This window comes from Achromobacter sp. 1011811831, assembly GCF_059760905.1.
Window position 1 is genome coordinate 1 of record NZ_JCBANG010000038.1, and the last position, 53,911, is coordinate 53,911.

The following is a 53,911-nucleotide window of genomic DNA, read 5'->3' on the forward strand; positions in this document are numbered from 1 at the left end:
GGCCCGGGCCGCAAGGACCCGGGCCCGCTCGCGGCAACGTCTCTCAGGCGCGCTTGCCGCCCATCTTCGGCAGCAGGATCGCCACCACGCCCAGCAGCGGCAGGTAGGCGCAGACCTGGTAGACATAGCCGATGCTGGTGGCGTCGGCCAGCCGGCCCAGCGCGGCCGCGCCCAGCCCGCCCATGCCGAACGACAGGCCGAAGAACAGGCCCGCGATCATGCCGACCTTGCCCGGCACCAGCTCCTGCGCATAGACCACGATGGCCGAGAAGGCCGAGGCCAGCACCGCGCCGATGATCACCACCAGCACCGCCGTCCAGAACAGGTTGGCGTGCGGCAGCATCAGCGTGAATGGCGCCACGCCCAGGATCGACACCCAGATCACGATCTTGCGGCCGATGCGGTCGCCCACCGGACCGCCCACCACCGTGCCCACGGCCACGGCCGCCAGGAACAGGAACAGGTATAGCTGCGCCTCGCGCGTCGACAGGCCGAACTTGTCGATCAGGTAGAAGGTGAAATAGCTGTTCAGGCTGGCCAGGTAGAAATACTTGGAGAACACCAGCACGCCCAGCACCGCCAGCGCCGCCAGCACGCGCTTGCGCGGCAGCTCCACCGCCGCGCCGTCGCGCCGCGCGCGCGGCTTCAGGCGGGCGCGGTTGGCGCTGTACCAGCGGCCAATGCCGGTCAGCACAACGATGCCGAACAGCGCCGCCAGCGAGAACCAAGCCACGCTGCGCTGCCCGTGCGGAATGATGAACAGCGCCGCCAGCAGCGGCCCCAGCGCCGAGCCGACGTTGCCGCCAACCTGGAACAGCGATTGCGCCAGGCCGTGGCGTCCGCCCGAGGCCATGCGCGCCACGCGCGAGGACTCGGGATGGAACACCGACGAGCCGGTGCCCACCAGCACCGCCGCCACCAGCAGCCAGCCAAAGGTCGGCGCCACCGACAGCAGCAGCAGGCCGGCCAACGTGAAGCCCATCCCCACCGGCAGCGAATACGGCTTGGGGTGGCGGTCGGTGTACAGCCCGATGAAGGGCTGCAACAGCGAGGCGGCCAGCTGGTAGACCAGCGTGATCAGGCCGATCTGCGAGAACGACAGGCTGAATCCTTCCTTGAGCATCGGATAGATGGCCAGCAGGATGGACTGGATCATGTCGTTCATCAGGTGCGCCACGCTGATCGCGCCCAGCACCTTGAAGGCGGTGGAAGCGTCCTGCGCGGCGGTGTCGCGCGCGGGGCCGGGCGCCGCGACTGGGGCGGGCTCGGCGGCGACGGCGGGATTCTGGGCAGCGTTCATGTCTGGGCGGTCAGGAATCTGAAAAGGCGGGTCTGGAAAAACGGGACGTGGACGGCGAGGCCGGCCGCGCTTGCGCAAGCGCCGGCCTCTGCTTGCCAGTGTAGGAAGGTTGATCGGGAGCGATCTGCCAATTTTCGTCGGGAAAGTGACAAAATAGGCGTTTTGCACCTGAGCCAGGGTGCTTATCACCCGCCTCGAAGTGACAGACATGGCCACCCGCCGCCCCGCTCCCGACCCCGCCCGCAGCATCGATGCCCAGGACTACCAGGATCGTCCGCGCGCGGTCACGGCCATGGCCAAGGATTTCCCCGCCGGCGCCCGCACCGGCGCGCACACGCATCCGCGCGCCCAGCTGCTGTACGCGGTCGAGGGCGTGATGCGGGTCAGCACGCCCAGCGGCTTCTGGGCGCTGCCGCCGCTGCGCGCGCTGTGGGTGCCGTCCGGCGTGCCGCACGAGGTCGAGATGGTGGGCGCGGTGTCGATGCGCTCGCTCTATGTTCGCGCCGACGCCGCCAGCGCCTATTGGCCCGAATGCCAGGTGATCGAGGTCGGCGGCCTGCTGCGCGAACTGATCCTGGCGCTGACCGCCGAGCCGATCGACTATCCCGAGGAAGGCCGCGCGGGCCAGATCGCCGCGCTGGTGCAATCGGAGCTGGCCGCCGCGCGCGTGGTGCCCTTCCAGATCCCCTGGCCGCGCGACCGCCGGCTGCAGGCCATCTGCGCCGCCATCCTGGACCAGCCGGGCCTGTCGCGCAGCATCGAGGACTGGGGCGACGAGGTCGGCGCCAGCGCGCGCACGCTGATCCGCCTGTTCCAGTCCGAGCTGGGCCTGAATTACCGCCAGTGGGTGCAGCAGCTGCGGCTGGCCGACGCGGTCTGCCGGCTGGCGCTGGGCGAGCCGGTCGCGCGCGTCGCGGCCAGCCTGGGCTACCGCAGCGCCAGCGCCTTCACCGCCATGTTCCGGCGCGCGCTCGGCGCCCCGCCGCAACGCTATCTGCCGGCTCAGCCCGCATGAGGCCACGCGCGTCCGGCGCGCGGCGAATTTCAGCGCCGCTTAAGCCTGTCCCCGGAAGGATCGGCGACAATAGCGCCCGGACGCACCGGCGCCGCGGCCCCGCGGCCAGCCCGCAAGCGCGCCCCACTCCGTCCCCGACCGGCCCGGCCATGTCTGGTTACCGAAACCAATTCGCCGCAAAGCCGGTCTATCGCGTTACGCCCTAGAATCGCCAGCAATGAGCAATCCCCAGCATTCTTCCGACGCCCCTCGCGGCAAACGGCGCTTCTCCTGGAAGCCCTTCCTGATCAAGACCGGCGTCGCCGTGGCCGGCGCCGGCGTCTGCGCCGCCGTGCTGCTCGGCATGGCGCTGGCGCTGGCCTGGCCCAGCCTGCCCGACCTGCACGCCATGACCGATTACCGGCCGCGCGTGCCGCTGCGCATCTACACGGCCGACAAGGTCCTGATCGGCGAATACGGCGAAGAACACCGCAACGTGCTGCGCTTCGATGAAATTCCCGAAGTCATGCGCAATGCCGTGCTGTCGGCCGAGGACGACCGTTTCTACCGCCACGGCGGCGTGGACTGGATGGGCGTGGCGCGCGCGATCCTGACCAACGTGGTCAAGGGCTCCAAGAGCCAGGGCGGCAGCACCATCACCATGCAGGTGGCGCGCAACTTCTACCTGTCGTCGGAAAAGACCTACTCGCGCAAGTTCTACGAGCTGCTGCTGACCTTCAAGATCGAGTCCGAACTCAGCAAGGACGAGATCCTGGCGCTCTACATGAACCAGATCTACCTGGGCCACCGCGCCTACGGCTTCGCGGCCGCCTCGCGCACCTACCTGGGCAAGCCGCTGTCGGACGTCACGCCGGCCGAGGCCGCCATGCTGGCCGGCATTCCCAAGGCGCCGTCACGCTTCAATCCCATCACCAATTTCCCGCGCGCCGAGATCCGCCAGCACTATGTGCTGAACCGCATGAAGGCGCTGGGCTACCTGACGCCCGAACAGACCGAGGAAGCCTTCAAGCAGCGCGTGATCGTGCGCGGCACCGAAGGCGCCAGCCCGCGCGGCTTCGCCATCCACGGCGACTATCCGGCCGAGCTGGCGCGCCAGCTGATGTACGGCGTGTTCCAGGAACAGACCTACTCCAAGGGCATCGACGTCTACACCACGATCGACTCCAAGGCGCAGGAAGCCGCCTACCGCGCGGTGCGCGACGGCGTGCTGGACTACACCCGCCGCTCGGTCTATCCCGGCCCCGAGGACCAGATCGACCTGCCCGACGGCGTCGAGAAGGACGCCCAGGCGCTGGACGACATCCTGGACGGCGTGCAGGAAAAGACGCCGGACAGCGAGGACCTGCTGGCCGCCGTGGTGCTGACCGCCAGCCCGACGGAAGTGACCGTGGCCCGCAGCGCGCGCGACATCATCACGATCTCCGACAAGAAGGCGCTGGCCGTGGTGGCGCGCGCGCTCAACCCCAAGGCGTCCGACAGCCAGCGGCTGCGGCGCGGCTCGGTGGTCTACATCCACAAGGCCGGCGACGGCTGGGAGATCATCAACATGCCGGCGCTGCAGGCGGCGCTGGTGTCGATGGCGCCGCAGGACGGCGCGATCCGCGCCATGATCGGCGGCTTCGACTACAACCGTGGCACCTTCAACCGCGCCACCCAGGCCTGGCGCCAGCCGGGCTCGAACATCAAGCCCTTCGTCTACGCGGCGGCGCTGGAGCGCGGCCTGACGCCGGCCACCCAGATCTCGGACCAGCCCTTCATGCTGACCGCCGAGCAGACCGGTTCCAAGGCCTGGTCGCCCAAGAACGACGGCAACCGCTACGAGCCCATGCTGACCCTGCGCCAGGGCCTGATGCGCTCGAAGAACATGGTGTCGATCCGCATCCTGCAGGCCATCGGCCCGCAATACGCGCAGGACTACCTGACCCGCTTCGGCTTCGACAAGGCGCGCTGGCCGGCGGTGCTGCCGCTGGCGCTGGGCGCGGGCGGCGCCACGCCGCTGCAGGTCGTCAACGGCTACAGCGTGTTCGCCAACGGCGGCTACCGCGTCACGCCCTTCCTGATCGACCGCGTCACCGACCGCTCGGGCCATGTGCTGATGCAGGCCCAGCCCGTGGTCGCCGGCGACGCCGCCGCGCGCGCGATCGACCCGCGCACCGCCTGGGTCATGGACGGCATCCTGCGCGACGCCGCCACCAGCGGCACCGGCGCGCGCGCGCACCAGCAGCTCAAGCGCAACGACGTGGGCGGCAAGACCGGCACCACCAACGAGGCCGTCGACGTCTGGTTCTCGGGCTTCACGCCCACGCTGGCCACCACCGTCTGGATGGGTTTCGACCAGCCGCGCTCGCTGGGCACGAACGAATTCGGCAGCGGCCTGGCCCTGAGCACCTGGCTGGACTACATGCAGCCCGTGCTCAAGGGCGTGCCTGAAAGCAAGCCCGCGCCGCGCCCGGACGGCCTGCTGGTGGACAACGGCGAGTTCTATTTCAGTGAATTCCCGCCCGGCCAGGCGGTGGCCTCGCTGGACCTGTCCTCGGGCGATGCGCTGACCGATTTCCTCAACAACAACCGCTCCACCGGCGGCGTCGACAACACGGTGCGTCCGCTGTCCACGCCGGGCGCGGCGCTGCCTGGCGCGGGTCAGCCCGGCGCGGGACCGGCCGCCGCCGGACAGCCCGCCATCGCCCAGCCGGACCAGGCGCAGCCGCAAGGCCTGCCGGCCCAGGCGCCGGTGGCCCAGCCGCTGCCCGTGCCGACGCCCGGCGCGGTGCCGGGCCGCGCGCAAGGCCAGCCCCCGGGCCAGGCCCCCGCGGGCGGCGACCCCGCCTTCCCGCCCATTCCCGTGCCGCGCGTGTAAGTCGACGCGGCGCCGGGTCTGGCCCGGCGCCCGCTGTCCTGCCTATATGAAGCCGTCTTGAAGAGGAATCAGGCCGGATCCTGGCCCGCCTCGTCGTCCGCCGACTCGGGCTCGGTCACCATGGCGCGCGGCCAGGCCTGCAGCGATTCCAGGTCCAGGAAGGTGAAGTAACCATCCTTCCAGCCCTCGGTGTCGATGTGATAGACGTTGCCCAGCAGCAGCGGCTCGGCCACGGGCGTATGCCCCGCCACCACGGCGCGCACGCCGAGCACGCCGGCGCGGTCCACCAGGCGCAGGCGGTCGCGCGACCACTGGCAGACCGCGCTGGTGCGCTTGTAGCGGTCGCGCAGCGCCTCTTCCAGGCGCGGCCAGAACAGCACCGGGCAGTCCGCGTGCACCAGCCCCACCGCCCCGTCGCGCGTTTCCACCTCGATCGCCACGGGCAAGGCCTCGAAGGCCTGCGCGTACACGCGCTGCCGCTCCTCGGGCAGGTCCAGGAACCAGCCGCCGCCATAGCCGCGCCAGTTCATCTGGTCCACCTTGCCGCTGCGGACGTGGCGGATCGCGTAGTCCTCGTGATTGCCCTGCACCGCGTGGAACCAGGGCTGCTCCAGCCATTCCAGCACCTGCTCGTTCTCCGGTCCCCGGTCCACCAGGTCGCCCACCGAGAACAACCGGTCGCGCGCCGGATCGAAGCCCAGCCGGTCCAGGCTCTGGCGCAGGCGGGAAAAATGCCCGTGCACGTCGCCCACCGCGAAGTCGCGGCCGGAGGCATTGCGGGGGATTCTGAGGAAAGACTGCTGCATGGTGTTCCAGGGTGGCGGACAGGCACGGGCCCGGCCAATGACGGCTGGCGGACGCCGTCCACACGGCGCCGCCAAGCTTACTTTTTAACCCGCTTTGGAACCGCGCGCTGACGGACGCCGGCTCGCCCGCGACAGGCGCGGGCCGGCAAATGGCTGGCGTCACACAAAACTCTACGAGAATAGCTATTATTCGTGATACTGTTCCGCTTCCAACCCACCGACACACCCGAGGGCCGCGCTTGCGGCCCTCCGCCGTCCTCCCTTCCCATGGCCTCCGCCTCCACCATCAAAACCTGGTATGTGGTCCACAAATGGACCAGCCTGATCTGTACGGCGTTCCTGCTGATCATCTGTCTGACCGGCCTGCCGCTGGTGTTCCACCACGAGATCGAGCATTGGCTGGATGACGGCAAGCCCTTGTCGGACGTGCCCGCCGGCACGCCGCGCGCCAACTTCGACAAGCTGGTGGCCCAGGCCCGCTCGATGTACCCCGCCGAAGTGGTCGACTACCTGTCCTTCGATCCGGACGAGCCGCAGGCCTTCGTCGGCATGGCCAGGAAGCCGGGCGACGGCCTGGCCTCCGGCCACGCGGTGCGCATGGACGCGCGCACCGGCGACGTGCTGCTGGACGGTCCGCTCTACTCGCAGGACCGCTTTTCCTTCATGGGGATCATGCTCTCGCTGCACGTGGACCTGTTCGCCAGCCTGCCGGGCGAGCTGTTCCTGGGCTTCATGGGCCTGCTGTTCTGCGTGGCCATCGTGTCGGGCGTGGTGCTGTATGGCCCGTTCATGAAGAAACTCGAGTTCGGCACGGTGCGCGCCTCGCGCTCGACCCGGCTCAAATGGCTGGACCTGCACAACCTGCTGGGCATCGTCACGCTGGTCTGGGCCTTCGTGGTGGGACTGACGGGCGTGGTCAACGAGCTGTCCACGCCGCTGTTCCGCCTGTGGCAGTCCACCGAGCTGGTCGGCATCCTGGAGCCCTACAAGGGCCAGGGCATCCCGGCCGAGCTGGCCTCGGTGCAGGCTGCGGCCGACACCGCGCGCCAGGCCATGCCCGGCACCGAGATTTCCTTCATCGCCTTTCCCGGCAACGCCTACGGCAGCCCCCACCACTACCTGGTGTGGATGCGCGGCGACACCCCGCTCACCTCGCGCCTGAACACGCCGGTGCTGGTGGACGGCGCGACCGGCGCGCTCACCACCGTGGCCCGCATGCCCTGGTACCTGACCGCGCTGGAGCTGTCGCGCCCGCTGCATTTCGGCGACTACGGCGGCATGCCGCTGAAGATCATCTGGGCCTTGCTCGACCTGATCACCATCGTGGTGCTGGTCAGCGGCCTGTACCTGTGGCTGGCGCGGCGCCGCGCCACCGAGGCGCGCATCGCCGACCTGATGCGCAAGCACGAAGCGGCGGCCGCCGCGCAAAGGACGCCCGCATGAGCAAGCAGAACCGCGGTTTCATGTTCGTCTGGGGCGCGCCCATCGTGCTGGGCCTGCTCAGCGTGTTCGGCCTGCTGGCCGCCTTGCTGGGCACCGGCGGCTGGCACTGGGCCTCGTGGACGGCGCTGGCCATCCTGCTGGGCGTGATCGTGCGCTACTGGGCCTTCCCGCTGGAACGCTGACGCGCGTTCCCGCCCGCGCAGCCGCGCCCGGCCCAGGCCGGGCGCGCATCGCTCATTTGCCGAAGCGCTCCGGATCCGGTCCCAGGCGCGCGCCCTCGACGATGCCGTCGATGGCGTCCATGTCGGCCCGCGACAGCTCGAAATCGAACACGTCGATGTTCTCGCGTATGCGCGCCGGCGTGACCGACTTCGGAATCACGATCAGGTCGCTCTGCAGGTGCCAGCGCAGCGTGACCTGCGCCGGCGTCTTGCCATGCTTGCGCGCCAGTTCCAGGATCACCTTTTCCTGCACCGCCTTGCCCTGGGCCAGCGGGCTCCAGGATTCCGTGGCGATGCCGTGGCGCTCATGGAAGGCACGCAGCTCGCGCTGCGCGAATCCGGGGTGCAGCTCGATCTGGTTCACCGCCGGCGTCACGCCGGAATCCTTGATCAGCCGGGTCAGGTTGGCCTCGGTGAAGTTCGACACGCCGATCGAGCGTGCGCGACCGTCCTGCTTCATCTCGACCATCGCGCGCCAGGCTTCCAGGAACTTGTCGCTGCCGGCCACCGGCCAGTGAATCAGGTACAGGTCGACATAGGCCAGGCCCAGCTTGCGCAGGCTCTCGTCCATCGCCGCGTGGGCGTCGTCGTAGCCGTGCTTGTCGTTCCACAGCTTGGTGGTGACGAACAGATCCTTGCGAGCGACGCCGGCCGCGCGCAGCCCCGCGCCCACGCCTTCCTCGTTCTGGTAGATCCCGGCCGTGTCCACGGACCGGTAGCCGGCGGCAAGCGCTTCCTTGACGCTGACGGCGGCCTGCTCGTCCGGCACTTGCCACACGCCCAGGCCCAACTGCGGAATCCTGTTCCCGTCGTTCAATTTGACTGCGGGTACTTTCGACATAAACCCCTCCATGATTCGCGGCGCCGCCTTGGCGGTCCGGCCGCGCGACCAGGAACCGCAGCCGGGCGGAGCCCCTGGTCTGTAACACAAGGAATGCGGGCCCGTCGCGCTGCGCCCGCGGTGCGATGCTGGATCGCGATGCCCTGGAATAGCAGTCCGATTCCAGGGTTTTCAGGCAGATAATAGCGCCGCTGTCCGATAATGGCGCCCAAAACCCGGCCGCCGCGAGTCGGCCGGCGCCGCGCTGGCGGGTCCGCCCCGCCTCTCGCGCCCACCACCTATTCCATCTGCTCATGCCTGCCACTCCCACGCGGCCCCAGGGCCGCAACGGCTCTTCCACCCTGCGCACCCTGTTCCCCTATCTATGGCCGCCCGGACGCCCCGGCCTGAAGGCGCGCGTGGTCATCGCCCTGCTCTGTCTGTTCGCGGCCAAGGCCGCGACCGTGTACGTGCCGGTGCTGTACAAGCACGCGGTCGACGCGCTGGGCCAGGGCGCGCCCGGCGCGGTCGCGGTGCCGCTGGGCCTGATCCTGGCCTACGGCGGGGCGCGGGTGCTGTCGCTGATCTTCTCCGAACTGCGCGACGCCATCTTCGCCCGCGTCGGCCAGCACGCCATCCGCGCGGTCGGGCTGCAGATCTTCCGCCACCTGCACGGGCTGGCGCTGCGCTTTCACCTGGCGCGCCAGACCGGCGGGCTGAACCGCGCCATCGAACGCGGCACCAAGGGCATCCAGACACTGCTGTCCTTCCTGCTGTTCAACATCCTGCCCACGTTCTTCGAGATCGGGCTGGTCTGCCTGGTGCTGTGGCGCATGTTCGACGGCTGGCTGGCGCTGGCCACCGGCGCCACGGTCACGCTGTACATCGCGTACACGCTGCTGGTCACCGAATGGCGCGCCAAGTTCCGCCGCCAGATGAACGAGACCGACTCCGAGGCCAACACCAAGGCCATCGAAAGCCTGCTGAACTACGAGACGGTCAAGTACTTCGGCAACGAGGAGCACGAAGCGCGGCGCTTCGACGCCTCGCTCAGCCGCTACGAGCGCGCCGCCGTGCGCAGCCAGGTCAGCCTGTCGATCCTGAACATCGGCCAGGCCGCCATCATTTCCGCGGGCCTGACGCTGGTCATGTGGATGGCTGCCCAGGGCATCGCCGAGGGCCGCTACACGCTGGGCGACTTCGTGCTGGTCAACACCTACCTGCTGCAGCTGTATTCGCCGCTCAGCTTCTTCGGCTTCATCTACCGCGAGATCAAGCAGGCCATCATCGACATGGAACGCATGTTCGAGCTGCTGGACCAGGATCGCGAGATCGCCGACCGCCCCGGCGCGCGCGACCTGGCGGTCAGCGGCGCCGAGGTCGAATTCCGCGACGTGCGCTTCGGCTACGACGAGCGCCGGCCGATCCTGAAGGGCGTCAGCTTCCGCATCCCGGCCGGCAAGACCGTGGCTGTGGTCGGCCCGTCGGGCGCGGGCAAGTCCACCATCGCCCGCCTGCTGTTCCGCTTCTACGACGCCGACGCCGGCGCCATCCTGATCGACGGCCAGGACCTGCGCGAAGTCACCCAGCAGAGCGTGCGCGCGGCCATCGGCGTGGTGCCGCAGGACACGGTGCTGTTCAACGACACCATCCGCTACAACATCGGCTACGGCCGCCCCGGCGCCAGCGACGCCGAGATCGAGGCTGCCGCGCGGCTGGCCCATGTGCACGACCTGATCATGGCCATGCCCGACGGCTACGGCACCATGGTGGGCGAACGCGGGCTGAAACTGTCCGGCGGCGAGAAGCAGCGCGTGGCCATCGCCCGCACCCTGCTCAAGAACCCGGCGGTATTCCTGTTCGACGAGGCCACCAGCGCGCTGGACACCCACACCGAGCGCGAGATCCAGGCCAACCTGCGCGAAGTCAGCCAGGGCCGCAGCACGCTCATCATCGCGCACCGGCTGTCGACCGTGGCCGACGCCGACGAGATCATCGTGCTGGCCGACGGCCTGGTGGTCGAGCGCGGCCGCCACCAGGAACTGCTGGCGCGCGACGGCATCTACGCCGGCATGTGGGCGCGGCAGCTGCGCAGCCCGGCGGATTGACAAGCCCGCCCCCACTATCCGAAGATCGCCCCCTTTGAATCCAAGGCCCCGCCATGCAGGAATCCCCCGCCGCCCCCGAAGTCCTCGTCTGTAGCGCCGCCGACCTGGTGAACGGCGGCCTGGGCGTGAAAGTGCCGGTGCACGATGCCGCCGGCCAGACCACGGCCTTCTTCGTGCGCTACCAGGACCGCGTGCACGGCTACCTGAACCGCTGCGCCCACGTGGGCGTGGAACTGGACTGGGAAGGCAGCTTCTTCACCCGCGCGGGCGACCTCATCATGTGCGCGCGCCACGGCGCCACCTACCAGCCCGACACCGGCCTGTGCGTGGGCGGCCCCTGCAAGAACGGCCGCCTCACGGCGCTGGACGTGCAGGAACGCGACGGCGCGGTCTACTGGCGTCCCGCCGGCAAGATCCGCCCGCTGGACGCCGCCTGAGCGCGGGCCGTCCCCCGCCGCCGGACGGCCACGCCAGTCCCAGGCTCGAGCGCCGGACAGCAATGCCGGCTCCAGGCCCGGGCCGCGTCAGACCCGGGCCGGAGCCGCATCCCCGGCGGCCGGCGCGTCCCGGTCGGCATAGCGCCGCGCCAGCACCGCGCAGACCATCAGCTGCATCTGGTGGAAGATCATCAGGGGCAGCACCACGATGCCCATCTGCGACGTGCCGAACAGCACCGTCGCCAGCGGAATGCCCGAGGCCAGCGACTTCTTCGAGCCGCAGAACACCAGCGTGATCTCGTTCTCCTTGGACAGGCCCAGCCGGCGTGCGCCCCAGGTGGTGATCAGCAGCACCGCGCCCAGCAATACCGCGTTGACCAGCACCATGGTGGCCAGGTCCAGCGGCGGAAAGGCGTGCCAGATGCCCTGCGCCACCGCTTCGCTGAAGGCGGTGTAGACGGCCAGCAGGATCGAGCTTCGGTCCACCTTGGACAGCACGCGGCTGTTGCGCTGGGCCCAGGCGCCGATCCAGGGCCGCAGCAGGCTGCCCAACGCGAACGGCAGCAGCAATTGCAGCAGGATGCGGCCGGCGTCGGCCAGCCCGTGTCCGCCACCCTGGCGATGCAGCAGCACGGCCACCAGCAGCGGCGTCAGCACCGTGCCCAGCAGGTTGGACGCGGTGGCCGCGCAGATGGCGCCGGGCACGTTGCCGCGCGCCATCGACGTGAAGGCGATGGAGGACTGCACCGTGGACGACAGCGTGCAGACGAACAGCACGCCCAGCCACAGGCCGGGCGTCAGCAGGCCGGGAAACAGCGCCCGCAGTCCCAGGCCCAGCAGCGGGAACAGCACGAAGGTGCAGCCCAGGATCAAGGCATGCAGGCGCAGGTCCTTCACTCCCGCCACGATGGCGTCGGTGGACAGCCGCGCCCCGTGCAGGAAGAACAGCAGCGAGATCGCCACGTTGCTGGCTACCAGCATGAACGACGCCCCCTTGCCCACGGCGGGAAACACGCTGGCCAGGATCACGGTGGCGATCAGCGTGAGGGTGAAGGCATCGGGCAGAAAGCGGCGCATGGCGGAAGTTCCAGGACAGTTCCCGGTCACTATAGGCGCGCCCCTTGCCATCGTGAAGCCCATTGATTACTTTGACTGTCATCGGAATTTCCTATGACAGGCCGCCATGCTGAATCCGCTCTGGCTCAAGACCTTCGCCACCGCCGCCGCCGCGCCCAGCTTCACCGAGGCCGCGCGGCGGCTGGGCCTGACCCAGCCCACCGTCAGCGAACACGTGCGCCAGCTGGAGCAGGCGCTGAACCGGCGACTGTTCGTGCGCGACACCCACACGCTGGCGTTGACCAGCGACGGCCGCAGCCTGCTGGTGCATGCGCGCATCATCCTGGATGCCCATGAACGGGCCGAGCGCCTGTTCGATGCGCCCCGGCTGCGCGGCCGCGTGCGGCTGGGCACGTCCGACGACCTGGCGCTGGGGCCCCTGCCCGACGTGCTGGCCGCCTTCCGGCTGGCGCATCCCGAGGTCGAGCTGGACATCAGCATCGGCGTCACCAGCGAGCTGTACAAGCTGCTGGACGACAACGCGCTGGACGTGATGATAGGCAAGCGCCGGCGCGGCGACCGGCGCGGCCAGACGCTGCACAAGGAGGCGCTGCTGTGGCAGGCCAAGGAAGGCCTGCCGCTGGATCCCGACGCGCCGCTGCCGCTGATCCTGCTGCGCGAGCCCAGCGTCACGCGCGGGCTGGCGCTGGACGCGCTGGCGCGCGCCGGACGCAGCTGGCAGATCGTCTGCACCAGCACCAGCTATGCGGGCTGCCAGGCGGCGGCGCGCGCCGGCCTGGGCGTGACGGTGCAGCCGTCGCACCTGTCCACCGCCGGTCTGGCGCCGCCGGCCGGCGCGCAGCGGCTGCCGCCGCTGCCGCAGGTGGAATTCATCGTGATCGCGGCGCCCTCGCCCAACCGGCCCACGCGCGCGCTGACCGAGATCCTGATGCGCAGCCGGCTGGCCTGAGCGTCCGGTCGCCACTCGCCCAAACGCGCGCCCATGCCAGCGCCCTCGCCTACGCCCTGATCGCGTCCGGCTGCGCGCCCCGATCCCGCCCTGCCTACTGCGTCGCCGGCCGAGTGTGCCGCACGCTGCCCTCCAGCGGCTGCGGACGCTTGAGCAGGTTCAGGATGGGACACCACTGCTCCACCGCCTCGTGCACCGCGCGCACTTGCGCCTCGTCGGCCGGCGACACGATGTGCGCGGTGTAGCGGATGTTGTGCGGGAAGAACGGCACGTTCTCATAGCCCGGCTTGCCGCCGCGCGGATCCAGGTCGCCTTCGATCTCCACCTGCAACGACTCCAGCGGCAGCTGCAATTCGGCGGCCTTGATCAGGAAGATGTGCGTCAGGCAGCTGCCCAGCGAACCGAGCAGCAGCTCGGGCGAACTGGGTCCCAGGTCGTAGCCGGCGAAATCGGCCGGGCTGTCGCTCACCACCTGATGGTCGCGGATGCGGATGCGGCGCACGCCGCTGCGGCCTTCGGCCGACACCTGCGCGCGCAGCTTCACAGGCTCGACGGTCTGCGGATCGCGGGCATTGCGCAGCAGCACGGCTTCGCGTTTCTGGCCCAGGTATTCGTTCAAGTTGCTCATGGCTTCTGTCTCGGTGCTTGCTCAGGAACGATGCGCGTGGCGCGCATCCGGAAGGCCCGCTCCTTGCGGAGCGCGCCGGATATCGGGAATGGGGATGGGCTTGCGGTCCATCGCCCCCAGCAGCTCGCCCAGGCCCTGGGCCGAGCTGTTCTCCATGCGGCCGTCGGGACCGCAGACGTTGTCGGCGCTGGTCCAGGCCGGCGCCGCGCCCGGCAGCCGACGCGCGCGCAGCCAGCCGCGCCGGTCCACCATGAATTGCGCGCCGGCCAGCCCGTCCTCGGGCAGGCCCGCCGCCAGCGCATAGGCGGCCCAGGCTTGCGGCCCCGCCGCCACGCAGTCCGCGTCGGCAACCGGCGCGCCGTCGCGGCTCAGGGCCACGGTCAGCAGGCGCGGGTCCTGCGGCTCGGGCGACGCGCCGGGCGCCTGCGCCAGCACCCGCACGGGCAGGCCGCGCAGATCCGTCAGCCAGGCCTCTCGGCCGTCCCGGCACGACAGCGCCACCGCCGGCGCCGGCACCGCCGGCATGCCCGCCCCGCCGCTCACGCCATAGGCCTGCAGCCGCAGATAGTCCAGCACGCGCCAGATGTCGTCGCCGCTCAGCGCGGCGCCAAAGGCCGGCATGGCCGGGGCGTCCTGTGGCGCGTCGCCGCCATGCGCCACGCGCCAGTGCAGCTCGCCCTCCAGCCGGTTGTCGAACAGGGCAGGCCCCAGCACGCTGGGCCAGCGCGGCAGGCTGGCCGCGCGCGCGCCGCGCCCGTCCGCGGCGGCGCCGTGGCAGGACGCGCAGTGCGCCTGATACAGGGCCGCGCCGCGCAACAGCTCCCGGTCCGAGAACGGCAGCGGCGAACGCTGGTAGGAAGTGGCCCGCGCCTCGGTCAGCAGCATGCGCGGATGCGGCCAGCTGACGCTCGCACCCAGCGCGATGGCCGTCAGCGACAGGGCGATGCGCCAGCGACGCCAACGCCACGCGGCCAGGGCCAGCAGCACGGCCGACGCCATCTGCGCGCCGGCCCAGGCCAGCCTGCGCCAAGTATGCGGGCTGACCGGCAAGTCCGCGTCATAGCGCCAGGCAAAGGGCCAATGGGCCACCGCCAGCGCCTCGCCTCCCTGCCAGGCGAAACCCTGCCCCAGCAGCAGCGCCAGCACGGCCAGCGCGCCGGCGGCCAGCACCGCGCCGTGACGCGCCGGCGTGCCGCCGTTGGAATCCGCATCCGCCTCGCGCCGCCACAGCCATGCGGCGGCCAGGGCCAGCGCCAGCGCCGCGCCCGAGGCCAGCGCCAGATGTCCGGCGCGGGAACCCAGCAGGCCCGGCAAGCCTTGCACCCGCGACCAGCCCAAGACCACCAGCCCGGCCACCCCGGCCAGCGTCCAGGCCGAAGCCCAGGCCAGCCGCGCGCGCCCCGCCCCGCTTGCGCCCGCCAGGGCGGCGCGCGACCAGGCCAGCATGGCCGCTGGCGCCGCCGCGGCGGCCAGCGCCATTGCCACGGTACTCACCACGTCGCATCCAGTCCCAACAGCGCCAAGGCGCGATGCCGCAATGCCGCCAGCTTCGGATCGCCCCGATGGCGCGGGTACGGCAGGTCGTTGACGATCTCGTCCTTGATGCGCGCCGGCCGCTCGCTCAGCACCACGATGCGGGTCGCCATGAACAGCGCTTCCTCGACGTCGTGCGTCACCAGCAGCGCGGTGAAGCCCGCGCGTTGCCACAAGTCCACCAGCTCGGACTGCATGGCGATGCGGGTCAGCGAATCCAGCTTGCCCAGGGGCTCGTCCAGGATCAGGATGCGCGGGTCATTGACCAGCGCGTGCGCCAGCGCCGCGCGCTGCGCCATGCCGCCGGACAGCTGATGCGGATAAGCCTGGCCGAAGGCCTGCAGGCCGACGCGCTGCAAGGCATCGTCCACGCGCGCGCCCTGGGTCTTGAGCAGGCCGCGTGCCTGCAGGCCCAGCGCCACGTTGTTCCGGACCGTGCGCCAGGGATACAGCGTGGGGTCCTGGAACACCACGATGCGCGAAGGCGACGGACCGGCGATGGGCTCGCCGTCGGCCAGCAGCGCGCCCTCGGCCGGCGGTTCCAGTCCCGCGACCAGGCGCAGCAGCGTGGACTTGCCGCAGCCGCTCGGACCGAGCAGAGCCACGAACTCGCCCGGCTGGATATCCAGGTCGATGTTGTCCAGCACCGGCAGGGCCGCGCCTTCCAGCTCGAAGCGGTGATTGACGCCGCGCACCGACAAGGCCGCGCCGCGCGCCGGCTGCGCGCCCGTCGCAGCGCCGAATCCCGGCGGATGCGCCGCCGGCGCCGGGGAAACCGATTGCGCCACGGCTACCATTTGACGACTCCCTTCTGCCATGCGAGGAGGCGGTCGCGCCCCAGGAACAGCAGCGTGATCAGGCCCGAGAACACCAGCGCCATCACGATCAGCGCGCCGTACATATTGGCGTAGGACGCCCAGCCCTGCGCCCAGGACAGATACCAGCCCAGGCCGGATTTCACGCCCATCATTTCAGCGGCCACCAACACCGAGAACGACGCGCCCAGCCCCATGAACAGGCCCACGAAGACCTGCGGCAGCGCCGCCGGTATGGCCACGCGCAGCACCAGGAACCACTCGCTGGCGCCCATGGTGCGCGCCACGTCGTAGTAGGCGCGGTTCACGCCCGCCACGCCGGACCAGGTGAGCACGGTGACGGGGAACCAGGTCGCCAGCGCGATCAGGAACACCGCCGCCGACCAGCCGGACGGAAAGAAGTAGAACGCCATCGGCAGGAGCGCGGTCGACGGCACCGGCCCCAGGAAGCGCAGCACCGGATGCACCCAATAACCCAGCCCGCGCGACCAGCCGATCGCCACGCCGGTCAGGAAGCCCGCCGCCGCGCCCAGCGCGAAACCGTTGAACAGCAGCCACAGCGAATTGATCAGGCTGTCCAGGAGCCGCTTGTAGTCCGAGACGTAGACCTCGATCAGCGATTGCGGCGGCGCGAAGAAGGGACTGGGCAACAGGGCCAGCTTGGCGGTTGCCAGCTCCCAACCACCCACGGCCACCGCCAGCGCCGCGAACCACGGTCCGGCGCGGCGCAGCGCCTGCGCCGGCCGGGCCTGTTCGCGGCCCGACACTGCCGCCAGCAGCAACAGGGCCGCCAGCGCCAGCGCCGCCACGCCGAACTCGCGCGTATAGCTCCAGGACGTGAAGCCGACCTCGACATTGGGCAGGCCCAGCGTCAGCCCGCCCACGCCGGCCCACAGCGCGGCGGCGACCACGCCCGTCTTCCACAGGCGCCATCCCGGCGCGCGCGCGGCGCGCCCCGGAGCGCGCGCCGCGCTGGCGGCCAGCGCCGCGTCAGCCGAGGACATTGGGCACCACCGCTTGCGCGTATTTGTTGATGTCCAGGTTCGCGCTCAGGACCTTGATGATCTTCAGGTCCTTGGCGTAGCCCACGATTTCCTCGCGCAGCGCGGCGCCGGTGGAAGCATGGCCGTGCGAGTGGCTGCGCAGGATCTGCGCCACGCGCTCGGCCGGCACCTTGCCCGGCACGTAGGGCGCGAAGATGCGCGCGGTCTCGTCGGGATTGGACGCGGTCCAGCGCTGCGCGTCGATCACCGCGCGCGTGATGGCGGCGGCGGCCTCCGGATCCTTGCGCACCAGGTCGCCGCGCAGGCCCAGCACGCAGCAGGTGCGGTTCTCGTAGTCACCTTCCAGATTGGTGGCGATCTCGCGCAGCTTGTTGTCCTCGCGCAGCGTGTAGATGAGCGGATCGTCGCCAGCGATGGCGTCGACCTCGCCCTTCCTCAGCACTTCGCCGAACAGGTCCTGCGGATACTGGCGCCAGTCCACCTGATCGGGATCCAGGCCCAGCTGCGCCACGCGGATGGCGAAGAAGTTCTTCACCGGGCTGGCCTGGTCCGACACGGCCACGCGCCGGCCCTTCAGGTCCTGCACGCTCTTGATGGGCGAATCAGCCGGCGTCAGCAACCGCATGCAGCCGCCGTGCGTGCCGACGGCCAGCTTGACGTCGAAGCCCTGCTCCAGCGGCTTGAGCCAGCGCAGCGCCATGCCGATGCCGCCGTCGGCATGCCCGGTGGCGATGGCTTCAAGCAGCTGGTCGGTCGAGCCACTGAAGTTGATGCGCTCGACGCGCAGGCCGTATTTGTCGAAGAAGCCGCGCTCCAGCGCCACCGACACGGGCGACTGGCAGACGGCGGTCTGGCTCCATGCGATCTTGAACGTGCGCGGCGCGGTATTGGCCGCCAGCACGCGCGAGCCCAGCATGCCGAGCGGCGCGGCCAGGCCGGCGACGCCGGCGGCGCGCAACAGCGCGCGGCGGGATATGCCGCGCGACAAACCCCGGGCGCCGTCCGCGCCCGTGTGGACTTTCGTATTCATCAACCTTCCTTATGAGCAGACTGTGAATGGCGATGCTTGCCATGCGGCATCATCCGTCTGCGCCAAGGGCCAGGACAAATACAAAGTCGGGATAACAATATGTGACCGGTGGCGCGCGGCGCCATCGGAATGCCGGCGGCAGCGCCGCCGGCGCGGCGCGCGGCCTACTCCGGCAGGTGGTCCGGAACGCCTTCCGCGTCCACGCTCTTGACGCGATCCAGCGCGTTGCGCGCGGCCGACATCGCCTCGACCGTGCTGCGGAAGCGCCGGCTGATGAAGATCTCGAAAGGCTGCGGCTCTTCCTGCTCGGGCGCCTGATCCTGCGGTTCCTCGCCTTCCTGCTGCGCCGCTTTTTCCGCCTGCGCCTTCGCGGCGTCCTTGGACGGCTTCACGGCGTCCTTGGGCGGTTTCACGGGCACGCGCCGCGTCTCCAGAAACGCGCGCGCGGGCACGCGCCCCTCGGGTTGCGTCGCATACGCCACCACTGAAAATCCGTTGATGATCTTCTCGGCCATGCCGGTTCCTTGTCTCTTATGGCGCGGTCGCACCGCGACACGCTGCTGTCCTACGACAACGGCGGACGCGGCTGAAACTTAAGCAGACAGCCGTCGCGCCGCCCTGGCACAGGGGGACCCATCTTGCCAGCGCCAATAAAAACGGCGTTGACATGCGTCAACGCCGCTCTTGCCGCCTTGAGGAACCGCCTTCCTGGCGTACTTTCTATTTTGTCGATTCTGTCGCGGCGATGCGCTCGCGCACATAGGCGGTGGTTTGCGACAGCACATCGGTCAGGTCCGCGCGCAGCGCTTCGAAGCCTTCATTGCGTTCGCGGCTGATCTCGTCCATGTACAGCGGGCGGCGGATCTCGACCTGCAGGCTGTGGCGGTTCAGCGCGGGCTGGCCGATCTGCGCGATCAGCTGCACGCCCTTGTAGGGATCGTTGCGCGCAACGGTATAGCCCTTGGCGCGCAAGGCGGTCTCGATCAGGGCGATGAACTCCGGTTCGCACGTGCTGCCGTCGCGATCGCCCAGCACGAAGTCGGCCAGCGGATGCGGACTGGTCCGGCCCAGCCGCTCATAGGCATCGTTGGGCATGGAATGCAGGTTCAGGTGCCAGACCGCGCCGAAGCGCCGCACGGTATCGCCGATCGCGCGCGACAGGGCCGCGTGATAGGGCTCGTAATAGGCCTGAATGCGATGGCGCACCTCGGCGAGCGTGAGCTTGCGGTCGTAGATCGGCGTGGCCTTGTCCATGCGGCGCCAGATCAGCCCCTTGCCCAGCCGCGTCTTTTCGCCGGGCTCCAGCGGCTCGGGCCAGGGTTCGGCCAGCAGCTCGGGATCCAGGTCGCGCAGCGTGCGGTTGGGATCGATGTACACGCGCGGAAAATTGGCGGCGACCAGGGTCGCGCCCAGCGCTGGCGCCGCCGACCACAGCGCATCCACATGCGTGTCCTCGCCCTGGCGCAGCTGCGCCAGCGAGGCCGCGGCGCCGAAATCCGCCGGATACGTCTCGCCGCTGTGCGGCGAATCACAGACCAGCGGCAACGCCGCGACAGCGGGTTCGAATACGGATACGGGCTGGAAATCGGCTTGCGTCATTGTCAGTCTGCCTGGATGTTGGCGGCCTTGGCCACCTTGGCATAGCGGGCCAGGGCCTCGTTGATCTGGGCCTGGAACTCCTGCGGCGAAGTCGGCATCAGCGTGCCGCCCACATCTTCCGCCTTCTTGCGGAATTCCGCATTGTCCATCGCCGCGCGCACCGCCTGATTCAGGCGCTCGATCACGGCCGGCGGCGTGCCGGCCGGCGCCACCAGGCCGAACCAGCCGCCCGTGCCCATGTCGGGATAGCCCAGCTCGATGTAGGTGGGCACGTCTGGCAGCAAGGGCGAACGCTGCGCGCCCAGCACGGCCAGCGCGCGCAGCTTGCCGCCGGCGACCTGCGGCAGGGTCGAGGACAGGTTGTCGGTGATGGCATCCACCTGGCCGCCCATCACATCGTTGAGCGCCGGACCCGCGCCGCGATACGGCACATGCAGCAGCTTCATGCCGGCCAGCATCATGAAGTTCTCGATGTTCACGTGGCCCAGCGAACCCACGCCCGGCGAGGCGAAGCTGTACTTGTCGGGCGAGGCCTTGGCCAGCGCCACGAACTCGGCCATGTTCTTGACCGGGATCTGCGGATTGACCGCGAAGATGCTGGGCACGGCCAGCACATTGCCGATCGGCGCGAAGTCCTTGACCGGATCGTAGTTCATCTTGCGGTAGACGGCCGGGTTGGAACCGTGCGTGCTCATCGTCGCCATGCCGATGGTGTAGCCATCCGGCGTCGAGCGGGCGACCTGCTCCATGCCGAGCGAGCCGCCGGCGCCGGCCTTGTTCTCGACCACGATGGTCTGCTTCAGGTCGCGGCCGGCGTACTCGGCCACCAGGCGCGCCACGATGTCGGTGGAACCGCCGGCGGCGAAGGGCACCACCAGCTTGATCGGCCGGGTGGGATAGTCGGCGGCGCGGGCGGCGCCGGCAAAGGTCAGCGTGGCGATGATGCCGGCGAGCGCGACGCGCGCGAACCGGCCGGAAGGGCGGCGGGACATGAGGGCTACTCCGGGAAAGTGACGTAGTCGTTGCAGGCCGCCAGTGTCCGAACTTTACGGTCCCCTTTCAAACGACTATATTGCACGCCTTCATTACCAAAGATCATGCAAGAGACCGCCCGATGCGCCTGCATTCGCCTTCCATGTCGGAGCTGCACGCCTTCGTCACGGCGGCCCGCCTGGGCAGCTTCACCCAGGCCGCCGAGGCGCTGTGCGTGACCCAGGGCGCGGTCAGCCGGGCGATCTCGCGCCTGGAGGCGCATTTCGGCCAGCCGCTGATGCGCCGCAACGCGCACGGCCTGACGCTGACCGACACCGGCCGCAAGCTCTATGACGGCGCCCAGGAGCCGCTGCGCGCCATCGAGACCCTGAGCGCCGGCTTGCGCGCGCAGGACCGGCGGCTGCAGCTGACGCTATCGAGCGTGCCGACGCTGGCCAGCGCCTGGCTGATGCCGCGCCTGCCCGACTTCCATCAGCGTCACCCCGAGATCCAGCTGAGCTTCGCGCCCTACCGGCGCGACGAGGATTTTTCCGGCGCCACGCCCGATGCAAGCATCCTCTCGGGCGAGCGGGACCAATGGCCCGGCTGGCAGGCCGACTACGTGATCGGCCGCGAAATGGTGGTCATCTGCCATCCCGCGCGCCTGGCGGCGCGGCGGTCACAAGGCATGTGGGACACGCCCGCCGGCCTGCTGGGCGAGCCGCTGCTCTATCACGGCAATGGCGTGGAGAATTGGACGCAATGGTTCAGCGCCGTCGGCGCGCCGCGCGAGCGACTGAAGCTGGCCAGCGGCTTCGACCAGGTCTCGCTGCTGGTGCGGGCCGTGATGGCGGACATGGGCATCGCCGTGCTGCAGCGCTGCCTGGTGCGCGACGATCTGCTGGCCGGCCGCGTGGCCGCCCCCTTCCCCGGGCTGCAGGCGCGCATCGCCCGCGGCTACCACCTCTGCGCGCCGCCACAGCGGCGCGACCACTACGCGCTGGCCTGCTTCAGGAAATGGCTGCTGGATACCGCCGGCTCGGATCCCGACGTGGCGGCGGCAGGCGGCTAGGGGTGGATTTCGTGCGGGCGTATCTGCGGGACTGCACACTAGCCCCTTCGCCCGCCGGCCCCTCGGCCGCGCAACCGGGACAGTCGCAGGACGAGAAAAAGCCCCTCGCGAGGGGCTGGCTCCATCGATGTTGCCGTGGAAAATCAGGGCGCGAGCTTGAAGCCCAGGTCCACACCCCATTTGTCCGTTTCGCGCAACCATTTGGCGCCGCAGCTCAGGCAGCGGAAATGATCCTCGCGGCTTTCCTCGCGACCACGCTGCGTCGGGTTGGTGAATCCTTGATGACCGAGCTGCGCATGCGGCGCGACGCCGGCCAGGCCAGGGTTAATGCGTTGGCAAGCCAAGCACATAACGCTCATTGATGCTTCCCCACAAACTTAGTTACGAAATTGTAAGGGATTTCACCAATATTCTTCGCAAAAAATTGTTAACGAAGCAAGAATGACCGGGAAATATGTGCAGAAATCGGACAGTCGGCGCAATCCGGGCACAGCATCTTCCAGAATCGAACGGCCCGCGTCCGCGAAATCGGCACGGGATCGGGGCGGACGCCCCGCCCCGCGCGTCAACCCGCCTCGGACAGCGCCGCCAGGCAGGTCGCCAGGTGGTATGGCGAGGTTGACGGCATATCGGCGCGCGCCACGCCCCCCTGGGCATCCAGGCACTCGTACCAGCCGCCGGCATGCAGGAACCGGGCGCAAAAGCCATCGAGCGCCCCGGCCAGCGCCTCGCGCTCGCCCAGCACCGCCAGCATGCGCAGGTACTCCGCCTGCGCCCAGATGCGGCGCGTGTCGTCGCGCACCGCGCCGTTCTCCGCCAGCGCGGCGCGCACGCCCATGGCGTCGACGCCATGGCGGCGCGCCCACTGCGCGGCGCGCGGCAAGCTCTCGGCCAGTTCCAGCCCGTCGAAGACATCGGCCGCGCCGCGCACCAGGGACAGCCATTCAAACTGATGGCCGGGCTCATGCCGATTGTCCGCGGTCCCCTGCGGCGCCTCGGACACGCATTGCGTGGGCGCATGCACGAAATGCTGGGAGATGCCCTGCGCCAGCGCGCGCAGCCGCTGCGCGAACAGCGCCGGTTCGGCCACCTGCGCCGCGGCCAGGTAGGCCTCGGTCAGATGCATCATGGGATTCTGCGCCGGGCCGCGCAACGCGCGGCTCCAGTCCGAGGCGACGGCCGCCTCGTACAAGCCGTCGGGCCGCTTGAAGCGGGCCTCGATGGTTTCCGCCGCGCCCAGCATGAGCTTGCGCGCCGCGGCGTTGCGCGAGCGCCGGAAATACGCGGCGCAGGCGAACACGATGAAGGCATGGGTATAGAGATCCTGGGTCTCGTCCAGCGGGCGAGCCTGCGCGTCCACGCTGTAGCGCCAGCCGCCGCGCGCATCCTTGAAATGGGCGCACAGGGATTCGAACAGGCGGTCGGCATGCGCGGCGGCGACCGCTCCCGGCGCCTCGGCATACACGTAGAGCTGTCGCGCGCAAGCCATCGCGCGATAACGTTCGGCCGGCAAGGGCTTCCCAGTGGCGGCATCCAGTGATTCGAAGGGCAGCCCGAGCGTCTGGTTGAAGCCCGGTCCCATCCACATGGGCAGGATCACTGAATCGAAATGCGCGCGCAGCGCGCGGATGCCGGCTGCGAGCGTGGAGTTGGTCTGTGCGGCTGCCATCTTGGAACGGCGCGGGCCCCAGCGGAGCCTCATGTTATGGAGCAGCGACGATAACCGAAATTTCCGCTGCATTCTTGTCACCGCGCCTCTAGCCAAGCGCCATGGCCGCACAGACCGATACGACTGCGAACTCCTTTCTGCATGGTTCCGCGCTAGCGGAAGATGTTTTCCTCGACCCAGTTCTGCGCGAACAGTTCCGCGCGATCACGTGCCTCGTCCAACGAGGCGCAGTTGCCCAAGTGGGAAAATGCGGCATCCACTTCGGTGCCGCCCTCGGCCGTTACCGTCAGCAATACGCCATATCCGCCGGTATCCATGGCCGCTGTGGAAACGTCGATCAGTACTTCCTGGTCACGATGCTGCATGTGTTACCTCCCAGTCGGTTACCTAAACGCGTGAACCACGCGTGACGCGGCGGGTGCAGAAAGCCCGCTCGTATGAATAGACCTGCAAACGTCACGCGAGTTCATCTTACCGGTGGCGCGCGCGCGGCGATACCGCGCCGGGGCGCGAAATCGCCTATTCCGTCTCAGGAGATTCCCGCATGCCGCGCAGGCGCGCGCGCGAAGGCCGCAGCCTTGCCACCTTCCGGGAAAACATTCGCAAGATTCTTTGGAATTCCGGCGCGCGCCGACGCGCCGCGTCAGCGCAGATGGATGGCGCCGGGCTCTTCCATGCGCAAGGCCAGCAGGCCCTTGTCGGTGATGCGCCAGCGGCCGTCGTCATCGGCCTCGATGCAGCGCAGGGTCTGGAGCGCCTGGGCGATATCGGCGGGGATCTCCGCCTGCGCGGCGCCCGGCTGCGCATTGTCCGCGACCGTGCGCAGCCAATGGCCCAATTCACCCTTCTGGAAACGATGCAATGCCATGCCGGACTCTCTGATTCAAACTCGCTGTTGCCGGGTTCAACGATAGCACGGCGCCGGCGGCGAGCCCTGCGCTCAGGACGCGCGCAGCGCCAGCGGACGCTTCAGCCGCGACGCCACCGCCGAGGCCGCCACGCTGAGCGCGATGAGTCCCAGGCCCAGGGCCAGATCGGCAGAGATGCGCTCATGAAATACCAGCGAGGACACGACCAGGCCGATCACCGGCACGCACAGCATGGCGATGGACGTGGCCACAGGCGGCAGCTTCTGCGTCATGCCCAGCACCACGATGAAGGTCAGCGCCGTCGCCAGCGGCCCGGTGTAGAGGATCACGGGCCAGGCGTCCGGCACGGCCAGGAAGGCCGGCGCACCGTCGCGCAGACACGCCAGCGCGGCCAACGGCACGGTCGCGATGCCGGTCTGCCACGGAATCATGTCGGCGCCCAGCCGCACATGGCGATTGCCGCGCAGCTGGATGATGTTGCAGGCCCAGGCGAACGAGGCGCCCAGCAGCATGACCAGCCCGATCACCGTGTGCGCCTGCCAGGGGCTGAACGCGGGAGCCACGATCACGCCAATGCCCGCGTAGCTCAACAGCGTGGCCAGCCACTGCGCGGCGGACAGGCGCTCCTTCAGTACCAACGCGGACAGCGGGATGACCCAGATCGACGTGGCATAGGCGATCACCGAGGCGCGGCCGGGCGCCACATACTGCAAGGCCCACAGCGCCAGCGCCGTGAACGCGCCCATCTGCAGCAGCGCCACGCCGGCGACCAGCGGCCACTCCTGCCGCGTCGGTAGCCGCAACCGGCCCATCAGCCCCAACACCAGCGCGCTGATCAGCGCCGCCGAGCCGAAGCGGCTGGCCGCCAGCCACAGCGGGCTCATGTGCTCCAGCCCCAGCTTCATGACGGGCCAATTGCCGCCCCAGATCATCACCGCGCCCGCCAGGGGCAGAAAACCGCGCACGCTGCTGTACTGACTCATTGCTGCCTGATTTACCGCTATTTATTCCGTGCTTCGGCCCTTTTGCCGAAGAAGGCGAAAGTCTATAGGGTTAACCCCAGCACTATTGACTTCAATTTACCGTTGCTACAGGCATACTCAGCACAAACCAATCGACTATCCATTTTTCATAGGTCATTCATGCTGGACATCAACCTGGACGCCACCGACATCCGGATCCTGAACGAACTTCAGCGCGACGCGCGCCTGACCAATGTGGAACTGGCCGCCCGGGTCAATCTGTCGGCATCGCCCTGCCTGGCCCGGGTGCGGCGCCTGGAAACCGAGGGCCTGATCGACCGCCGCGTCACGCTGCTGAACGCGCGCAAGCTGGGCCTGAAGGTCAACGTGTTCATCCAGATCTCGCTGGACAAGCAGCGCAAGGCCGCCCTGGACGTGTTCGAGCGCGAGATCGCGGTGCTGCCGGAGATCATGGAGTGCTATCTGATGTCGGGCGACGCCGATTACCTGGTGCGCGCGCTGGTGCCCGACGTGGATGCGCTGGAACGGCTGATCGTCGAACACATCACGCGCATCCCCGGCGTGGCCAGCATTCGCTCCAGCTTCGCGCTCAAGCAGGTGCTCTACACCACCGCGGTGCCGCTGGCCTGACCCCGCGCATGCCCAGGCGCCGCGCGGCTTGCGGGATGCGGCCATGGCCCGCACAATGAAGACGCATGGCGCCCGCCGCCGGCAGGCGCCGTTTCCCAACGCCACCCAAGGAGCACACCATGCCTGAAACCGACTGGTTCCCCGGCGGCGCGCTGCCCGACCGCCAGGGATATTTCGAAGTGGAATTCGCCTCCGGCGAAACCGAGATCACGCGCTACGGCCTGCTGGGATGGGAGCCCGAGGAATCGCGCGGCCGCATCCTGCGCTGGCGCGGCCTGGATCCTGAAATCGAAGCCGCCGAGATCGCGCGCGCGCAAGCCGTGCGCCAGGGCGGCGACGCCGCCATGCTTTGAAATGAAAAGCGGCCGGCATGAAAGCCGGCCGCTGCTGCCCGCGCAATGCAGGCGGTCCGGCGCGCTTGGCGCCGGGAAAGGATCACAGTCCGTCGATCTTGGAGATCTTCGTGCCGGCCAGCGACACGCCGGCCATCAGTCCGCCATTGTTCATCACGAAGCCCACCACCGGCTGCTGCGCCGTGTTGGTGTCGATGCGGCCGTTCGCGCCGATATCCACCACCGCGACAGTGGCGTCGGCCCCAACGGTCCAGCCGCTGCTGTTACGGAACTTGTCCAACGCGCCTTGCGTCATGAACAGCAACACCATGGCCTTGGACTGCGCGCCGGCCTGGAAGCCGATCGAGCCAGCGGTGGTGCTGTAGTAGCCGGCATTGGCGCCGCCCACGCGCAGCAGGCCCTTGCCGTGCTCGGCGCCGACGATGAAGCTGCCGCTCAGCACATCCGGGAATATCAGCACGCCCTTGGCGCGCGCCACCAGCTCCTTGGACTGCGGCGAAGCCTGGTACAGCCTGCCCAACGTCTCGTCCGCCGCGCTGCTGAGCGACTTGCGCTGCTCGGCGGGCGTGGCCGATGAAGTCGGCGTAGTGGTGGTGCAGCCGGCGAACAGCAGACCGGCGACGCTGATCGTCGCGGCGGCCAGGCCGGCGCGGCGGAACATGGGAAGAGAATCGAACATGGAACGCTCCTTGTTGTTGTCATCCGCCCCCACTGTAACGGCCAGGGGGCCCAAGGCAAGCCACACGATTGTGATAAACGCAACAAAACCTGCCGCGGCACTGCAACAGATGCCGCCATGCAACTGCGCGCCCGGCGCGCCGGCAACATCTGGTAGGAGTTTACGGGAAAATAAACACAGTCTCGCCTGGCGGCCGACAGGTGCTGGCGTTCAGGAGCGTATCCATTGCTCGTCCCACAAGGCCTCGCCGCGCGCGAGCGCCTCGCCCAGCGGCTGCCTGCAGCGCTGCGCCACCGCCGCCAGCAAGGCATTGCACAGCGCCATCGGCGCGGTGTAGGAATCGAACGGCGAGGCGCTGGAACACTGCGCCACCAGCACCTGGTCGGCCCAGCGCGCGGCCGGCGCGGAAGCCGAGTCGGTGATCAGCACCACCTTCGCGCCGCGCTCGCGGAATACCCGCAGCGCCTTGGCCGCCGCCACCGAGTAGCGGCGGAAGGTGAAAGCCAGCAGCACGTCGCGTTCGTCCACCCATAGCAACTGGTCTTCCAGGAACAACGGCCCCTGCGTGGCCAGCGGCCGCACGGCCGGCAGGCACAGGTTCAGGTACAGCGCCGCGTAGCCGGCCAGCGGCGCGGCCTGCCTCAGCCCCAGCACATGCACGCGCGCCTTGCGCTGCGTCAGCGCGCGCACGGCGGCCTCAAACACCGCCGGGTCCGCCGCGGCGAAGGTCGCCTGCAAATTGTGCTGGTCATGCAGCAGCGCGTTGTGCAGGCAGGCGCGCGCGCCGTGGCCGTCGGCGCCCACGGCGTCGGCGCGCTCGCCCGGCGAAGCCAGCCTGGCGGTGACTTCGGCGCGCGCCTCGGTCTGCGCCTGCGCATAACTGTCGTAGCCCAGCTTGGCGAGCAGGCGCACCACGGTCGAGGCGCTGGTGCCCACCGCCCGGGCCAGCGCGGTGGCGGATTCCAGCAGGCTTTGCGGATAACGCGCCAGCATCTCGTCGACGAGCAGGCGCTCGGTCTTGGAGAGTTTGCGGCCATAGCCCGCGATGCGTTGGTTCAGGTTCATGGTGAGGGCCGATTCTACAAGGACGTTCCCATGATCGGGATGGCGCTTGCGCCTGGCCGCGACCCGACGCGACCCGGGCAGGCCCGCTGGCTCCGCCCTGGCGCGGCCATAGGTGATAACCCCAGGATTTCACAATACTCGTTGCATTTTATAGTTCATATTTGCAATTCACATTGCATATCCAAGCAGCCCGAATTTCTCAAGTCCATTACCCAGAACCTGTCATGACTCACCGACCCGCAGCCATCTGCGTCCGCCGCCGCAGCCTGCTGCAAGCCGGCCTGGGCGCCGCCCTGTTGCCACTCGCTCCCCTGGCCGCCCGCGCCGATGCCTATCCCTCCCGGCCCATCACGCTGGTGGTGCCCTTCCCCGCCGGCGGCTCCGTCGACCTGATCGGCCGCATCTATGCCGAACGGCTGGCGAAGGTGCTGGGCGTGAGCGTGATCATCGAGAACCGCGACGGCGCCGGCGGCTCCATCGGCAGCCAGCGCGTGGCCCGCGCCAAGGCGGACGGCTATACGCTGGTGGCTTCGTCGCAAAGCTCGCACCTGGCCAATCCGCTGATGCACAGCAACCTGGGCTACGACCCGATCAAGGACTTCAGCTCGATATCCCAGCTGTCGCGCTCGCTGAACGCGCTCATCGTGCATCCGGACGTGCCGGCCCGCACGCTGGCGGAATTCGTCGCCCACCTGAAAGCCAACCCCGACCAGCTGCACTACGGCACCGGCGGCGTGGGCAGCATGGGCCAGCTGAACGCCGAGCTGTTCAAGAACACGCTGGACGTCAAAGCCGTGCACGTGCCCTATCGCGGCGGCGGCCCGCTGATCAGCGGACTGCTGTCGAACCAGGTGCAGTTCCTGCTGGACAACCTGGCGCCCTTCCTGCCGTATGTGCAATCCGGCAAGCTGCGGGCGCTGGCCATCGCGGCGCCGGAGCGCCCGGCCTACCTGCCCGACGTGCCGACCTTCGCCGAACTGGGCCATCCCACGCTGAATACGACCTCGTGGATCGGCCTGGCCGCGCCCGCCGGCACGCCGCCCGACGTGATCCAGACGCTGCTGCGCGCCGTGCGCGCCGTCGCGCAGGAGGACGAGCTGAAGCTGACTTTGGAAAAGAACGGCTCGCTGCCGCCCGCCGACCAGACGCCCGAACAGTTCACCGCCATGATGTCCGAGCGCCTGGTCATGTATAAAGACCTGATCGAACGCGCCGGCATCCGGCCTGAATGACGCTGACCGCCATGGACCATCCCGACTTCGCCCCCGACACCGCGCCGCTGGAAGTACTGCCGCGCGACCTCTCCGCCTATCGCGCCGGCAACACCGGCGTCGACTATGTCCACCGCTTCGAATCTGGCCGCCCCGGCCCGCACGTACTGATCAACGCGCTCACGCACGGCAACGAAATCTGCGGCATGGTGGCCGCCACGCACCTGCTGGACAACGCGGTGCGCCCCAAGATCGGCACGCTCACGGTGAGCTTCGCCAATATCGAAGCCTACGAGGCCTTCGACCTGGAGCGCCCGTACGAGAACCGCCAGCTGGTGCACAACCTGAACCGCATCTGGACGCCCGAACTGCTCGATGGCAAGGAGCAAAGCCCCGAACTGCGCCGCGCGCGCGAGCTGCGCCCGGTGCTGGACGCCGCCGACTACATCCTCGACATCCATTCGACGCGCGCGCCGGTGCAGCCGTTCTGGGTCTACTACGACCTGCCGCGCAACGCCGCGCTGGCCACCGCCGTCGGCGCGCCCGAAGTGCAGCTGGTGATGCCGGCGGAACGTTTTCCCGGCACCGGCGTCATGGGCCACGGTCGCCATGGCGATCCGCAATCCGACAGCGGCGGCGCCGTGGTGGTGGAATGCGGCCAGCACTTCGCGCGCTCGGCGGCCGACCTGGCCACCGACGTGACGCTGCGCTTCCTGGGCCACCTGGGCCTGATCGACACGCCGGCGTCGGCCGAGCCGGCGCCGCCCGCTCGGCGCTACATGCTGCTGGAAGTGCACATGGTGAAGTCCACCGACTTCCGCTTCACCCGCCCGGTGCTGGGCTTCGAGGTCTTCCAGAAGGGTGAACTCATCGCCATCAACGCCGGCGAAGAGATCCGCTCGCCTTGCGACGACTGCACCATCTTCATGCCGACTCGCATGCCCGTGGTCGGACGCGAGGCGGTGTACCTGACCGTGCAGATCTGAGCGCGGGCAGGACCCGCGCGCACAACACGGATGCGGCAAGCGCGGGAAGGCGGCCAGTCTTCCCGCGCCCGCTCCGGCCTCACAGGTCCGGGATCAGGCGCTTGCCCATGCTCAGCACGTCGTCCATGCCGAAGCCCAGGCTCTGGTAGAAATCGCGCACGGCCGCGTTTTCCGCGCGGATCAGCAGATTGATCTTGGGGCAGCCCAGTTCCAGCAGCTTGCGCTCGGCCGCGCGCATCAGCGCCGAGGCATGGCCGCGCCGGCGGCAGTCCGGCGCCACCGCCAGGTAGTTGATCCAGCCGCGATGTCCGTCATAGCCGGCCATCGCCGCGGCCACGATGCGTCCGCCGGCCTCGCCCACGAGAAACAGCCCGGGCTGCACCGTCAGCTTGCGGGCCACGTCCTTCTTCGGATCGTTCCAGGGCCGCGTCAGACCGCAGTCGTGCCACAGCTGGATGACGGCGGCCTCGTCAGCCGGATGGAAAGCGCGGATGTTCAGATCGTGATGCGACATGCTTCGTTCCTCGAAATGGGAAAAACGAAGGCCGGACGATACGCCTGCGGGCGGGGATACTGCGCGAAAAACAAAAAGGCCACGGGACATATCGTGGCCTTCTTCAATGCGGCGCCTGGACGGCGCCCGGACGTGACGGGCCACTCAACGCATGCGTCGAGCGGTTCGTCGGGAATCAGCCCGGCCGGGCCGGGCGGTGGTGATCGGATTCATGTGCGCCAGCTTAGCTGCGATACGCAAGCCTGACAAGACAGTCGGCTTGCCGCGTCGCCCGTTCGTGGATGACATCTGCGCCGCGCTCGAGACGCGGCTCAAGACGCGGCAGGTGCCGCCAGCGTGCCTTCCATCACGACCACCGCGCTACCCGCCACGCCCGCCCACACGCCGTCCTGTCGGACCTCCGCATGGGCGTGCAGCAGGCTGGCGCGCCGCATGTCCACGCCCTGCCCCACCCGCAGTCGCAGCGTGGTCCCGGCGCCCCGCAATGCCGCGCGCAGCGCCGTGGCCGCCGCGGTGGCGCTGCCGGTGGCCGGGTCTTCCGTCATGCGGCCCGTGAACATGCGGGCCTGGATATCGGTCGGCCCCTGCCCCGTATCCGCCGCCGTGTCGGTCGTATAGGCATAGATGGAACGCGCGTCGTCCAGCGGCAGCAGCGCCGCATAGCCGGCAGGATCCGGCGATGCGCGGCGTAGCGCGTCGCGGCTGGCCAGCTGGACCACCAGGAAGGTCAGGCCGACCGACACGACTTGCGGCGCGTGCTCGGCCGTCTCGATGTCCCCGGGCGCCAGGCGCAAGGCCCGCGCCACCGCATCCACGGGCGCCAGGGCGCGCCGGGACAGTGGCTGCGGCGCCTGCAACTCGGCGCCGTCCACGTTCGCCCCTTCGCGCCGCAGCGCGATCCGCACCAGTCCGGCCGCCTCGTCGAACACGAACGCGTCCGGCACGGGACGTCCCGATGCCGCCAGCTCACGCGCCAGCACCACCGCCGTGCCGACATTGGGATGCCCGGCGAAAGGTACTTCCCGATCGGGCGTGAAGATCCGCACCTCGGCCGTGTGCGCCGGATCGCGCGCCGGCAGCACGAAGCTTGTCTCGGAGAAATTGAACTCGCGCGCGATGCGCTGCATCTGCGCGGTATCCAGGCCTTGCGCGTCGAGCACGACGGCCAGCGGATTGCCGCCATAGGCGTGGCGGGTGAAGACATCGGCGACAACGTAGCGGTAGGGCATGGAACGGTCCTGGTGGATTGCGCGCGCCGTCCGCGCAAGCTGCGTGGACGGATGCGGGCGCGCAATCAGTATGGGCAAGGTCCGGCCGCGCCGCCATGCACAGAGCGGCCGGGATTGCGCCATAACAGGCTGGCCCGCCCGACTACTTCGCGACGAAGGCCATGATGCGGTCCACGAATGCCGCGTCCACGCCGGCAAAGCCATGGTGCCCGCTGTAGCGGCAGGGATTCGCCTGATCATCCACGCCGCCGCTGAGCCACGCGACCTCGACCTTCGGACCGGCCCAGGCCTTGAACGGCTCGACCCCGGCCGGACGCGTCCAGCGGCAATGGTCCTCGCGGTGGTGGATCGCCAAGGTCGGCGGCAGCCGCGACGGCGTGCCCAGGATGGCTTGCACGCTGTCGCCCGGCCCGGATTCCGGGCTGAGAAAGCCCGAGGACAGTACCACCTTGTCCGGACGCGCGCCCTTCGCCAATCCCTGCGCCAGCCGCTCCGTGCCCTTGCTGGTGCCGATGACGGTCACGGGCGCTTTCAGCCTGGCCATGTAGCCGACCGCCGCCGCCAGGTCCGTACCCAGGTCGACCAGCATCACGTTGTAGCCGCGCGCCGCGAAAGCGTCGCAGTTGCGGATCAGCACGTTGTCCGCGCCATCGGTGAACTGCGCGCCGTCCGTCACGTTCAGGCGTCCGTCGCCGCCCGTCAGCAGCAGGATGCCGCCCTTGGCCTGGTCGGCGCGCATGACGATGTTGCGCACGCCATCTATCGTGACGGTCTCGCCATGCTTGACGACGACGACGGCCGGCCCGGCAGCCCACGCCGGCGACGCCACGGCGATCAGCGCGGCCGCGATGGCGGCGCCCGCGCCTTGCAGGATGCGGCGCGGCGCGGCGCAAGCCGCTGACGCCCCGGTCTCGCACGCAAGGCGGCGCACACCCTGCACGGCGCCCAATCCGCGCGCCCGCGTTGCCCTGGCGTTCAATCCTTGAACCATGTTCTTTCCCCTTTCGCTGTCTGCCACGTCTTGCGCATGCCAGCCATGTGCGCTTTACCGGCCGGCTTCCTGCTTGACCCGGCGCACATGCTAGCGGGAAAGGCCATGAATCCTTGGAGAGAACTGTGAAGAATGGTGCATTTACTTGCGGGCCGTCAGCGCGGCTCCGCCGCCCGTGGCGGCATGGCGGCGGCGATCCGACGATCCGTGTCCTCCCGCTTGATCGCCTCGACGATGCGCCGCGCATCCTCGCCCGCGCCCATGACCAGCGCCGACGCACGGTTGCGCTGCCACGGACGGCCGACATAGGCAAGGCCGGGCACCGGGGAAACGCCCGCATCGTGCAGCAAGCGGCCCTCGTCGCCCAAGGCGCCGGGGATCTCGATCCAATCGGTCCGATCCCGATAGCCAACCGCCCACACCACCGCCGCCACCTGGCGGCGCTCGCCGTCGGCGAACACGGCCGTATCGCCCTCGGCGGCCGTCAGCCTGGGCCGCAGATCGATGCCACGCCGCGCCAGGCTCGCCAGGCCTCGGTCCCGGTCCGGAAAAGGATCCCTGCGCCGCAATGCCTTGCCGAGGAATGACGCGGACGGCGCGCGCATCAGCCCCAGGCTGCGCAGCCACCACCAGATCGATTTGCCCAGCACGCGCTCGGGCACCAGCTTGCGCGGCTTGCCCGTGGCCAGCATCACCGGATGCGAGGCCGAAGCCAGCACGGCCAGGTCGCGGCCGCTGGCCCCGTCTCCCACCACCAGCACCGGCCCGTCGGGCAAGGACTCGTCGGCGCCGAAGCTCTCCGGGGTCAACTGCGGAATCTGAGCGCCGAAGCCGCGCGCGATCGCCGGCACCATCGGCGCCTGAAAGCCGCCCGTCGCCACGATGACATGCGTGGCGGCCAGCGTACCGCCGTCCGACAAGTCGGCCAGGAAGCTCCCCTGCGGCCCGGCGCGCAGGCGCTGGACCGAGGTCGACAGCCGGATGGGCAGCGCGAAGCGCCCTGCGTAGGCCTCCAGGTAATCCGCGAACTCGTCGCGGCCGGCATAGCCGTCCGCGTCGCCCGCCAGGGCCATGCCGGGCAAGGCGCTGAACGCGCGCGTGGTGAACAGCGACAGCGAGGCGTAGCGTTGCCGCCAGACATCGCCAATCCGGGCGCCGCCCTCGACGATCAGAAAAGGAATATCCTGCCGCTTCAGCCAATAGCCCGCCGCCAATCCGGCCTGCCCGCCGCCGATGACCAGGACGAAACGGGAACGCTCCAACGCGCTGGACATGCTTGCTCCTTTCAGTTGAACTGCCAGGCACGATAGAGGCTGTAGCCGCTACAAGGTCCATAGGCGCGTTGAGGCCGCCGGCCATGGCGTGCCCGCGGTCCGATCGCGACTCCCCCGCTCTCGCGCCCCACGTCTTTCGACATCGATCACCGCCCCATGACACTCGCGCTGCACCAGTACCTGCAAGACCTGGCCTCGCACGCCGATCTCCACGGCGTGCTGGGCGTCTACGCCGATGGCGCAGCCGTGGCCGAGCAGGCCTACGGCCATGCGGACCATGCCAACGGCCGCAAGAACGCCCCGGACACCCGCTTTCGCATTGGATCCCTGAGCAAGAGCCACACGGCCGCCACGATCCTGTTGCTGGCGCAGCATGGCAAGCTCGACCTGCACGAAAGCGCCGCGCGGCACCTGCCGGATTGCGGCCTGGATCCGCGCATCACGCCCATGCTTCTGCTGCGGCATCGCTCGGGTCTGGGCAACCACACCGCCCTGCCCGCCTATTGGCCGGAACTGATGCGGCGGCACATCGCGCCCGAGCACCTGATCAGGCTGATCACCGCCTCGCCCCTGCTGGATGCGCCAGGACAGGCCTGCCGCTACAGCAACACCGGCTACGCCGTGCTGGCCCGGATCGCGGAACGCGTCGGCGGCGATGCGCTGCACGACATGCTGCGCACGATGCTCTGGCAAACACTGGAACTGCGCGAGACGGGATCGATCGACACCGCGCACAGCATCGGCTGCATGCTGGACCCGGACAGAACGCCCGCGCCGCCCTTGCATTCCAGCGTGGCATTCGGCGCCTACGACCTGGCCGCCAGCGCGCGCGACCTGGCCCGCTGGTGGCTGTCGCTGATCGACGGCAAGGTCCTGGACGCGGCGCATACCGACTTGATGTTCAGCGGCCCGCCCGGCGACTTCGGTTGCGGCTGGTGGCTGGACGAGATCGAGATCGACGGCCGGCGCTGGCGCAGCGTCGCGCACAAAGGCGACGTCAATGGCCATACGTCCATGCTGCTGGGCCTGCCGGAACGCAGGCTGTGCGCCGTCGTGCTGTTCAACACCGCCTCGACGCCTGCCAGCGCGACAGCGCGACGCCTGCTTGGACTGGCCATGGGCGAGGCCTGGCCTGCCTATCCCGCCGCCCTGAACGAGAACGTCGACGACTGGGCGCAAGGCATCTATCGCGATGAACTGGGCGCGACCTACATCGTCGACGCCGCGCGCCGGCTCATCGCCGCGACGCGCGACTACGGCGTCCCGTGCCGCTATTCGATCCGACCCAGCAAGGCCGGCCCGGATACCCAGGCATGGCGCGCCGATGCCTTCGACGAACGCCACGAGTTCCAGCGCGGCGCGGCTACGCTGACCGTCACCTCGGCGGACGGAAGCAAGCAGCATTGCAGGAAGGTGCAGGCAGCCTGAGCGATGCTCTATAGTCGCTGGATCATCCCAGCCCCTCGCGCGCGGAGTCCCACGTGACAGACAAGGTTTTCTGGCAAGACCCCTACCTGGACCATCTGCGGACCGAGGTGTCCGCAGTCGACGGAGACATCGTCCGCCTGCGCGCGACGATCTTCTACGCCAACGCCGGCGGGCAGGAAAGCGACAGCGGCACGATCGCGGGCATTGCCGTGCTGAAAGCGGAAAAGGACGGCCTGGACATCGCCTACACGCTGCCGCCCGGCCATGGCCTGCACGCCGGCGATGAAGTGGACGTGCGCATCGACTGGGCGCGGCGCTACGGCCTGATGCGTCATCACTTCGCGGCCGAGATGGTGCTGCAGCTGATCTATGACTGTGTACCGGGCATCCTCAAGGTCGGCGCGCATATTTCACCAACGAAGGCGCGCATCGACTTCCAGCGCGCGACCAGCATCAGCGAGCTGTTTCCAACCATCCAACCGCAAGCCGACGCGCTGATCGCCGCCGACAAGCCCATCGTGACGGCGTTTTCCGACGAGGCAAATCATCGGCGGTACTGGGAGGTCGAGGGATTCGCCCGCATGGGCTGTGGCGGCACGCATCCGCGCAGGACCGGAGAGATCGGCGGGATTGCGCTAAAGCGGAAGAATCAGGGGAAAGGGGTGGAGCGGGTGGAGATCGTGTTGTCGGATAGAAATGCCTGAACGCGATAACGCCATATGACCATGGCCGCATGCGCGGAACTCGGCCCAATATCAAAACTGGTCAAGTTTCGACGAAGCAATAGCGAACCCGTATAGCATTCCCCTAGGAACGCAGCTGAGTGCAGGAAGACACCTCCCCTCTGAAATGCCCGGGTGCTCGTTACGACGCAACTCTGACGAAAGTGCCATCATTTATGGAATGATTACCTGCACGGCAGTGATCGCCTTTCATGAAAACTCAGACATACATGTCTATCATGCCCCCTCGGGAGTAGTCTGGCCCGATGAAATGGCCGGATTCATGCCTGTTCCCCGCCCAGGGACGGGAAGAGCGCATGCGATCTATGCCATTCCTGGGCGCCAGCATCTAGGCACATACGGCGCATCAATCAATGAGCTGGAAAATGCCGGTTTTGATGTTTGCATCATCACAAGACCCGCCAGACTCAGCTTCATAACTGTCAACGGCAACCTGGATTTACATCTTGTTTGACCGGACTGTCTCCCCCAGCCATGCGCAACGTACGGTAGCTCCCCTGCCCAAGTCGGCCGCGCCCGATCGCAGAACTCAACGCCCACCCTTGCCAGAGCCGCGTAACTCGTCGTACGCCCCCTCACTCGCCATCCCCGCTATTCAGGCACGGTCAACCTCAGCCGCGTAGCCCCAACAGTTCGTGCCGCGACCCAATGCGCCATCTCCATCAGCGATGGCCGCCACGACAGCACGGAGATAGCCAGGAACGCCTGGTGCTTCTGAACCACGTCGCGGCGTGGGCAGCTTGCCGAATCGGTCAACACCGGCGGGGCGACGAAGTACCCCTCGTCCGTCCGAGTCGCCTTTAGTGGCGCTCGGTCATATCGCAGGACCATAGATTTTTCCTCAATGAACGATCAGCGCGTCCAGGTCGTCGAGCGCCGGCAGCTTCGGCTCGGCCCAACAACGGCGACGGATTGGCTGGCCAGGATGCCCGTCGGCCGGCGGCATGTCCCAGAGGAAAATCTGCCCCTCGCGCGCAACTCACTTTTCCCGTTCGCGTTCGTCCAAGACCCCGCGCCAGGTGTATTCCTTGATGCCGATGTTGGTCTGCCGATACTCGATCAGGTCGCCGTTCAGCTTGCCGATTTGGTCGCGGGCGATCAGTTCCGCGCGCTTGCGCGGTAGATCGTAGGTCTCCCGGATCTGCGCGGCCATGTCCCGCAGCGACGTGCCCTTACGCACCGCGGCCACCACACGCCCATGAAGATTGCTCAAGTACTGTTCCGGTATCGACTTGATCAGGCTGACGTTTTCAGCTTCCCACGGTCGCAGCACACGGGCCAGGCCAGGCTCGACCTTGAACACTTCGACGCCGTAGGCCCGCCGCAGCATCCGGTGGTACCGCTCTTTATTGTACTTCTCGATACGCTGGGCCCCATCATCACAGCCAGGCCCTCGGCTCGGCCATACTCCACCGCAGCGGCGCCTGGAGCCTCCATGAACGCACGGCGCAACGATTCGAACCAACCGTCGTCGCCCTCCGGTGTGTTGCGCAGGTCATCCTGGCGCAACACCACCGGCAGCGCAGACAGATAGTCGCGTTCGTCGCCCAGCGGATATCGCCATTGTTTAGGTGGCCGCGGCGTACGACTTCGCGGATTGGCCGCCAGCATCGGGGATGAGGCCATAGAGCCCTTCCTGTTTCATGTGCTGGAATGCCTGTTCCTGGCTCAGGCCGTTGACATCCTCCCGTGCCAGCCGCTGCATGATCACAATGATCGGCGTGTCCGGGTTCGCCTTCCGGCTTTTCACCGTGGACAACAGCTTGCGGTTGGCCGCCGTGCGCTTGGTTTTGCTGCATGCGTCCTCAGGTTTGAGCGGGCCATCGATGATAATCGCGCCCTGCCAGCCCTCCGCCATGTGGCCGGCGTGGAAGCCCGTGATCGGACCGCCCAGGCTGACCACGTAGACGCCGCCGGCCTTCTTGCCATCCAACAGGACGTTCGATCGCTTCTTCGACTTCGCGTCGTCAGCGATCGCCTGTGGCCAAAGCTCCTGGAACCGGCGCCCGTATGCTCCCGCCTGTTCGTGTATGCGCCGCCCGTCTCCTTGGCGGCCTGCTGCAGGACTACCGCGGCACCGGCGACATTGCCCCGGCCAATGTGCTTCTCGTAGATCCTGCCAAACTGCCGCATCCGGTACACCTGATCCGCAATGGGGATCTCGGCCACTTCCTCCCGGAACCGTCTACAGGTAGCCTCGAACAGATCGACCCACTTCCGGGCCAAGGTCTTGCCGGCCACCTTGGTGGAGTCGTACTGGGCGCCCTGCATGCGCGGCACGTCAATGCCGAACTCGTCCTTCATGGCCCCAGCGACCTGGCTGGGAGTGTTCCAGCAAGCCAGGGCCTGGACGATAAAGTGCTTATGGGCGTCGGTGAGTTTTGCCATTACGTCATGGCCGCCTAAAGGATTGAGCGAACAGGCCGTAGAAGAGGTTCATTCGGAGACAAAATGACTACCGTTCAAGCACCTCTATCCACCGTCTGTGCCGCCTACTTCTTCGCGTTTTGCGTGACAGCCGGGGCATTCACATATACGGTGATGACCGGTCGCAGCTTATGGATTCCAGGCGCCGCGCTATTAGGCGGCATCATCGGCATCCTAGTGGCCATGCTGGACCACACCGGACTCCGCGTCAAAGACGAAGTGTTAGGACCGGCCACCCGCGCGCAATATGCCTATCTGGCGGTGCGCGCGTCGGTGGCGTTGCTCCTGGGATATGGCGCAGCCATCGTTGCGGAAACCGTCATCACGGCCAAGCCCGCGTCGGGTAGCCCCGAAATGTATGCAGTTATCGCATTCGCCACGGCTTACCTGTTTGATGCGTCAAAACTCGCCCTTGGCAAGTAGAGGGCACGCCGCCTTCAAGCAGCACCTGCAGGCTTGCGCTATGTCCAGCCGCGGCACAGCCGACGGGGCGTCAGCGGCCGCTACGACCTGTTGAACGTCAGCCGACGGCCCGTACGCGCCACTACTCCCACGAACTCTTCCACGTCGTGGCCGACTATGCGCAGCTTCGGCCTGCCCAGCTTGTCGAAGGCCGACGCGCCGTACGGATCGGGCGCATGCCCGATGTGGTAGAGCCATGCTCCACCAGAGCGCAGAACTCGGCGTCGGTGCAGCCGGCGCAGTAGTCGGCGGCAAATGTGATCAGGAATGCCGGCACGCGGCCGAACCACTCAATCATCTGCTGTTCCTGGCGCGCCTTCTGCCAGCCACCGGCGCAGAACATCACCAGCTCAACCTCGCCCAGCTCTACGCGGCCGGCCTTCTCGAAGCCGGACGAGGCCCACAGGAACGCCAGGTCAGCATCGACTAAGTGGGCGTGATCCGGATTGTGGATGAACACGCTCGGTGCAAAAATCGCCGATTCCGTCCAAGCCTGCAATGCTGGCGCTGGACAAAGCAACAACATCGCGTCGCCCTGCATACTCCCGAACAAATCGCTTGGCGGCCTCGGGCTTTGCATACTGACGCTGCTTCTACGGAAGCGCGTCATCTCGTGCCATCCCATTCTTTTGGCCCAAAGGCTACGGTGAATTGGCCGTTGCCAGACAAGCGCAACAAGTCTGCATCGAAAATTTGTTACATTCCAGGAAAATTCCCAAAGGTGACTGTATGGCAATAACTGACATTTATTCCAAGCGGGCGAGTCGAGCCGAGGGCCTTTTAAGCGACGTTTATTCTTATGACAATGCTCCCTCAGAACTCCGGCATCAAATTGTCCATATCTTGACCGACTTAGTTGGGAACATTGAATATCGCAATGTCGGAGCGAGAGTCATTTTTGAATATATTGACGCCACTCTGAGCAGAGAATTTGGCGTTCCAAGTCTCACTCAATATGACACGGGCAAATCTGCAGTAACCGAATTCGTTGTCCACACCAAACAGGTCGACAGACTTCTGGATGTCGTGGAATTCGGCGTTCGTACTTGTCGCAGGCTGGCCGACAACGATCCAAGCACTGAATCGAAGATCGATGAACTCGTCGATGAGTTCAATCTTAGATGCCGGGAGTCGTCCTTCGGCTATCAAATCGAGCATGACGCCATACTTCGTATCGATTCCACCTACACACATAGTGAAATCATCAAGCCAGCCCTAAATCTCCTCGCTGACGCGCAGTTCTTAGGTCCCAATCAAGAATTCCTTAGTGCGCATGAGCACTATCGACATGACCGCTTCAAAGAGTGCATTGTCGATTGCCTTAAGGCATTCGAAAGCACAATGAAAACTATCGCGAATATAAGGGGCTGGACCATCCCCACCAAGGCAACAGCGAAGGATCTAATTGACGCCTGCTTCGAGAACAACTTAATCGATTCAATGTTGCGCTCGCACTTTACTGGATTGCGTTCGACGTTGGAGGCTGGAGTACCAACCCTGCGAAACAAAGTGGCAGGGCATGGGCAAGGAGCTGTTCCCATCGCTGTTCCCGGCTACCTCGCACAATACGTGCTCAATTTGACGGGAACCAATATCAGCATGCTTGCACAAGCGCATACGCAAACGAAATGAAGTAGGCGTGGAGAGTCATGATGTGACGGTAGCGGCCTTCTTACGCTGCACTTTCGGTCTGGCCGACGGTAGCTATCATTCCACGATGAAAAAAGCCCCTCGGCGTGAACTGACCCCCGAAAGTTGGACATAGACCCAACCTTCGGGGGTTTTTACATGGCGAAGTACGACGAGCATTTCAAGCTGGAGACGGTCCAGCAGTATTTATCGGGGGAGTTCAGTTTTCGGGAGTTAGCGCAGGTTCGGGGATTGGACCATTCCCAGGTGCGGCGGTGGGTGTCGGCATACGAGGTCCACGGCAGACAAGGGTTGCGTAAGCAGTACGAGCGATACAGCGCCCAGTTCAAGCAAGAAGTGCTTGAGCGCATCGAGCGCGACGGGTTATCGGACCGTCAGGCGGTGGCGGCTTATAACCTTCGCGATGCGGGCGTGATCACGCGTTGGCGTCGCCAGTATGATGCGGGAGGACTGGGCACGTTGGCGCCCAAATGTAAAGGCCGACCTATCATGCCCCACAAGCACCCGCCCGCGCCGATTCCCAAGGAGATGACTGCTGAGCAGATGCGCGAGGAGCTGGCCTATTTGCGCGCGGAACTCGACTACCTAAAAAAACTCGATGCCTTGATCCAGGCGGAACGGACCGAAGCGCTGGTGAAAAAGCGCAAGTGGTCCAAGGATTGAGGCATCGTCATCCGCTGCGGCTGTTGCTGCGAGCAGCTAAGCTCTCGCGCAGCACTTTTTACTACCACCTGAAGGCGCAGGGTGCGGTCGACCAGTACGTCGCGCTCAAGGCCAGGATTTGTGCCGTCTACACACGCCACCGGGGCCGCTACGGTTACCGGCGCATCACGGCTGCGCTGCGCCAAGCCGGTCAGTGCGTGAACCACAAGACGGTGCAGAAATTGATGTGATCGCTGGGACTGAAGTCCTTGGTACGTCCGAAGAAATATCGTTCGTATCGGGGCGAGGTGGGCCGCGCGGCGCCGAACGTGCTGGCGCGCCAGTTCGAGGCCGACAGGCCTAACCAGAAGTGGGTCACCGATGTGACCGAGTTCAAGGTGCACGATCAGAAACTGTATCTGTCGCCGGTGATGGACCTATACAGCGGTGAGATCGTTGCCTACGAGACCAGCACGCGCCCGTTGTTCGGGCTGGTGAGCAACATGCTCAAGAAGGCCCTGCATCGCCTGTCACCGGGCGACGCCCCGCTACTGCACTCCGATCAGGGTTGGCAGTACCAGCAGGGGAGTGTCAGAAATTCCGTGTTCAAGGCGGGCTTAGGAATTACACAGAAGGCCTGATGAATCGTTCCTGATAGAGGATAGCGAATTGGTTCATGGCCTGCTTCCAATCGCGAGCCGGCCGTCCCCAATCTGCGGTGATATTGCGCAAGGCCAGCCAGATCAGCTTTGTTGCCGCATCGTCGGACGGGAAATGACCTCGCGTCTTGATGATCTTGCGCAACTGGGCATTGATGCTTTCGATGGCGTTGGTCGTATAAATCACTCGGCGCACCTCTGGCGGAAATGCGAAGAAGGGAATCACGCGATCCCAGGCGCTGCGCCACGCGGCGCGGATCGTCGGGAATTTCTGCCCCCAGGGGCCTTCGGAGAAGGAATCAAGCTCAGCCTCGGCTGTCTCGGCGCTCGTGGCGGTATAGATCGGCCGAATGGCTGCGGCAAGCGCCTTGCGGTCCTTCCAAGTCGCGTAATCCAGGCTGTTGCGGATCAGATGCACGATGCAGGTTTGCAACGTGGTCGCGGGAAAGACCGCGGCCAGGGCCTCGGGCATGCCCTTCAAGCCATCGGTCACGGCGATCAGGATATCGCCCACGCCTCGGGTCTTCAGATCATTGAAGACCTTCATCCAGAACTTGGCGCCTTCGGTGCCCTCGATCCAAAGGCCAAGAATGTCGCGTGAACCATCGGGCAACACACCCAGCGCCAGGTAGATGGCCTTGTTGCGTACGACCGCATCCTGGCGGATCTTGACCCGCAGCGCATCAAAGAAGACGACCGGGTACATCGGTTCCAGAGGCTGAGACTGCCAGGCAGTGACCTCGGCCATGACCTCATCGGTCACTGAACTGATGAACTCCGGTGAGACCTCGGTGGCATATTGCTCCAGCAGAAATCCCTGGATCTCGCGCACCGTCATGCCTCGGGCATACATGGCGACGATCTTGTCGTCAAAACCTGTAAAACGCCGTTCGTGCTTGGGAATAAGCAGCGGCGCGAAGCTGCCGTCGCGGTCGCGCGGCACCTCGATACGCACAGGGCCTTCCTCGGTGAGCACCGTCTTGGCGCCCTTGCCATTGCGCTGGTTGGCGACATCGGCCGGCTTGGCTGCACCGCTCGGATAGCCTAGATGATGGTTCATCTCGCCTGCGAGCGCTCGCTCAATCAATGCCTTCTTGAAAGCCAGAGAGGCGGCGTTGATGGCTTCGGCCGTCATCGGGCCGTTGCCGAACGACTCCAACAGCTCAGGGGGAATAGCTGGCAGATCCGCCAGCTTGGACTTCGGGGTGCGAGGCATACATGCTCCTTGGACGTATGTTATGCCTTGAACACGAAATTAATGACAGGCCCACCAGCAGCCCAGCTACCGGCGCCTGCTGGCCGACCACGGCCTTGTACAAAGCATGTCGCGCAAGGGCAACTGCCTGGACAACGCCGCCATGGAGAGCTGGTTCGCCACACTCAAATCCGAGTGCTTCTACCTGAACCGCTTCGAAAGCACTGCGCAGCTACAGAACGCTATCGGCCAGTTCATCCACTACTACAACCACCAACGCATTCGACTCAAACTAAAAGGCCTGAGCCCGGTGCAATACCGGACTCAGGCCTTGACTGCCTAGACTTTTAAACTGTCCAACTTCTGGGGGTCAGTTCACTTTTGGCCGAGGCATTTCTTTTGGTCGCACTTGCTACGAGTCTTGGCGGATTTGCAGATCCTGTCCCAGCTTGTCAACTCGCACATTGGAGAAACGCCTTGGCCTCAACCCAGCTAGTACCTAGCGGTGAGTTCAACAACGAACTGAGCCCGCAGGCCTTCGCCTTGGACAAGCTGCTCGCTGTCGCGTTCCACAAGAGTTCCTAGAAGAACTTCCCGATTGCCCTCGACCTTGCACAACGCGCCTCATCGTCTGCAAAGGGATATCTCGGAAGTGCGCCAATGCACATGGCGGCCTTCAGCCGCTCCAAGCAAGACACGAAGCTCGCCATTGCACTGCTCGAATATGTGGGGAAATGGAAGGGGACTATAGTGCTTGCCAATAGCGTCCTCCTACGAAGTCACCACGAGGTCAGCGAGGTCTTGCGCTGCTTCTTGGAGGCGTCCCAATGCACCGACTAGCGTAGAGCGCGCAAGCGCGCCTGTGCGTGCATGATCTGAAACACACTTTCGGACGCCGGCTGCGCGCGGCCGACGTACCGGAGGAGGATCGCCGCGCACTACTCGGCGGCCGAGCTGGCCAAGCTGATCGAGTATGCGAACCGCATATCAGCAACCGATACGCGCAGTCCGGCGTTGACGATGTTGAAGCGGCGGGCGGCTTGAGGACGGGACGGTAGGATGTCCCCACGAAAATCCCCACAATGAAAAAGGCCGTTAGTGAGTACTCTCACTAACGGCCTTGGAACTGCTGGTCGGGACGGCGGGATTCGAACTCGCGACCCCTTGCACCCCATGCAAGTGCGCTACCAGGCTGCGCTACGCCCCGAAAGAAAAAGATTATAGCAGAGCAAAAAATTGTTTGCACGCACTCACGCAAAAAATTTTGCAGATGCTCGAAAAAAATTTGGAGCACGCGTTGAACATGCTTGCGTGGGCCCTGTTGAATGCAAGGGATACCCTCGTGCCTGTCGATGTGCAATCAACAGGCCCACCATCCGCAAGGGAGCGCCAGGTCGCCACCACCTCCCCAACGGCCACGTCGAGGCCGGCGACGTGGCGGCTCCAGGCACGACAAGGTCAGGCCACGGCAACGCAACCGCGACTGCGCCACGCGATGCACAAGCATGCGACAACGCACGTCGCGCATAGCAGCTCAGGCTACGCTGACTTCAAAAACAAGGGAGACGTATTGCCGGCAAACACCGCGCCGGCACGAGGCCGGCGCGAGCGCAAGCGGAATCAGGCTGCCGGCGCGGACACGCCGGAGGATTGAACGCTGGCGGCGTGCGTGTCGCCAGCTTGCGCGCCGGGCTTCATGCCCAGCGCTTCGCCCAGCATCGCCGACACATTGCCCAGCTCATTGCGCAGGGCCTGCATCTCGGCGCCGGACAGGCGCACGGCGGCGTCCTGGTCATGCGGCGTGTCGCGCGCGTCGCCGAGGCGATTGCGCGCGCCGCTGATGGTGAAGCCTTGTTCGTACAGCAGCGAGCGGATGCGGCGAATCAGCAGCACTTCGTGATGCTGATAGTAGCGGCGGTTGCCGCGCCGCTTCACCGGCTTGAGCTGCGTGAATTCCTGTTCCCAGTACCGCAAGACGTGAGGCTTGACGCCGCACAGGTCGCTGACTTCACCGATGGTGAAGTAACGCTTGGCGGGAATGGGCGGTAAGGTGGTAACGGTGGATTCGGGACGTGTCATAAGTGGATTTTATGCCGCGTTGCGTCGAGCGCCGATAACATTTACCGACAAAGCGTATCACTCCACGGCGTCGGGCGCAGCCGGCGTGGCCTGCTCCACGACGCTCTTGAGCTTCTGGCTGGCATGGAACGTCACCACGCGGCGCGCGGCGATGGGAATGGTCTCGCCCGTCTTGGGATTGCGACCAGGGCGCGGCGGCTTGTCGCGCACCTGGAAGTTGCCGAATCCCGAGAGCTTCACGGAGTCGCCGCGCGCGAGCGCGTCGCGGATCTCTTCGAAGAACGTGTCGACGATGTCCTTGGCCTCGCGCTTGTTCAGGCCGACCCGCTCGAAGAGCAGCTCGGCCAGTTCAGCCTTGGTCAGGGTACGCGGCTCGGCAAGCATAGTGTTCCCCATGTTCAAGCGCGTAGTCGCGCGCCGTGGGCGCTGATCAGGGCATCCCTGATGCGCGCCATGCAATCCGCCACCCGGGCGTCGTCCAGCGTGACCTCAGTGTCCTGTAGCCAGAATCGGAAAGCAAGACTTTTCTCGGCCGCGGGAACGCCGTCCTGGGACTTCTCGCGCCACACGTCGAACAGGCGCAGGTCGCGCAGCACGGCCAGTTGGGGATCGGTCTTGGCCAGCGCGGTGACGGTGTCCAGCATGGACTGGACCGGCACCTGGGCGTCGACCCACAGGGCCAGGTCGCGCACCACGATGGGCTGGCGCGACTGCTCGCGGACCTGGGGCAGCTCGCCTTCCGACAGCGCGGCCACGTCCAGTTCGAACACCACCGGCGCATGGGCCAGGTCGGCCTGCTGCGCCCAGCGCGGGTGCAGTTCGCCGATCCAGCCGACGACCTTGCCGTCCAGCGAGACGCGGGCGCTGCGGCCGGGGTGCAGCGCGGGATGCGCGGCGGCCTCGAAGCGCAGGCGGTCGCCGCGCGCGCCGAACAGCGCCTCGACATCCATCTTCACGTCGTAGAAGTCGACGTGGCGCGCGGGCGCGCCCCACTGCTCTTCCACGGCCGGGCCCCAGGCGGCGCCGGCCAGCATCAGCGGCTGGCGCACGCCGGCCACCATCAGCGGGCCGTCCTGCACGGCGGCGTCGCGCGTGAACACGCGACCCAGCTCGAACAGGCGCACGCGGGTCTGCTTGCGATTGGCGTTGTGGACGATGTTGGCCACCAGGCTCGCGATGAGGCTGGAACGCATCACCGACAGATGGCTGGCGATGGGATTGACCAGGCGCACGGGGTCGGTATTGCCGGCGTAGTCGCGTTCCCAGTCGGCCTCGACGAAGCTGTAGTTGACCACTTCCTGGTAGTCCTGCGCGGCCGCCAGGCGGCGCAGGGCGTGGTTGCCACGGCGAACTTCGGGCAGCGAGAACATCTTGGCGCGCGCCATGGGCGGCACGGTGGGAATGTTCTCGAAACCGTAGATGCGCGCGACTTCCTCGATCAGGTCTTCCTCGATCTCGATGTCGAAGCGGAACGACGGCGGCGTGACGACGAAGTCGTCGCCTTCAATCGTGTATTCCAGGCCCAGGCTGCCGAAGATGCGGCCGACATCGGCCTGCGTCACCGGCACGCCCAGCACGCGGTGGCAGCGCGCCAGGCGCATGCGCACGGGTTCACGCTTGGGCAGGTTGACGATCTGGTCGTCCAGCGGACCGGCCTGGCCGCCGCAGATGTCGATGATCAGGCGCGTGATGAATTCGATGTGCTCGGGAATCGTGGCGTAGTCCACGCCGCGTTCGCCGCGATGGCTGGCTTCCGAACTGAACTTGTAGCGACGCGCGCGGCCGGCCAGCGACTGCGGCCACCAGAACGCGGCTTCCAGATATATGTTCTGCGTGTCCAGCGTCACGGACGTGGCTTCGCCGCCCATGATGCCAGCCAGGCTTTCGACGGTGTCGCCGGCCACCACCACGCCGACCTTGGCATCCAGCGTGACGGTCTGGCCGTTCAGGAGTTCCAGCGTCTCGCCTTCGCGGGCCCAGCGCACCGACAGGTCGCCCTGGATCTTGTCCAGGTCGAACACGTGCGACGGACGGCCCAGCTCGAGCATGACGTAGTTGGAGATGTCCACCAGCGCCGACAGCGAACGCTGGCCGGCGCGCTCCAGGCGCGTCTTCATCCATTCCGGCGTGGCGGCGCGGGCATTGACGCCGCGGATCACGCGGCCGCCGAAACGGCCGCACAGATCGGGGGCCTCGACCTTGACGGGCAGGCGCTCGTCCAGCGTCACGGGCACGGCCTTGGCGGTGGGCACCGACAGCGGCGCGCCGGTCAGCGCGGCGACTTCACGGGCCACGCCCAGGATCGACAGGCAGTCGGCGCGGTTCGGCGTGAGCTTGAGCGTGAACAGCGTGTCGTCCAGGTCCAGCGCGTCGCGGATCGACAGGCCGGGAGCCAGGTCGCCGGACAGTTCCATCAGGCCGGCGTGATCCTGGGACAGGCCCAGCTCGCGCGCCGAGCACAGCATGCCGGACGATTGCACGCCGCGCATCTTGGCCACGCCGATCTTCATGCCGCCGGGCAGCTCGGCTCCGACGCGGGCCAGCGGCACGGTCAGGCCGGCGGCCGCGTTGGGCGCGCCGCAGACGATCTGCAGCAGCGCGCCGGAGCCGTCGTCCACTTGGCAGACGCGCAGCTTGTCAGCGTCCGGATGCGGCGCGATCTCGACGATGCGCGCCACGACCACGCCGCTGAACGCGGGGGCCGCCGGCACGGCGTCTTCGACTTCCAGGCCGGCCATCGTGAGCCGGTGCGCGAGTTCATCGGTTGCGATCTCGGGATTGACCAGGGAACGCAGCCAGGATTCGGGAAATTGCATGATCAGCCGTCGCTTCGGTTATTCGTTGAACTGGCGCAGGAAGCGCAAATCGCCTTCGTAGAACTGGCGCAGGTCGTTGACGCCGTAGCGCAACATGGTCAGGCGCTCGAGCCCGGAACCGAAGGCGAAGCCGATGTAGCGCTCGGGGTCCAGGCCGAAATTGCGCACCACTTGCGGATGCACCTGGCCGGAACCGGAGATCTCCAGCCAGCGGCCGCGGTTCGGCCCCGACGTGAACATCATGTCGATTTCGGCGGACGGTTCGGTGAAGGGGAAGAACGACGGGCGGAAACGCACGACGAGGTCGTCGCTTTCGAAGAAGCAACGCAGGAAATCGGTGTACACGCCTTTCAGGTCGGCGAAGGAGATGTCCTCGGCGATCCAGAGCCCTTCCACCTGGTGGAACATGGGCGAGTGCGTGGCGTCGCTGTCGACGCGGTAGGTGCGCCCCGGCGCGATGACCTTGATGGGCGGCTTGTGCATGCGGGCATAGCGCACCTGCATGGGGCTGGTGTGCGTGCGCAGCAGCAGCGGCTGGCCGTCGGCGTCCTGCATGTCGACGTAGAACGTGTCGTGCATCGAACGCGCCGGATGGTCCAGCGGGCTGTTCAGGGCGGTGAAGTTGGTCCAGTCGTTCTCGACTTCGGGGCCGTCGGCCACGTCGAAGCCGATGGAGCGGAAGATCTCTTCCACGCGCTCCCAGGTCCGGATCACCGGATGGATGCCGCCCGGCGCGCGGCCACGGCCCGGCAGGGTGACGTCGATGGTTTCAGAAGCCAGACGGGCGTCCAGCTCGGCTTGCGCCAGCGCGGCGCGGCCCAGATTCAGGAACTCCTCGACCTTCTTCTTGGCCTGGTTGATCTGCGCGCCCATCTCGCGCTTTTGCTCGGGGTCGAGTTTGCCCAGCCCCTTGAGCAGCACGGTCAGCGCGCCATCCTTGCCCAGGAAGCGGGCCTTTTCGTTTTCGAGCGCGGCGGCGTCCTTGGCCGCGGCGAAACGTTCTTGCGCCTGGGAGACCAGGTCGTCAATCGATTGAGTCATGAATCCAGCCCTCAAAACGCAAACGGGGCCATGACAGCCCCGTTTGCAGCGATGCGCGATGAGTTAAAGCGCGCGATCAGGCAGCCAACGCAGCCTTGGCTTGCTGCACGATGGCGGCAAAGCCGGCCTTGTCGCGCACGGCCAGATCGGCCAGGACCTTGCGGTCGAGCTCGATCGCAGCCTTCTTCAGGCCGGCGATGAACACGCTGTAGCTGACGCCATGCTCACGGACGGCGGCGTTGATACGCGTGATCCAGAGCGCGCGGAACGTGCGCTTCTTGTTGCGGCGGTCGCGGTAGGCGTATTGGCCAGCGCGCATGACCGCTTGCTTGGCGATGCGGAACACATTACCGCGGCGGCCACGGTAACCCTTGGCGGCGGAAATGACTTTCTTGTGACGGGCACGGGCGGTAACGCCGCGTTTGACGCGAGGCATAGTAGATCTCCCTTAGATCAAGCGAAAGGCATCATGGCTTTCACGGAAGCCACGTTGGTTTCATGGACCGCAGCCGAACCGCGCAGCTGGCGCTTGTTCTTGGTGGTCTTCTTGGTCAGGATGTGACGCTTGAACGCCTGACCACGCTTGATGGATCCGCTGCCGCGAACCTGAAAGCGCTTTGCGGCGCTTTTCTTGGTCTTCATCTTGGGCATGTTGATTCCCTAAACTAAACACTGATTGTTGATTTACATGACGCCAGGTGCCTGACGGCGCCGTGAGCCAGATAAGCCAGACCGGCCTGCCCGCGACGGAATCGAATCCGAAGCCAGGCAAATCCGGGCTTGCTGCCCAGGGCGGCGCGACAAGACTTGTCGAACCCGTTGCCACTTCTGTGGTACTGCTTTCCAGCGATCGCTGCCGCCTGCGCGCCAGGGTCAGGACCAGAACGTCAATCCCCCCAAAGCCAGGCCATGCTCGAAGCATGTTTTGCAGCGTTTTTCCCTCATGCGCAAAGCCCAAAGGCAGCTCACGCACACGCCAGATCCGGGAAAGCCTTTGATTATATGGCGATTTCCGGGCTTTTGTCGAATCGGATAAGGGATCACCCTGTAATGGCGGGCCAGATCCGTATGCCATATGTCCCTGGATTTCGCCAAAACACCCCTTCCCCCTCATTCCGCCCGGTACTGCACCGCCTGCGCGACATGCCGGGCGCCCAACCGTTCCGCGCCGTCCAGGTCGGCGATCGTGCGCGCCACCCGCAGCGTCCGGTGCAGCACGCGGGCCGAGCCGCGCAGGCGGCGCATGGCCTGCAGCAGCAGCTCCCGCCCGCTCTCGTCCAGCGCGCAATGGCGGTCCAGCTCCGCGCCGGCCAGCGCCGCGTTGGGCTTGTCCTGACGCGCCAATTGTCGCCCACGGCAGGCCAGGACCCGCTCGCGCACCGCCTCCGAGGCCTCCCCCGGCGGCCCGTCCAGGTCTTCCGGGGCCACCGGCGGCAAGCGCAGATGCAGGTCGATGCGGTCCAGCAAGGGGCCGGAAACGCGGCCCGCGTAACGCGCCACCTGGTCCGGCGTGCAGGCGCAAGCGCGCGCCGGGTGCCCGCGCCAGCCGCAGGGGCAAGGGTTCATGGCCGCGACCAGCTGGAAGCGGGCCGGAAAGCGCGCCGTGCGCATGGCCCGCGAGATCAGCACCCGGCCCGTTTCCAACGGCTCGCGCAGCGATTCCAGCGTGCGCCGGTTGAATTCGGGCAGTTCATCCAGGAACAGCACGCCGTGATGCGCCAGGCTGATCTCTCCGGGCCGGGGATGGGTGCCGCCGCCCACCAGCGCCGGCACGGACAGGGAATGATGCGGCGCCCGGAATGGCGGGTGCCCGGCGGGCGCCTGCGCATGGCCGGCCAGCGCCGCCACGGCCGCGGCCTCCAGCGCCTGCCGGCGGGACAGCGGCGGCAACAGGCCCGGCAGCCGCTGCGCCAGCATGCTTTTGCCCGCCCCCGGGGGGCCCACCATCAGCAGGCTGTGGCCGCCGGCGGCCGCCACTTCCAGGGCGCGGCGCGCCGCCGGCTGGCCGCGCACGTCGGACAGGCAGGGCACGGGCGGCGGCTCGGGCCAGGGCGCCGGCACCGCGTCGGGCAAGCCATGCGCGCCCGTGATGTGCGCCGCCACGTCCGCCAGGCTGCGCGCCGACAGCACGCGCAGGCCGGGCACCCAGGCCGCCTGCTCCGCGCTGCCGGCGGGCAGGATGAGCGTCGCGTCGGGCTGATCGCGCGCCACGCCCAGCGCGATCAGCAGCGGCGCCGTGACAGGCGTCAGCGCGCCGGTCAGCGACAGCTCGCCCGCCAGGACCAGACGCGCCAGCATGGCTTCGGACGCCTGCATGGCGGATGGCTTGCCGCTCGCGTCGCCGGTGGATGGCGGCTCCGGCAACTGCCCCGATGCCAGCAGCAGCCCGAGCGCGATCGGCAGGTCGAAGCGGCCCGATTCCTTGGGCAGGTCGGCCGGCGACAGGTTGACGGTGATGCGGCCAGCGGGAAACTCGAAGCCGCTGTTGATGATGGCGGCGCGCACCCGTTCGCGGCTTTCCCGCACGCCTGCATCGGGCAGGCCGACCACGTTGAAGCCCGGTAGTCCCGGGCCGAGATGGGTCTCGACCCGCACGACATGGGCATGGGCGCCGCTGAGCGCGCGGCTGGCGAGTACGGCAAGGGACAAGGCGGCCTCCGATCACGGTCAGCGGCAGGCCAGTATGCCCAAATGCCGACGGCCGCCCGAGGGCGGCCGTGCTGGAATTATCCCGCCCTTGAAGGGCGGGCCCTGCCTGAATCTACTTGCTCAGGGCCGACAGGCGCTCTTCCAGTTGCTGCACCTGCGCCGCCAGCTGGTCGACGCGGGCGCGGGTGCGCGCCAGCAGGTCGGCCTGCACGTCGAATTCCTCGCGCGTGACGAGGTCCATCTTGGTGAAGGCCTGGGCCATCATCGCGCGCACGTTCTTCTCGACATCCGCGGCGGGGCTGCGTGCGATCAGGTCGGAAATGTTCTTCTGGATGTCTTCCATCCATTGGGTGCGGGAATTCATGGCAGTACTCCTTGTTGTTGCCTAGCTGGCTCCAGTGTAGTGCGTCCGGACGGACTGCGCCCGCCGGCGCGGGTCCGGCACGATGGGTCTCGCCCGCCCGGCGCGGATCCGGCGCAAAAAAAAAGGGCGGACCGCATGCGGTGACCGCCCACAAAGCACAGGAGAAAACCGGGCCGCCTCGCGGCAGCCCCCTACCAACATCGTTACGGGCAACCCATCTGGGTGGCCGATTGCGCGAACAGGTCGCTGGCCTGCTTGCACTGGGCGGCAAGCTGGGTCTTGTCGGTGACGGCTGCCCACTGCGCCTTGGCGGCTTCCATCTGCTGCTTGAAGCTGGCCACGGCCGGGTTGCCATTGCCCAGCTTGTCCATGCAAGCGTTGACCTTGGCGACGTAGGCTTCGCATTCGGCGGGCGTGGCGGCCGACGAGGAAGGCGCCGGCGTCGTGGCGGCCGGCGGCGTGGTGGAAGACGACGATGCGGGAGCCGACGTGGACGGCGCCGCAGGCGTGGCGGCCTTGTCGTCCTTCTTGTCGCAACCCGCCATCAGGACGGCGGCGGCAGCCAGCGCGAGAATGCCCAGGGTCTTGCGTTCGATATTCATGAATTCCTCTTTCTTGCTTGTTTCTTGTAGAGAGGGCCGCCACGCCGGACGCCTTGTGCGGCCCCATTCAAGCCCATGTCAGGCATAGGCTGGATCCGATTCTTGAGCAGGCGCGTTGCGGCCACAAGCGGCTGCGTGTAAACCCTCGTATCAACGCTTGGCCCCAATTTCCATACATCGGCAATACCTGGAACCCGCCCGGCAAGGGCCCGGCCGGCGCCACGCGCGCGCCTCGCGGCGACGGGCTTTCTGCCCGCCACGCCGCGTCCGGCCTAGCGACCGCCGTTGCATCGAAGCCCGCCCGCATGCCCACGGCGCGATGAATCGCAACAGTGGCCGGGGCATATCGTCATAACCCGTCAAGGCACCCGCGAAGCTGCAATTGGCAACAACCAGCGCGCCGGAAACACGTTTGGTTTCATCCCTCACCCCGCTCGCCGCCATGCACCACTTCGAGGCTGACAGTCGTGCGTCGACGCACTATATTGGTGCAGCCAGGCACAAGCTGCGCGCCTGCGCGCCCTCTTTCCGGGTATCTCCGGACATGGCATGGAACTTGCTTGATTGACGAAGCCAACGTGCAACCATGAGAGGAAATGCCATGAAACTCATCATCGCCATCATCAAGCCCTTCAAGCTCGACGAGGTGCGTGTGGCTCTGTCCGGAATCGGGGTCCAGGGTCTCACGGTTACCGAAGTCAAAGGTTTCGGCCGCCAGAAAGGCCATACCGAGCTCTACCGCGGCGCCGAATACGCCGTCGACTTCCTGCCCAAACTGCGCGTCGAAGCCGCCGTGCCCGACCATTTGGTCGACCAAGTGATCGAGGCCATCGAAATGGCCGCCCGCACCGGCAAGATCGGCGACGGCAAGATCTTTGCCGCCCCGCTGGAACAAGTGATCCGTATCCGCACAGGCGAAGCGGGCGAAGCCGCGCTGTAAACAAATAAAGCAAGATTCATCGGAGCCTGAAAATGGATAAAGCAGATATCTCCTGGTTGCTCGTCTCTACCCTGC

At 67.1% G+C, this 53,911-nt stretch carries 56 protein-coding genes, 1 tRNA gene and 4 pseudogenes (1 of these 61 cut by a window edge); 22 read left to right on the forward strand and 39 right to left on the reverse strand.

Annotated features, from left to right (window positions below; all coding sequences use genetic code 11):
- Nucleotides 1-43: 43 nt before the first annotated feature.
- Nucleotides 44-1,300, reverse strand: a complete 1,257-nt coding sequence (locus tag AC6LJ9_RS15795; RefSeq protein ID WP_498148294.1) for an MFS transporter — start codon at nt 1,298-1,300, stop codon at nt 44-46.
- Between the two features lie 208 nt (nt 1,301-1,508).
- Here AC6LJ9_RS15795 and AC6LJ9_RS15800 point away from each other — a divergent pair, with 208 nt between their 5' ends.
- On the forward strand, nt 1,509-2,315 hold the full coding sequence (locus AC6LJ9_RS15800) for an AraC family transcriptional regulator (protein WP_498148295.1): 807 nt from the start codon (nt 1,509-1,511) through the stop codon (nt 2,313-2,315).
- Between the two features lie 217 nt (nt 2,316-2,532).
- A complete protein-coding gene (locus AC6LJ9_RS15805; RefSeq protein ID WP_498148296.1) occupies nt 2,533-5,172 on the forward strand; it encodes a penicillin-binding protein 1A in 2,640 nt (879 codons plus the stop codon).
- A 68-nt stretch (nt 5,173-5,240) separates the two neighbouring features.
- Here AC6LJ9_RS15805 and AC6LJ9_RS15810 read toward each other — a convergent pair whose 3' ends face one another.
- Nucleotides 5,241-5,978 (reverse strand): metallophosphoesterase, encoded by a 738-nt coding sequence (locus AC6LJ9_RS15810; protein ID WP_212321503.1) that lies wholly within the window; start codon nt 5,976-5,978, stop codon nt 5,241-5,243.
- A 267-nt stretch (nt 5,979-6,245) separates the two neighbouring features.
- Between AC6LJ9_RS15810 and AC6LJ9_RS15815 the strand changes: the two genes are divergently transcribed.
- Both AC6LJ9_RS15815 and AC6LJ9_RS15820 read left to right on the forward strand, forming a co-directional pair.
- Nucleotides 6,246-7,421 carry a PepSY-associated TM helix domain-containing protein gene (locus tag AC6LJ9_RS15815; protein WP_498148297.1) on the forward strand — a complete coding sequence of 392 codons (1,176 nt, stop codon included), beginning with the start codon at nt 6,246-6,248 and terminating at the stop codon, nt 7,419-7,421.
- Nucleotides 7,418-7,603: a hypothetical protein gene (locus AC6LJ9_RS15820; RefSeq protein ID WP_498148298.1), complete on the forward strand. Its 186-nt coding sequence runs from the start codon at nt 7,418-7,420 to the stop codon at nt 7,601-7,603. The genes AC6LJ9_RS15815 and AC6LJ9_RS15820 overlap by 4 nt, the downstream gene beginning before the upstream one ends.
- A gap of 52 nt (nt 7,604-7,655) precedes the next feature.
- Here the strand turns inward: AC6LJ9_RS15820 and AC6LJ9_RS15825 are convergent, their stop codons facing one another.
- Nucleotides 7,656-8,483: an aldo/keto reductase gene (locus tag AC6LJ9_RS15825; protein WP_498148299.1), complete on the reverse strand. Its 828-nt coding sequence runs from the start codon at nt 8,481-8,483 to the stop codon at nt 7,656-7,658.
- 293 nt (nt 8,484-8,776) lie between these two features.
- On the opposite strand from AC6LJ9_RS15825, the gene AC6LJ9_RS15830 reads away from it, so the two are divergent.
- Together AC6LJ9_RS15830 and AC6LJ9_RS15835 are read left to right on the forward strand one after the other, a co-directional pair.
- Nucleotides 8,777-10,570: an ABCB family ABC transporter ATP-binding protein/permease gene (locus tag AC6LJ9_RS15830; RefSeq protein ID WP_498148300.1), complete on the forward strand. Its 1,794-nt coding sequence runs from the start codon at nt 8,777-8,779 to the stop codon at nt 10,568-10,570.
- Between the two features lie 53 nt (nt 10,571-10,623).
- A complete protein-coding gene (locus AC6LJ9_RS15835) occupies nt 10,624-11,007 on the forward strand; it encodes a Rieske (2Fe-2S) protein (protein ID WP_103273842.1) in 384 nt (127 codons plus the stop codon).
- Between the two features lie 87 nt (nt 11,008-11,094).
- Here AC6LJ9_RS15835 and AC6LJ9_RS15840 read toward each other — a convergent pair whose 3' ends face one another.
- Nucleotides 11,095-12,084: a bile acid:sodium symporter family protein gene (locus AC6LJ9_RS15840; RefSeq protein WP_498148301.1), complete on the reverse strand. Its 990-nt coding sequence runs from the start codon at nt 12,082-12,084 to the stop codon at nt 11,095-11,097.
- Nucleotides 12,085-12,190: 106 nt separating this feature from the next.
- On the opposite strand from AC6LJ9_RS15840, the gene AC6LJ9_RS15845 reads away from it, so the two are divergent.
- On the forward strand, nt 12,191-13,033 hold the full coding sequence (locus AC6LJ9_RS15845) for a LysR substrate-binding domain-containing protein (protein ID WP_498148302.1): 843 nt from the start codon (nt 12,191-12,193) through the stop codon (nt 13,031-13,033).
- A gap of 94 nt (nt 13,034-13,127) precedes the next feature.
- Here the strand turns inward: AC6LJ9_RS15845 and AC6LJ9_RS15850 are convergent, their stop codons facing one another.
- The 8 genes from AC6LJ9_RS15850 to AC6LJ9_RS15885 form a co-directional block, all read right to left on the reverse strand.
- Nucleotides 13,128-13,661, reverse strand: a complete 534-nt coding sequence (locus AC6LJ9_RS15850; RefSeq protein ID WP_212318416.1) for an OsmC family protein — start codon at nt 13,659-13,661, stop codon at nt 13,128-13,130.
- Between the two features lie 21 nt (nt 13,662-13,682).
- Nucleotides 13,683-15,155, reverse strand: coding sequence for a c-type cytochrome (locus AC6LJ9_RS15855; RefSeq protein ID WP_498148303.1), 1,473 nt, complete (start codon nt 15,153-15,155; stop codon nt 13,683-13,685).
- Complete coding sequence (locus tag AC6LJ9_RS15860; protein ID WP_498148304.1) at nt 15,152-15,991, reverse strand: ABC transporter ATP-binding protein; 840 nt, start codon at nt 15,989-15,991, stop codon at nt 15,152-15,154. Before AC6LJ9_RS15860 ends, AC6LJ9_RS15855 begins: the two co-directional genes overlap by 4 nt.
- A complete protein-coding gene (locus AC6LJ9_RS15865) occupies nt 15,985-17,013 on the reverse strand; it encodes an ABC transporter permease (RefSeq protein WP_498148305.1) in 1,029 nt (342 codons plus the stop codon). Before AC6LJ9_RS15865 ends, AC6LJ9_RS15860 begins: the two co-directional genes overlap by 7 nt.
- Nucleotides 17,000-18,043 (reverse strand): ABC transporter substrate-binding protein, encoded by a 1,044-nt coding sequence (locus AC6LJ9_RS15870; RefSeq protein WP_212318411.1) that lies wholly within the window; start codon nt 18,041-18,043, stop codon nt 17,000-17,002. The genes AC6LJ9_RS15865 and AC6LJ9_RS15870 overlap by 14 nt, the downstream gene beginning before the upstream one ends.
- A gap of 164 nt (nt 18,044-18,207) precedes the next feature.
- Nucleotides 18,208-18,558, reverse strand: coding sequence for a hypothetical protein (locus AC6LJ9_RS15875; RefSeq protein WP_498148306.1), 351 nt, complete (start codon nt 18,556-18,558; stop codon nt 18,208-18,210).
- A 205-nt stretch (nt 18,559-18,763) separates the two neighbouring features.
- Entirely contained in the window at nt 18,764-19,642 is an 879-nt protein-coding gene (locus AC6LJ9_RS15880) for an N-formylglutamate amidohydrolase (RefSeq protein WP_498148307.1), read from the reverse strand.
- A gap of 2 nt (nt 19,643-19,644) precedes the next feature.
- Entirely contained in the window at nt 19,645-20,634 is a 990-nt protein-coding gene (locus tag AC6LJ9_RS15885; RefSeq protein ID WP_498148308.1) for a Bug family tripartite tricarboxylate transporter substrate binding protein, read from the reverse strand.
- Between the two features lie 122 nt (nt 20,635-20,756).
- Between AC6LJ9_RS15885 and AC6LJ9_RS15890 the strand changes: the two genes are divergently transcribed.
- Nucleotides 20,757-21,686 (forward strand): LysR substrate-binding domain-containing protein, encoded by a 930-nt coding sequence (locus tag AC6LJ9_RS15890; RefSeq protein ID WP_498148309.1) that lies wholly within the window; start codon nt 20,757-20,759, stop codon nt 21,684-21,686.
- A 143-nt stretch (nt 21,687-21,829) separates the two neighbouring features.
- Here the strand turns inward: AC6LJ9_RS15890 and AC6LJ9_RS15895 are convergent, their stop codons facing one another.
- The 5 genes from AC6LJ9_RS15895 to AC6LJ9_RS15915 all read right to left on the reverse strand — a co-directional run bounded on the left by AC6LJ9_RS15895 (nt 21,830) and on the right by AC6LJ9_RS15915 (nt 25,207).
- A complete protein-coding gene (locus tag AC6LJ9_RS15895; protein WP_103273831.1) occupies nt 21,830-22,045 on the reverse strand; it encodes a hypothetical protein in 216 nt (71 codons plus the stop codon).
- Between the two features lie 206 nt (nt 22,046-22,251).
- Nucleotides 22,252-23,355, reverse strand: a complete 1,104-nt coding sequence (locus tag AC6LJ9_RS15900; protein WP_498148310.1) for an AGE family epimerase/isomerase — start codon at nt 23,353-23,355, stop codon at nt 22,252-22,254.
- Nucleotides 23,356-23,507: 152 nt separating this feature from the next.
- Nucleotides 23,508-23,720 (reverse strand): hypothetical protein, encoded by a 213-nt coding sequence (locus AC6LJ9_RS15905; protein ID WP_103273829.1) that lies wholly within the window; start codon nt 23,718-23,720, stop codon nt 23,508-23,510.
- 278 nt (nt 23,721-23,998) lie between these two features.
- Nucleotides 23,999-24,223, reverse strand: a complete 225-nt coding sequence (locus AC6LJ9_RS15910; RefSeq protein WP_103273828.1) for a hypothetical protein — start codon at nt 24,221-24,223, stop codon at nt 23,999-24,001.
- A 72-nt stretch (nt 24,224-24,295) separates the two neighbouring features.
- A complete protein-coding gene (locus tag AC6LJ9_RS15915; RefSeq protein ID WP_498148311.1) occupies nt 24,296-25,207 on the reverse strand; it encodes a DMT family transporter in 912 nt (303 codons plus the stop codon).
- Between the two features lie 159 nt (nt 25,208-25,366).
- Here AC6LJ9_RS15915 and AC6LJ9_RS15920 point away from each other — a divergent pair, with 159 nt between their 5' ends.
- Nucleotides 25,367-25,837, forward strand: coding sequence for an Lrp/AsnC family transcriptional regulator (locus AC6LJ9_RS15920; protein WP_103273826.1), 471 nt, complete (start codon nt 25,367-25,369; stop codon nt 25,835-25,837).
- Between the two features lie 119 nt (nt 25,838-25,956).
- Complete coding sequence (locus AC6LJ9_RS15925) at nt 25,957-26,190, forward strand: hypothetical protein (protein ID WP_103273825.1); 234 nt, start codon at nt 25,957-25,959, stop codon at nt 26,188-26,190.
- 82 nt (nt 26,191-26,272) lie between these two features.
- On the opposite strand, the gene AC6LJ9_RS15930 is transcribed toward AC6LJ9_RS15925, so the two are convergent.
- Together AC6LJ9_RS15930 and AC6LJ9_RS15935 are read right to left on the reverse strand one after the other, a co-directional pair.
- On the reverse strand, nt 26,273-26,869 hold the full coding sequence (locus AC6LJ9_RS15930) for a BPSL1445 family SYLF domain-containing lipoprotein (RefSeq protein WP_212318397.1): 597 nt from the start codon (nt 26,867-26,869) through the stop codon (nt 26,273-26,275).
- A gap of 210 nt (nt 26,870-27,079) precedes the next feature.
- Nucleotides 27,080-27,934, reverse strand: a complete 855-nt coding sequence (locus AC6LJ9_RS15935; protein WP_498148312.1) for a MurR/RpiR family transcriptional regulator — start codon at nt 27,932-27,934, stop codon at nt 27,080-27,082.
- Nucleotides 27,935-28,158: 224 nt separating this feature from the next.
- On the opposite strand from AC6LJ9_RS15935, the gene AC6LJ9_RS15940 reads away from it, so the two are divergent.
- Together AC6LJ9_RS15940 and AC6LJ9_RS15945 are read left to right on the forward strand one after the other, a co-directional pair.
- A complete protein-coding gene (locus AC6LJ9_RS15940) occupies nt 28,159-29,166 on the forward strand; it encodes a Bug family tripartite tricarboxylate transporter substrate binding protein (protein WP_498148313.1) in 1,008 nt (335 codons plus the stop codon).
- Nucleotides 29,167-29,177: 11 nt separating this feature from the next.
- A complete protein-coding gene (locus AC6LJ9_RS15945) occupies nt 29,178-30,131 on the forward strand; it encodes a M14 family metallopeptidase (RefSeq protein WP_498148327.1) in 954 nt (317 codons plus the stop codon).
- Between the two features lie 79 nt (nt 30,132-30,210).
- On the opposite strand, the gene AC6LJ9_RS15950 is transcribed toward AC6LJ9_RS15945, so the two are convergent.
- The 4 genes from AC6LJ9_RS15950 to AC6LJ9_RS15965 all read right to left on the reverse strand — a co-directional run bounded on the left by AC6LJ9_RS15950 (nt 30,211) and on the right by AC6LJ9_RS15965 (nt 34,139).
- Nucleotides 30,211-30,645 (reverse strand): GNAT family acetyltransferase, encoded by a 435-nt coding sequence (locus tag AC6LJ9_RS15950; RefSeq protein WP_212318387.1) that lies wholly within the window; start codon nt 30,643-30,645, stop codon nt 30,211-30,213.
- A gap of 311 nt (nt 30,646-30,956) precedes the next feature.
- The gene (locus AC6LJ9_RS15955; protein WP_498148314.1) at nt 30,957-31,874 is read right to left on the reverse strand and encodes a PhzF family phenazine biosynthesis protein; all 918 of its coding nucleotides are present in this window, start codon (nt 31,872-31,874) and stop codon (nt 30,957-30,959) included.
- Nucleotides 31,875-32,016: 142 nt separating this feature from the next.
- A complete protein-coding gene (locus tag AC6LJ9_RS15960; protein WP_498148315.1) occupies nt 32,017-32,865 on the reverse strand; it encodes a hypothetical protein in 849 nt (282 codons plus the stop codon).
- A gap of 155 nt (nt 32,866-33,020) precedes the next feature.
- On the reverse strand, nt 33,021-34,139 hold the full coding sequence (locus tag AC6LJ9_RS15965; RefSeq protein WP_498148316.1) for a flavin-containing monooxygenase: 1,119 nt from the start codon (nt 34,137-34,139) through the stop codon (nt 33,021-33,023).
- 156 nt (nt 34,140-34,295) lie between these two features.
- On the opposite strand from AC6LJ9_RS15965, the gene AC6LJ9_RS15970 reads away from it, so the two are divergent.
- From AC6LJ9_RS15970 to AC6LJ9_RS15980, 3 genes are all read left to right on the forward strand, one after another.
- A complete protein-coding gene (locus AC6LJ9_RS15970; protein ID WP_498148317.1) occupies nt 34,296-35,567 on the forward strand; it encodes a serine hydrolase domain-containing protein in 1,272 nt (423 codons plus the stop codon).
- Between the two features lie 53 nt (nt 35,568-35,620).
- Nucleotides 35,621-36,271: an alanyl-tRNA editing protein gene (locus AC6LJ9_RS15975; protein ID WP_498148318.1), complete on the forward strand. Its 651-nt coding sequence runs from the start codon at nt 35,621-35,623 to the stop codon at nt 36,269-36,271.
- A gap of 199 nt (nt 36,272-36,470) precedes the next feature.
- Complete coding sequence (locus AC6LJ9_RS15980) at nt 36,471-36,764, forward strand: hypothetical protein (RefSeq protein WP_498148319.1); 294 nt, start codon at nt 36,471-36,473, stop codon at nt 36,762-36,764.
- A gap of 525 nt (nt 36,765-37,289) precedes the next feature.
- Here the strand turns inward: AC6LJ9_RS15980 and AC6LJ9_RS15985 are convergent.
- The 3 genes and pseudogenes from AC6LJ9_RS15985 to AC6LJ9_RS15995 all read right to left on the reverse strand — a co-directional run.
- Nucleotides 37,290-37,640, reverse strand: a complete 351-nt coding sequence (locus tag AC6LJ9_RS15985; protein ID WP_498148320.1) for a phage minor head protein — start codon at nt 37,638-37,640, stop codon at nt 37,290-37,292.
- A 342-nt stretch (nt 37,641-37,982) separates the two neighbouring features.
- Nucleotides 37,983-38,309, reverse strand: a pseudogene (locus AC6LJ9_RS15990) (phage terminase large subunit); the annotation flags it as partial.
- 146 nt (nt 38,310-38,455) lie between these two features.
- Nucleotides 38,456-38,698: pseudogene (locus AC6LJ9_RS15995) on the reverse strand (DUF2280 domain-containing protein); the annotation flags it as partial.
- Nucleotides 38,699-38,761: 63 nt separating this feature from the next.
- Here AC6LJ9_RS15995 and AC6LJ9_RS16000 point away from each other — a divergent pair.
- Complete coding sequence (locus AC6LJ9_RS16000; protein WP_498148321.1) at nt 38,762-39,160, forward strand: hypothetical protein; 399 nt, start codon at nt 38,762-38,764, stop codon at nt 39,158-39,160.
- Nucleotides 39,161-39,240: 80 nt separating this feature from the next.
- On the opposite strand, the gene AC6LJ9_RS16005 is transcribed toward AC6LJ9_RS16000, so the two are convergent.
- Both AC6LJ9_RS16005 and AC6LJ9_RS16010 read right to left on the reverse strand, forming a co-directional pair.
- The gene (locus AC6LJ9_RS16005) at nt 39,241-39,339 is read right to left on the reverse strand and encodes a putative metallopeptidase (RefSeq protein WP_498148328.1); all 99 of its coding nucleotides are present in this window, start codon (nt 39,337-39,339) and stop codon (nt 39,241-39,243) included.
- Complete coding sequence (locus AC6LJ9_RS16010) at nt 39,315-39,740, reverse strand: putative metallopeptidase (protein ID WP_498148329.1); 426 nt, start codon at nt 39,738-39,740, stop codon at nt 39,315-39,317. Before AC6LJ9_RS16010 ends, AC6LJ9_RS16005 begins: the two co-directional genes overlap by 25 nt.
- A gap of 188 nt (nt 39,741-39,928) precedes the next feature.
- Between AC6LJ9_RS16010 and AC6LJ9_RS16015 the strand changes: the two genes are divergently transcribed.
- From AC6LJ9_RS16015 to AC6LJ9_RS16025, 3 genes and pseudogenes are all read left to right on the forward strand, one after another.
- Nucleotides 39,929-40,831, forward strand: coding sequence for an abortive infection family protein (locus AC6LJ9_RS16015; protein ID WP_498148322.1), 903 nt, complete (start codon nt 39,929-39,931; stop codon nt 40,829-40,831).
- A gap of 156 nt (nt 40,832-40,987) precedes the next feature.
- Nucleotides 40,988-41,512: a helix-turn-helix domain-containing protein gene (locus AC6LJ9_RS16020; RefSeq protein WP_498148323.1), complete on the forward strand. Its 525-nt coding sequence runs from the start codon at nt 40,988-40,990 to the stop codon at nt 41,510-41,512.
- Between the two features lie 23 nt (nt 41,513-41,535).
- Nucleotides 41,536-42,087, forward strand: a pseudogene (locus AC6LJ9_RS16025) (IS3 family transposase); the annotation flags it as partial.
- A 28-nt stretch (nt 42,088-42,115) separates the two neighbouring features.
- On the opposite strand, the gene AC6LJ9_RS16030 reads toward AC6LJ9_RS16025, so the two are convergent.
- On the reverse strand, nt 42,116-43,366 hold the full coding sequence (locus tag AC6LJ9_RS16030) for an IS256 family transposase (protein ID WP_498148324.1): 1,251 nt from the start codon (nt 43,364-43,366) through the stop codon (nt 42,116-42,118).
- A gap of 52 nt (nt 43,367-43,418) precedes the next feature.
- Between AC6LJ9_RS16030 and AC6LJ9_RS16035 the strand changes: the two are divergent.
- A pseudogene (locus AC6LJ9_RS16035) lies at nt 43,419-43,688 on the forward strand (transposase); the annotation flags it as partial.
- Between the two features lie 787 nt (nt 43,689-44,475).
- On the opposite strand, the gene AC6LJ9_RS16040 reads toward AC6LJ9_RS16035, so the two are convergent.
- The 10 genes from AC6LJ9_RS16040 to AC6LJ9_RS16085 all read right to left on the reverse strand — a co-directional run bounded on the left by AC6LJ9_RS16040 (nt 44,476) and on the right by AC6LJ9_RS16085 (nt 52,896).
- Nucleotides 44,476-44,552 (reverse strand) — tRNA-Pro (locus tag AC6LJ9_RS16040).
- A 413-nt stretch (nt 44,553-44,965) separates the two neighbouring features.
- Complete coding sequence (locus AC6LJ9_RS16045) at nt 44,966-45,424, reverse strand: MerR family transcriptional regulator (protein WP_249205350.1); 459 nt, start codon at nt 45,422-45,424, stop codon at nt 44,966-44,968.
- 57 nt (nt 45,425-45,481) lie between these two features.
- Nucleotides 45,482-45,820, reverse strand: coding sequence for an integration host factor subunit alpha (locus AC6LJ9_RS16050; protein WP_103273814.1), 339 nt, complete (start codon nt 45,818-45,820; stop codon nt 45,482-45,484).
- Between the two features lie 2 nt (nt 45,821-45,822).
- Entirely contained in the window at nt 45,823-48,240 is a 2,418-nt protein-coding gene (gene pheT, locus AC6LJ9_RS16055; protein ID WP_498148325.1) for a phenylalanine--tRNA ligase subunit beta, read from the reverse strand.
- An 18-nt stretch (nt 48,241-48,258) separates the two neighbouring features.
- Nucleotides 48,259-49,281, reverse strand: a complete 1,023-nt coding sequence (gene pheS / locus AC6LJ9_RS16060; RefSeq protein ID WP_212320797.1) for a phenylalanine--tRNA ligase subunit alpha — start codon at nt 49,279-49,281, stop codon at nt 48,259-48,261.
- Between the two features lie 76 nt (nt 49,282-49,357).
- Nucleotides 49,358-49,717 (reverse strand): 50S ribosomal protein L20, encoded by a 360-nt coding sequence (gene rplT, locus AC6LJ9_RS16065; protein ID WP_006387998.1) that lies wholly within the window; start codon nt 49,715-49,717, stop codon nt 49,358-49,360.
- A gap of 17 nt (nt 49,718-49,734) precedes the next feature.
- A complete protein-coding gene (rpmI, locus tag AC6LJ9_RS16070) occupies nt 49,735-49,932 on the reverse strand; it encodes a 50S ribosomal protein L35 (protein ID WP_006387997.1) in 198 nt (65 codons plus the stop codon).
- Between the two features lie 459 nt (nt 49,933-50,391).
- A complete protein-coding gene (locus AC6LJ9_RS16075; RefSeq protein WP_498148326.1) occupies nt 50,392-51,930 on the reverse strand; it encodes a YifB family Mg chelatase-like AAA ATPase in 1,539 nt (512 codons plus the stop codon).
- Between the two features lie 112 nt (nt 51,931-52,042).
- Nucleotides 52,043-52,294, reverse strand: a complete 252-nt coding sequence (locus AC6LJ9_RS16080; RefSeq protein WP_103273810.1) for an accessory factor UbiK family protein — start codon at nt 52,292-52,294, stop codon at nt 52,043-52,045.
- Nucleotides 52,295-52,497: 203 nt separating this feature from the next.
- A complete protein-coding gene (locus AC6LJ9_RS16085; protein WP_103273809.1) occupies nt 52,498-52,896 on the reverse strand; it encodes a DUF5339 family protein in 399 nt (132 codons plus the stop codon).
- 601 nt (nt 52,897-53,497) lie between these two features.
- Here AC6LJ9_RS16085 and AC6LJ9_RS16090 point away from each other — a divergent pair.
- Together AC6LJ9_RS16090 and amt are read left to right on the forward strand one after the other, a co-directional pair.
- The gene (locus tag AC6LJ9_RS16090; protein ID WP_043545226.1) at nt 53,498-53,836 is read left to right on the forward strand and encodes a P-II family nitrogen regulator; all 339 of its coding nucleotides are present in this window, start codon (nt 53,498-53,500) and stop codon (nt 53,834-53,836) included.
- 32 nt (nt 53,837-53,868) lie between these two features.
- Nucleotides 53,869-53,911 carry the start of an ammonium transporter gene (gene amt, locus AC6LJ9_RS16095; RefSeq protein WP_103273808.1) on the forward strand. The gene runs 1,196 nt beyond the window's last position, so the window shows 43 of its 1,239 coding nt (coding positions 1-43); its start codon is at nt 53,869-53,871; its stop codon lies beyond the right edge, outside the window.

Bases quoted from the DNA above. Each gene is read 5' to 3' on its own strand.
- rplT (WP_006387998.1), bottom strand. From the start codon at position 49,717: ATGCCTCGCGTCAAACGCGGCGTTACCGCCCGTGCCCGTCACAAGAAA.
- AC6LJ9_RS16080 (WP_103273810.1), bottom strand. From the start codon at position 52,294: ATGAATTCCCGCACCCAATGGATGGAAGACATCCAGAAGAACATTTCC.
- AC6LJ9_RS15930 (WP_212318397.1), bottom strand. From the start codon at position 26,869: ATGTTCGATTCTCTTCCCATGTTCCGCCGCGCCGGCCTGGCCGCCGCG.
- AC6LJ9_RS16090 (WP_043545226.1), top strand. From the start codon at position 53,498: ATGAAACTCATCATCGCCATCATCAAGCCCTTCAAGCTCGACGAGGTG.
- AC6LJ9_RS16050 (WP_103273814.1), bottom strand. From the start codon at position 45,820: ATGGGGAACACTATGCTTGCCGAGCCGCGTACCCTGACCAAGGCTGAA.
- AC6LJ9_RS15920 (WP_103273826.1), top strand. From the start codon at position 25,367: ATGCTGGACATCAACCTGGACGCCACCGACATCCGGATCCTGAACGAA.
- pheT (WP_498148325.1), bottom strand. From the start codon at position 48,240: ATGCAATTTCCCGAATCCTGGCTGCGTTCCCTGGTCAATCCCGAGATC.
- AC6LJ9_RS15915 (WP_498148311.1), bottom strand. From the start codon at position 25,207: ATGAGTCAGTACAGCAGCGTGCGCGGTTTTCTGCCCCTGGCGGGCGCG.
- AC6LJ9_RS15820 (WP_498148298.1), top strand. From the start codon at position 7,418: ATGAGCAAGCAGAACCGCGGTTTCATGTTCGTCTGGGGCGCGCCCATC.
- AC6LJ9_RS15825 (WP_498148299.1), bottom strand. From the start codon at position 8,483: ATGTCGAAAGTACCCGCAGTCAAATTGAACGACGGGAACAGGATTCCG.
- AC6LJ9_RS16015 (WP_498148322.1), top strand. From the start codon at position 39,929: ATGGCAATAACTGACATTTATTCCAAGCGGGCGAGTCGAGCCGAGGGC.
- AC6LJ9_RS15950 (WP_212318387.1), bottom strand. From the start codon at position 30,645: ATGTCGCATCACGATCTGAACATCCGCGCTTTCCATCCGGCTGACGAG.
- AC6LJ9_RS15960 (WP_498148315.1), bottom strand. From the start codon at position 32,865: ATGGTTCAAGGATTGAACGCCAGGGCAACGCGGGCGCGCGGATTGGGC.
- AC6LJ9_RS15795 (WP_498148294.1), bottom strand. From the start codon at position 1,300: ATGAACGCTGCCCAGAATCCCGCCGTCGCCGCCGAGCCCGCCCCAGTC.
- AC6LJ9_RS16085 (WP_103273809.1), bottom strand. From the start codon at position 52,896: ATGAATATCGAACGCAAGACCCTGGGCATTCTCGCGCTGGCTGCCGCC.
- AC6LJ9_RS15945 (WP_498148327.1), top strand. From the start codon at position 29,178: ATGGACCATCCCGACTTCGCCCCCGACACCGCGCCGCTGGAAGTACTG.
- rpmI (WP_006387997.1), bottom strand. From the start codon at position 49,932: ATGCCCAAGATGAAGACCAAGAAAAGCGCCGCAAAGCGCTTTCAGGTT.
- AC6LJ9_RS15875 (WP_498148306.1), bottom strand. From the start codon at position 18,558: ATGGCCGAGAAGATCATCAACGGATTTTCAGTGGTGGCGTATGCGACG.
- AC6LJ9_RS15830 (WP_498148300.1), top strand. From the start codon at position 8,777: ATGCCTGCCACTCCCACGCGGCCCCAGGGCCGCAACGGCTCTTCCACC.
- AC6LJ9_RS16045 (WP_249205350.1), bottom strand. From the start codon at position 45,424: ATGACACGTCCCGAATCCACCGTTACCACCTTACCGCCCATTCCCGCC.
- AC6LJ9_RS16010 (WP_498148329.1), bottom strand. From the start codon at position 39,740: ATGCAGGGCGACGCGATGTTGTTGCTTTGTCCAGCGCCAGCATTGCAG.
- AC6LJ9_RS15900 (WP_498148310.1), bottom strand. From the start codon at position 23,355: ATGGCAGCCGCACAGACCAACTCCACGCTCGCAGCCGGCATCCGCGCG.
- AC6LJ9_RS15880 (WP_498148307.1), bottom strand. From the start codon at position 19,642: ATGACGCAAGCCGATTTCCAGCCCGTATCCGTATTCGAACCCGCTGTC.
- AC6LJ9_RS15815 (WP_498148297.1), top strand. From the start codon at position 6,246: ATGGCCTCCGCCTCCACCATCAAAACCTGGTATGTGGTCCACAAATGG.
- AC6LJ9_RS15935 (WP_498148312.1), bottom strand. From the start codon at position 27,934: ATGAACCTGAACCAACGCATCGCGGGCTATGGCCGCAAACTCTCCAAG.
- pheS (WP_212320797.1), bottom strand. From the start codon at position 49,281: ATGACTCAATCGATTGACGACCTGGTCTCCCAGGCGCAAGAACGTTTC.
- AC6LJ9_RS15840 (WP_498148301.1), bottom strand. From the start codon at position 12,084: ATGCGCCGCTTTCTGCCCGATGCCTTCACCCTCACGCTGATCGCCACC.
- AC6LJ9_RS15980 (WP_498148319.1), top strand. From the start codon at position 36,471: ATGATTACCTGCACGGCAGTGATCGCCTTTCATGAAAACTCAGACATA.
- AC6LJ9_RS16030 (WP_498148324.1), bottom strand. From the start codon at position 43,366: ATGCCTCGCACCCCGAAGTCCAAGCTGGCGGATCTGCCAGCTATTCCC.
- AC6LJ9_RS15810 (WP_212321503.1), bottom strand. From the start codon at position 5,978: ATGCAGCAGTCTTTCCTCAGAATCCCCCGCAATGCCTCCGGCCGCGAC.
- AC6LJ9_RS15800 (WP_498148295.1), top strand. From the start codon at position 1,509: ATGGCCACCCGCCGCCCCGCTCCCGACCCCGCCCGCAGCATCGATGCC.
- AC6LJ9_RS15865 (WP_498148305.1), bottom strand. From the start codon at position 17,013: ATGTCCTCGGCTGACGCGGCGCTGGCCGCCAGCGCGGCGCGCGCTCCG.
- AC6LJ9_RS15860 (WP_498148304.1), bottom strand. From the start codon at position 15,991: ATGGTAGCCGTGGCGCAATCGGTTTCCCCGGCGCCGGCGGCGCATCCG.
- AC6LJ9_RS15970 (WP_498148317.1), top strand. From the start codon at position 34,296: ATGACACTCGCGCTGCACCAGTACCTGCAAGACCTGGCCTCGCACGCC.
- AC6LJ9_RS16000 (WP_498148321.1), top strand. From the start codon at position 38,762: ATGACTACCGTTCAAGCACCTCTATCCACCGTCTGTGCCGCCTACTTC.
- AC6LJ9_RS15910 (WP_103273828.1), bottom strand. From the start codon at position 24,223: ATGGCATTGCATCGTTTCCAGAAGGGTGAATTGGGCCATTGGCTGCGC.
- AC6LJ9_RS15965 (WP_498148316.1), bottom strand. From the start codon at position 34,139: ATGTCCAGCGCGTTGGAGCGTTCCCGTTTCGTCCTGGTCATCGGCGGC.
- AC6LJ9_RS15905 (WP_103273829.1), bottom strand. From the start codon at position 23,720: ATGCAGCATCGTGACCAGGAAGTACTGATCGACGTTTCCACAGCGGCC.
- AC6LJ9_RS15925 (WP_103273825.1), top strand. From the start codon at position 25,957: ATGCCTGAAACCGACTGGTTCCCCGGCGGCGCGCTGCCCGACCGCCAG.
- AC6LJ9_RS15835 (WP_103273842.1), top strand. From the start codon at position 10,624: ATGCAGGAATCCCCCGCCGCCCCCGAAGTCCTCGTCTGTAGCGCCGCC.
- AC6LJ9_RS15885 (WP_498148308.1), bottom strand. From the start codon at position 20,634: ATGTCCCGCCGCCCTTCCGGCCGGTTCGCGCGCGTCGCGCTCGCCGGC.
- AC6LJ9_RS15940 (WP_498148313.1), top strand. From the start codon at position 28,159: ATGACTCACCGACCCGCAGCCATCTGCGTCCGCCGCCGCAGCCTGCTG.
- AC6LJ9_RS16020 (WP_498148323.1), top strand. From the start codon at position 40,988: ATGGCGAAGTACGACGAGCATTTCAAGCTGGAGACGGTCCAGCAGTAT.
- AC6LJ9_RS15895 (WP_103273831.1), bottom strand. From the start codon at position 22,045: ATGAGCGTTATGTGCTTGGCTTGCCAACGCATTAACCCTGGCCTGGCC.
- AC6LJ9_RS15985 (WP_498148320.1), bottom strand. From the start codon at position 37,640: ATGCTGCGGCGGGCCTACGGCGTCGAAGTGTTCAAGGTCGAGCCTGGC.
- AC6LJ9_RS15805 (WP_498148296.1), top strand. From the start codon at position 2,533: ATGAGCAATCCCCAGCATTCTTCCGACGCCCCTCGCGGCAAACGGCGC.
- AC6LJ9_RS15870 (WP_212318411.1), bottom strand. From the start codon at position 18,043: ATGAATACGAAAGTCCACACGGGCGCGGACGGCGCCCGGGGTTTGTCG.
- AC6LJ9_RS15845 (WP_498148302.1), top strand. From the start codon at position 12,191: ATGCTGAATCCGCTCTGGCTCAAGACCTTCGCCACCGCCGCCGCCGCG.
- AC6LJ9_RS15955 (WP_498148314.1), bottom strand. From the start codon at position 31,874: ATGCCCTACCGCTACGTTGTCGCCGATGTCTTCACCCGCCACGCCTAT.
- AC6LJ9_RS15890 (WP_498148309.1), top strand. From the start codon at position 20,757: ATGCGCCTGCATTCGCCTTCCATGTCGGAGCTGCACGCCTTCGTCACG.
- AC6LJ9_RS15850 (WP_212318416.1), bottom strand. From the start codon at position 13,661: ATGAGCAACTTGAACGAATACCTGGGCCAGAAACGCGAAGCCGTGCTG.